The following is a 56,266-nucleotide window of genomic DNA, read 5'->3' as shown; positions in this document are numbered from 1 at the left end:
ATCGATGCGACCGGGACGATTCTGCTTGATCGCGCCAAAACACCAGAAGCTGGACCGCTTTATACACCTTCAACAGCAAACGACGGGTCGTTCCGCTATGGATACGTCCTCTGTCGCGAAATCTTCTTAGGAAAAGACGGACTACGCGAGGAATCCGGACTTGATCTCATCTTCAACCCGATCGGCGTCGGTATGTTCAGTGAAGAACAGTATGTCGAGTGGTCCGGTGAAGCGCGTATCATCAGTCAGGCGCAACAAGCGCTCATGATCGGAACGAGTCATGCCGATGGTTCGTACCGCAACTGTGGTTTTTCGATTCCGATTGCCTTCATCTATGACGAGACCGGTGAACCGTTGCTGTTGTCTCATAACGATACGCGGACACGTCTGTTTGATACGGTCACGCGCCACGTCGAAGTCGTCGGTACACCATCCTTATCGTAAACGAACACACGCTTCTTCCGGTCAGAAGAAGCGTGCCATTCCTTCAGGAGGTGCTCATATGTCTCAAACAGGTCGTGCGTCATTCTTTTGGAAACGATACTTCTATGTCTTCTTTCCTTTGTTCCTCTTCGGCGTCAGTCACGAATCGTACCTGGTCGATAATCCGTTAGCTAACCTTGAGGACATCGGTGAGTTCGTCTTCTTTTGTCTTTATCTGTTTAATTTTGCCGTCCTTGCCGCTCTTTTGACGAATCTGTGGTGGTTCTTCCTTCCGACAAAACCCGCTCATTCCGAAACCGATTTTTGATAAGAAACGAGTGTCGCCCGTTCGTTGAGCGGTTGACTGACACCCGTCAATCGGTAACCCATCTTCTCATAAAAGTAACAGTTACGTGTTTCTTCGCGAATCGTCCGCAGTTCCCATGTCGTTGCAGCCGGATACGCTGCTTCAACGAGCTGTAATGCGCGTTGGGCGATTCCTTCACCTTGACGGGCTGGATCTAAGAACATCGGACTGATCGCGTAGCGACTCGGTGCTTTCGCAACGACACAAATCCCGCCGACGACGACATCGTCGACGATGATTTGATGAAACGTACTGCTCGGATGCGTGATCCGGTGAATGACACGATCGATCGATTCGTTCGCCGGATTCGTTGCAAAATCCTGATACCGCTCGAGCGTCTCTGAAAACGCCTCGAGTTGAAGCGTGTGAAGCTTCGGAGCGTCTGTAAGAGACGCTACCTTTAATTGAATGTACACTGAACCTCTTCCTCTCTTACCGGAACCATTCCCAAAATTGCGTGCCTTGCGCGACGATCAAGTAGTCGAGCCATCGCTCGAAGCCAAACGGCATTGCGTCTTCTTCCCATTCCTCGAAATTAAGAAATTCCCCACTCCAGATCCGATTTCCTGCCGGGCGATTCATCTCGTAGACGATCCACTCCCCGTCTGGTCCTGCGCCGATCGCTAAGAAGTTTTCGGGACATTCCCAAATCTCGCTATACGTCAGGCAATCCTCGATCGAAAAGAGTTCGAATCCATCGTTGTAGGATAACGTTTCGTGCTGAAACAGCTTCGCCCCGTTATGTTGACGCAAGAACGCCTGATAGTCGTCTGCCGTCCACGCAGGTAACAGCGCGAGCTGTTCGTCCGTCGCCCCTCGGTTAAAGATGAAACGTTCTCGGGCAACATATCCTTCTTCTTTTTGGACCTCTAACAAACCGTCGACGAGTCGACCTTTTAATGTTTCTAATGCAATCATGATCTTCTCCTTAACAATATTCTTTCGTTGGTGTGAACGAGACACCGACATCGTGTCCCCCTAGCTGAACATCCCCTGCTCCTTGTAGCGGTTCAGTTCGCACGGAGGATAAGGAAAGATGTTTGAATAATAAAGGCTCAAACGTCTCGACGATCGGCTGGAACGTCGCATCGACCGACAAGACGAGATCGATTCGGGCGTCCCGCGATAACGCTTGTGCCTTTCGTTCCGACTGGATATAGCGGACGAGCTCCCGCATCCAGCGTTCCTGCTCCAGTGCTTCCGTGATCCGCGTATCGAGCGTCACGGTGAGTCCACCATTCGTCGCAGCAGCAAAACCCGTCTGGACGATTGGTTCGACGATGACGTCCGCTTGACGCACCTCGACTTCATCGCCTGATGTGGTCCGGTAGATTAATCTTCCTGTCTCGAGCAAGTCGGAAGTCTGCTGTGCAGACAATTGTTGTAGCCATTGATGGATCGCGTTCGCTTGCTGTGCGAATTTCGCTCCGGCTGCGCGGAAGTTCAGTTTAAGACGGAACCGTGTCGTCGCTTGCGTCGTCGGGACGATTTGGACGTCTTTTACATTCAGTTCCTCTTGAATGATTGCCGTATAGTCCGCCCACGAAAAGGTTTCGCTCGATTGGACGCTTAGGCTAGCAAGCGGTTGTTTGACTTTTAAGGCGTGCGTATTACGTACTTGTCGTCCTAACTCGACGACAGACACGACTTGTGTCATCTCATATTCCAGATCAGATCGGAGCATCAATCGATCGGCAACCGGATAATCCGCTACATGTACGCTCATTCCTGTTAATCGCTGATAGACATCATCGGCAAGGTATGGGGTGAACGGAGCGAGTAGTCGTGCCGTCGTCGAAAGTGCGAAGTGGAGCGTCGTGTACGCGGCTTGTTTTTCTTCCGACCAGTCAGCTTGCCAGAAACGTTCCCGCGAACGGCGGATGTACCAGTTACTGATCTCATCGACGAGTTGCGCAAGACTCCGCGCTGCTTGAGTCAATTGATAATCGTCCATCGCATCCGTCACGTCTTGCGTCGTCTGATGAACACGCGAGAGCAACCATTCGTCGAGTCGCGTCCGTTTTTGCGGACGTGAGCCATCAAATCCGTCCAGTTCGGCATATGTCAGATAGAACTGGACGGCATGATCCAGTGTATCGACTAGCTTTGATTTTGCTTCTTGGACGATCCGCTCGGCAAACCGTTTCGCACTCCATGGACTGCTGTCGACGAGTAGCGCCCAGCGCAGGCTATCAGCACCATATGCTTCGATCAACGCCACCGGATCGAGGGCATTCCCGCGACTCTTCGACATCTTCTGTCCGTTCTCATCGAGGACGTGACCGAGTGCGAGGACACGCTTATAAGCAGGCTGTCCCGTGAAGAGTGTCGAGATTGCTTGCAAGCTGTAGAACCAGCCCCGCGTCTGATCGATGCCTTCGATGACGACATCGGCTGGATAGCGGTTAAGCGTCTGCGTCCGTGACGGATAATGCTGTTGCGCGAACGGCATCGCTCCACTATCAAACCAGACATCGATGACTTCTGGTGTCCGGTGCATCACTCCCTGACACGTCGGACACGAGACCGATAACGCATCGACGTATGGTTTATGCAACTCGACGGATTCCGTCGCTGTCGTCCGGTGCAAGAAGTCAGCCTTATTTTTTGGAACGAACGTCGTGTCACACGCTTCACACTCCCAGACGTTCAGTGGGGTGCCCCAGTAGCGATTACGACTGATGTTCCAGTCGACGAGTTGCTCAAGGAACTTTCCGAACCGCCCTTTCTTGACGTGGTTGGGATACCACGTCACAGACGCATTGTTCGCAAGGAGTTGTTCCTTGACGGCCGTCGTCTCGATGAACCAGTTGTCTTGTGCGTAATAGAGCAGTGGCGAGTCACATCGCCAACAATGCGGATAGCTGTGCGTATAGCGTTTTTTCGCAAACAAGCGTCCCCGTTCAGCGAGCAGCTGGATGATTGCAACGTCTGACTCCTTGACGAATCGACCAACGAGTGGTGGAACGGCGTCCGTGTAACACCCAGCAGCATCGACGACATTAACGAATGACAGTCCGTTTTCCCGGACGACCCGGTAATCTTCTTCCCCGTACGCTGGAGCAAGGTGGACAAGTCCGGTTCCGCTCGTTGCTTGGACGAAGGACGCCCCGACGACCGTATGACCGTTCTCTGGCGTCACGAAATCAAACGGTGGTTCATAACGCAAACCGACGAGTTCCGCACCGAGCTGTTCGGATACGACCTCGACGGATTCCGAGAACAGTTCAGCGACTAACGCTTTAGCGACAATGAATCGCTCTCCTTCAAACGCTACCGTGACGTACGTCAATTCCGGATGAACCGCCACCGCGACGTTTGCCGGTAACGTCCAAGGTGTCGTCGTCCACGCAAGTAGAAACGTCTGCTCCATGTCGACGATCGGAAGTTTGACCGTCGCCGATAAGTCCGTCACGTCCTGATAGCCTTGCGCGACTTCATGGGAACTGAGTGACGTCTGACAGCTCGGACAATACGGTGATACACGATGTCCCTTCGTCAACCAGCCTTTGTCATGGATCGTCCCGAGGATGTGCCAGACGCTTTCGATATACTCGTCCTCCATCGTCACGTAAGGGTCATCCATATCGACCCAGTAGCCGAGTTTTTCCGTGAAGGAACGCCACTGTGTTTCATAGGAAAAGACACTTTCCTTACAGCGGGCGATGAATGCTTCAACACCATAGTCTTCGATCGCTTGTTTGCCGGAGATGCCGAGTTGTTTCTCGACACCGAGTTCGACCGGTAGTCCATGCGTATCCCAACCGGCTTTTCGTTCGACCCGGAACCCTTGCATCGTCTTATAGCGGGCGACGGTATCCTTGACGGTTCGTCCGAGTGCATGACCGACGTGGGGTAAGCCGTTCGCAGTCGGCGGTCCTTCGTAGAATACGAATTCCGCTTCCGTGCGTTGCTCAATCGATCGTGCGAAGACTTGGTCTTGTTTCCATCTGTTTCGAACACATTCCTCGCGTTGTTGTACGGTTTCTGCTTGGTTTAGTGACGTCATCTCTTGTTCGCTCCTTTGTCGGTAACTAAGAGAATACAAAAAAGTCCGCCCCCTTTGACAGGGACGGACTTCACCGCGATACCACCCATATTCCGTCGAGAATGCTTATTCTCGACAGCACTTAGTTGCACACTATCATGTGCATTCCATGTAACGGTGGACACCCGGTCACGCTTACTGAATGGTTCAGCGTGACTTCTCAGAGAGGATCTTCATGATTGATCTGGCTACCGGTTCTCAGCAATCCCGGTTTTCTGTAAGGCAGAGGGACAATCATTACTCTTTCTCGTCAACGAAATGATATGCTCTTGTTGTGGAGAATCTTACCACATGACTTAAAGACTGCACAACAGCTTTTTACATTTTCTTGCAAAGGAGTTTTTTGAATGTTACATACTTTCCCAACGCTTAAAACGAACCGCCTCGTCTTACGCGAAGTGTTACCCAAAGATGCTACGAGTGTCCTCGCCTATTTATCAGACGAACACGTCGTCAAACAGATGGGACTCGACGCCTTTCAATCAGAAGCAGACGCGCTTGAAGAGATTGATTGGTACGCTTCGATTCGTCGCGATGGCACGGGCATCCGGTTCGGGATCGCATTACAAGAAGACGATGTCATCATCGGCAGTTGCGGATTCTTGAATCAGTCGGCACGCCATCAGCGGGCAGAACTCGGGTTTGAGTTGAGTCCAGCTCATCAGGGACAGGGTATCGCAAAAGAAGCCGCACTTGCAGTCATCACATATGGGTTTGAGGAGCTCTCTTTAAATCGTATCGAAGCACTTGTCTTACCAGCAAATACTGCTTCACACCAATTGCTTGAACGGCTCGGATTCCAGCGGGAAGGGTTGCTTCGTCAATATGAGAAAACACGTGGTCAGTTCGATGATTTGTATATGTACTCAATCTTGCGGAGTGATTGGCCGTCTTAAAAAGATAATCTGTGAAATATCAAAAGTCGTTTAGATGGGTAAATCCGTCTAAACGACTTTTATACCGTTTTATCGATAAGATCTTGCTTTTAAAAATTCTATGATCGGCAACAGTGTCAGTCCGATTGCGAACAAGACTATCAATAACAGATTCGTTGATTCATGTAAAAAGTAATCGAGACAGATGAATCCAAAGATCAGGACAATCAGGATTTTGTAGCTAACGAGACCGCTTTCCGTCGTAATCTTTTTGCCGAGTTCATCTTCTGGCACAGGACGCTCGTCTTCTCCTGATCGTGCCCACGTAAAATACGAGAAGAACATGATCAACAAAATCGCCAATTGAACGATGGAGAAGAACGTTACGTTGTTTTCGATGATCATACTAATGATGGTAAGACTCGCCACTATCACGAGCGTTACTAAAAATAAACCCGTTTTTTTCTTAGACATCCCATTCCTCCTGTTCTGAAATGAACAGATGATCGACTTGTGTCTGCAAGACTTTGGCGATATTAAACGCTAATTGTAAAGTCGGATCATACTTGTTGTTTTCAATCGCATTGATCGTCTGCCGACTGACCTGACAACGGTCAGCCAGTTCTTGTTGTGATAATCTTGCCGCTAGACGTCGCTCCTTAATGTGGTTTCTCACGTTCATACCTCCACGACGTGTCAAATTCTTTTTACATCTTTACTGTAATGAAATTCCAACAACATGTCAAAAACTATTGACATTTCAGATTCGAATTGAACATGAAAAAACACCTTCTGATGAACAGAAAGTGTTTTGATCTTTATCTCAAGTAGCTTGAAATTTCTTTCTATCGTTTGGGATTAATCATCTGACCTGATGAGTATTTATAATTTTTTACATATGAACTCGAAAAGTATTTGTTTCTTCTACTACGACCACCGGAAGACTAGGAGCAAGCGGAACAAATTTTTGGAGTTCATGCGAGAGCGAGTTTTGATAAGCAGCTGCGGAACTCCAGATTTCGTATGTGAAAATAGCGTCCAGTTGTTTATCTGACACGTTAATCGTATATAACTTACATTCGGATTGCTCCAAGACAAGTCGTTTTAGCTCATTCAACACTTGAAATAAAGATTCATGATCATTTACTGTGCATTTATAATGTGTCAGAACACCAAACTGATCCATGCCACTTCCTCCCCATTCAATCAAGCTAATTCAATCCCACCAGTGACTCCATAAATTTGTGCTGTGATGTAACTTGCTTCATCTGACGCAAGTAGCACGTAAGTACTTGCGAGTTCAGCAGGCTGACCACAACGCCCTAGCGGCGTGTCTTTTCCAAAGTCCTGCATCTGATCTGGCAGTAACCCTCCTGTGAATTGAAGTGGCGTCCAAATGGGACCAGGTGCAATTCCATTGACACGTATGCCGCTTGGTGCTAATTGTTTCGCAAGACCTCGCGTAAAGCCATTTAAAGCAAATTTAGTCGATGCGTAGTCAAGCAATATTTCACTTGGGTGATAGGCTTGAACCGATGTAGTCGTTATGATTGTCGATCCAGGCTTCAAAAATGGAACTGCTGCCTTCACCATCCAAAATGCAGAAAATACATTGACTTCGAATGTTCTTTTAAGTTGTTCTGTCTCGAGATTTGAAATATGCTCTACAGGGTTCTGTGTCCCTGCAATTAATGTCAGCGAATCTAATCCGCCTAGGCATTGATATGCTTCTTGGACGAGCTGAACGCAGTACGCTTCATCGGATAGGTCACCTGGAATTAAATGCGCTGTACGCCCTGCTTGTTCTACCAGCGCTTGTACTTCTTCGGCATCTGCTTGCTCTTCAGGTAAGTATGAAAGAACAAGGTCTGCCCCTTCCCGCGCATAAGCAATGGCAACGGCTCGACCGATACCTGAATCTCCACCTGTAATTAAGATTTTTTTGTTGAGTAATTTATTGTTTCCTTTATAGGATTGTTCTCCGTGATCCAGTTGTCTCGTATGTTCAATCGAGAAGTTCGCCTCAGCCATAAAACATATCTCCTTTATACTTGTTTGAATCATTTTTCCCTGTCACACAGAATTCAAACCGATTTTTAATAGACTAAAAAAAGCACTTCCTAAACATTCAGGAAGTGCTTTTATCCTTTTGGTGGGAAAGGATCATGCCCATACGAATCCTTTTCACGAACCTGTCCTTCTTTATTGTGAATCAGTAATTCTGTTTTTTGTTTTTTCGCAATCCGTCGTCCTTCTGCAATGGCTTCTTTCTGTGTCTCGAATCGTTTAGTTGCTCGGGTCGCTCCGGCTGCTTTCACTTGATAACCGCCTTTAGGATGCGGGGAGACATGTTGATTTCGTCGCATAATGTAGCTCCTTTCTGCGGTATGCTTCATCTCTATACACTTGTTTGAAAATCCACATGTTCTATACATTTAAAATTTTTTATAACATTTCATTTTATGAAGTATACTGAAAGAAAGTGTACGACTTGAAAGGAAGCGTGAATCATGAAACGGCTCACTTGGCATGTTCGGTATTTAAAATTCATTATGATTTGTATCATGGTCGGTTTATTGTGCATAGCTGGTATTGGAATTCCTCTTGTATGGCATGGACTCTCAGAACAATTATTCTTCGAACGTCCTGGCTATTTCGTATTGATCATGGCCTATATTGTGTTGATTCCAGTTCTGTTCATTTTGATTCACATGTGGCGACTATTGCAATACCTCGTAACGGCCCCACTTCCATTACCTTTAATCACATCATCTATACAATCGTTGAAGCTGAATTGTTATGTGATTTCAGTAATGACCTTATGCATCTTCCCTATCTTTTTTTACATCGGTCAAATCGATGATGCACCTGGATTGATCCTCGTTGGTACTGTTTTAATCCTTATCCCTTTGACAGTTGGTTCCTTACTTGCTTGCATACAACAACTTCTATTACGAAAGCTTCAGTCAGTCAAGTAATTTGAGTCCTATCACATTGGTGGCTATCCTGATGTCCCTGTTTCAACAGAATCTTCGATTGGCAACGCAGACATGTCATCAATCGGAAGGTTGCTTTTTTCGTGCTGACCGCGTGTCTTCGTAATTCATTTTCATATACATGTCTTGCCTTGATTTTATGATCAACTTCACTTTCCATCTCAATCCCTCTTCCCTCAACATATATTTTTTTCTAACTATTATGTGCCCTGAATCATTCTTGATAAATCCTTTTTTAAGAAAAAACGGTTTTTCTTGCGACTTTTTATAAAAAAATCGTTAAAAGGTCCTGTTTAATATGTATTTTAACGACCGATAAATGAATTACAGATAGAAAATATGAGTTGAAAGGACGGTTGCATGTGAAAAACACAACCAAGAACTATTCCATCCGAACACGTCTTTTAGTAATGATTAGTTTGATTTTGATTGCCTTTTTTGTATTTAGTAGTCTGGCCTTATACTTCAATACGAAACAAACTGCAGTCTCAACACTGAAAGCGACTGCTGAAAAGGACGCACTGCGCATCAGCAAGACATTCGATACGGCAGCTTACAGCGAATTTCTACAATCACCTGTCGCGTCCGAACAGTACGAAACGTTACGAACAGAACTCGATACCTTACGTAAACAAAATGGACTCTTATATACATACACAGCACGGATCGATCAAAATAAGGTTCGATTATTAATCGATGGTTTACCAAAAGATAAGGCTGCGAAAATCAATGCCTCGGCAAGCGGCGCAACTGTTGCCGATATGCAAGACGTCCTAAAGGGCAAAACACATACGACGGACGTGATTGATGATCCAATCTACGGACAGTACATCAGTGTCTACGTTCCGCTGAAGGATTCGACCGGGAAAATCATCGGCATCCTTGGAACCGATATCGCAGCGAAGGAAGTCGATGCTCTGACGACGGATCTATTACAACAAAACGCTCCGATTTTCATCGGGTTGATGCTCTTACTGTTGACGATAACCCTTATCTTGCTTTACATCGTACTCGGTAGAAAGTTACGTCCACTCGAAACGTTACAGAAAGTCGCTGCCTTGATTGCTGAGGGACGACTGAATCAGGCAAAACAGACGTTGACCAATTTGACGATTGCTTCGAAAGATGAAATCTATGCGCTTGCAATCTCGATTCGTGATATGAACGAGATGTTACGGACGATGATCGTCGACATCAAACAGACGGCTACCCTCGTCTCGACGACGAGTCAATCGATCGACCAAAGTACATCAGAAGTACTCGACGGTTCCGAACAAATCGCTCATACGATGTCGGAAATCGCGACCGGGACGGAAAGTCAGACCCAAGTCACGCTCTCATTGAATGATGAGATGAATCGGTTCGCAACATTAATCGAGACGACGAATCAGTCTGGTGTCGAAATTCAAGGAACGACGGAGCAGATGGCAACACTGACACGAGTCGGACGCGAGCAAATGTCCGCTTCCGTCGAACAGATGCGTCACATTCATCAGCACGTCACGCAATCTGCTGAACAGATTGATCTACTGAAACAGCAATCATCAGATATCCAAACGCTCGTCGGCATCATCCGCGGTATTTCCGAGCAGACGAATCTACTCGCCCTCAATGCCGCGATTGAAGCAGCACGGGCGGGTGAACAAGGGAAAGGATTCGCCGTCGTCGCGACCGAGGTCAAGAATCTTTCTAGCCATGTCGCTAGCAGTGTTAGCGAAATCGCAACGATCGTCACGTCGATCGAAGCCAGTGCGCAGCAGATGCAACACAGCTTTAAGACGACGGTCGAAGCAACAGCAGCCGGTGAACAGATCGTCCTCGATACGGATACGACGTTCGAACGGTTGACGGATCAAGTCACGCACGTCTCAACGGCAACACAGCAGATGACGCAACAGATGGAAGACGTCTTGCAGGCAGAACGGTTCATTCGCAATGCCTTGACGGAAATTGCCACTGTCGCGGAAGAACATACGGCGAGTAACGAGGAAGTTGCCGCTGCCTCTGAACAAATGATTGCGACAATCACGACGTTACATACGCTCGTCGGTGATTTAAACGCACGAACAGAACATTTAGAACAGGAAGCCCGTCGCTTCGAGATTTAATCTTTCATTTGTTCTTTTCTAGTTCTCACTCTATACTGGTGTGAACTTACATATGAAGGAGTCGAATGTGATGTCCCATTATAATGTCATCATCGTAGGTGCCGGATCCATGGGGATGGCAGCCGGCTACTATCTCTCACGAACCGATCAAAAAATCCTATTGTTAGATGCCCACAATCCACCGCATGATCAAGCGAGCCATCACGGGGAGACCCGGATCATCCGTCATGCGTATGGGGAAGGTGAAGCATACGTGCCGCTCGCATTAGCCGCGCAACGTTTATGGTATGAGTTGGAACAAATCAGCGGTCGAAGTCTTTTTCTGAACACAGGAGTCTTGAACGCCGGTCAACGCTCGTCCCGTTCGATGCAGACGATCATCAGGAGTGCAGCGCAGTATGATTTACCGCTTGAGGTCCTGACGGCTGACGAAATCAGAACCCGCTGGTCCGGTTTAACAATGCCCGACGAGTATATCGGTTGTTTTGAACCGACGTCCGGTGTGTTGAAGTGCGAGGATTGTATTGAAGCATACCGTGATCTTGCTGTCGCGAACGGCGTCGACATTCGGACGAATGCGAAAGTGACGACGCTCACTGCCCACGCCACTGGCGTTGACGTGGCCGTCGGATCAGACACCTATTCGGCTGACGCGTTGATCGTCGCAGCTGGTGCCTGGTCTGGTCCGTTACTGGAACAGACTGGACTCTCCTTACCGCTGCGACCGGTCCGCAAGACGTTCGCCTGGTTCGAAGCAGCGGAAGAGGTATTCAATGACGCGGTGTTCCCTGCCTTCGCCTTTGATACACCCGCCGGTTATTATTACGGTTTTCCAAGCATTGCTCAAACCGGTCTGAAAATCGGACGTCACGACGGTGGCATTCCCGTTGATCCAAATCAACCACGCCGTCCATTCGGTCAAGAGACGGGTGATCTGGCTGATTTACGACAGTTCACGAATACGTTCATGCCCTCGATCAATACTTTAACTCACGGCAAACCGTGTCTCTATACGATGACGCCAGACGAGGACTTCATCATCGATTTGCATCCGGACTATGCGCATATCGCGATCGCCGCCGGCTTCTCCGGTCACGGGTTCAAGTTCAGTAGCTTAGTCGGAAAAGTACTCAGTGAATTGATCATGGAACGATCGACGACTGAACCGATTGGACCGTTCGCGATTAAACGTTTTGCGAAATAAGGCTTATGAAACGATAAAGACCGGCAACGAAAAATCGTTGTCGGTCTTCTGTATCAACGGTATGATGTCACACCGATTCATTCGATTCTTGCTGATTTTTTGCAACTAGCTTTTCACGCTGTTTTTTCTCATCTTCAGTCCACCAGCCGTGGATAAGTAATACGAGTCCAAGAATCAACGCACTCATCGGGAAATATGTTAAGTAATACTCACCAAGGTTTTCTCCTAGAAATTCTGGAGATAATTCAATATACGCTCGGAACATCTGAACGATGAAGAATAAGAAAAAACTTGTAATCAGGGCATATGTACCGTAGCGATAACTTGTATTTTTCATATGAAGGCTCCTTTCTAAAACATACTCTAATGTAAATCATTCAAGGAATACATCAAATCCCCTCTTTTTACATTATCATTTATAAGAATGATTCCAAAAGCATGATAAGATAGTTTTAGAAACGATTGAACGAAGGAGTGGGACACGACGTGAACTTTAACTTATTCAAAAATCATGTCCGGTTTAAGATTGCGCTCGAATTGATTGATCTCGAAGACGGCTTATCAATCATGCAACTGAATCAACGTTTAACGGATGTACCGCAGTCTACTTTGTACCGGCAAGTCAATGCGATGATGGACGATCAGTTGTTGAAGGTCGTCGCCGTCCAGCGTGTTGGAAAAGTCGAAGAGAAGATCTATGCTTTGAACACAAGCGGCTATCAAATCAGCGAAGCAGACTGGAACAGTGCGACGTACGATGAAAAAGTGAACTTCGTCTCGTTCTACTTCATGTACGTCTTGCAGCAGTACCAGACGTACTTCGAACAGACCGTTCAAACGCAAGGTCAGGACCACTCGACGTTCTCGATCGCGAAATTGCACCTGACGGATGAAACCTTCAATGATTTTCAACAGGACATGCGGGCACTGCTCGAAAAATATCATCACCTAGTGACAGAAGACCAGGCAACTGAACGGACCGTCTCACTCGTCATCTTGCCGTAAACACGCTCCGTTTCTAGAAGCGTATTTTCACCAAAATGAAACGAGACAACATTGCGAGGGAGAGAAAATAGACCCCATGAAACGGATCAAAGAAAATCTTGATGCAATTGTGCTGGATACGTTGAACGTAAAAGCAGAACAGATTCTAAAGATTGGTGAAGGAGCTTGGCACACTGTATATAAGTTAAAGAGAGTAGATGATCAAGACCTTGTGATTCGCATAAAAAAGAATGAAGCTTATGGGGAGTTGCAACAGATTAATGAACAAGAGCTGACTACAGAGTATGAGTCTACGAAAGCTTACTATTTACACGCCAATACAAGTGATCAAAATGTCTGTCCTGACTTTTATCAGTATTTCATTGAAGATGACACAGTATTTACAGTAGAAACGTTCATGGGTCGTGGAACGGATTTATTGTTACTCGATCAGAATAAAGCCCATTCTTACGGTACGAAATTAGGGAGAATTTATCACAATATACACAACCAGAAAACCTCTATTGTTGGTTTCGGGGAACTGCACTGGCAAGGGGAAACTTTACGAGGTAGCGATTCAAAAAACAGGGATGAATTATGGCAGGAAGAAAATGAACACGTCTTAACCGCCTTAAATACTCTCATTCACTCTAGTCTTTGCTTTGATAAAGAAAAAGTCGGTCAGCATATTCATGCTTTAATTGAAAATAGACGAACTCAGGTTCAAAACATCTCTCTCGTGAATCAAGATGTAACACCAGAAAATTTAATTTTAAGTGATGAACATATTGCAATCATTGATCCGTTTCCAAGATTGGATTTTGATTTGAAATATGCGGCTTACTTCGTTTTTTGTTACAAATTTCTGCTACCAGTTTTTTCAAATGCACCACGATACATAAAGCAAGCGTATCAAGAAAAAAATAATGTTCTTAACAAAATCGCTGACGGATTCATAAGTGGATATTGCTTTAACGTGGTTGGAGACGAACGCACCACTCAAATTCAACGATTACTGGATGAATATACATTATGGATATTGCAAGAAGCGTATGAGCACTACGATATTCTACATCAGCCTCAACTCACTCATAAAACAACGCAACAGATGGGGAATCGAGAAATGATCACTGCTCGGTTACATCTATGCCTCGAAGAATTAGAAAAATGGTGTACGGAATCAGAGTAGGGGCTGACGTAAACTCTAGCCTCGACAAAGATAAAAAGAATGATGCTTTACACACCACTTCTACAGGAAAAGCGCATTTTTGCGCTGTCAGAGACAAACAAGACCCGCTTTCCTGCTTGAATGAAGCAGGAAAACGGGCTTGTGTCTCGCCTGAGGAAAGAGCGTGAGAAAGCGAATCATTCTTTTTTTGAGTCAGCCTCTTTATGTATCCCACTTAGTTTCGTCATACGGAAACGAGAGATGATGTATCGAGTTCTTCACTTTCGAGTACAATCGCCGTTAAATTCGTATCCGTCTTCGTTTCGTGCCATTCTCCTTGATCCCAAAATACGGCTTCCCCACGCTGAACATTTATGTAGTCATCCGTTTCTCCTCTTACCCATCCTTCACCCTCTACAATTAACAAGAGTTGCGGCACGACCGCCTGGTGATAACCGACTACGCCATCCTTCTCTAAATGGATGCATCCGATGTGCGTCACTTTTTCCGTCTGCATGATTCGTGACATCACGAAGTTCGAATCGAATTTCGTGATCTTCTTACCAACCTCTTTTTTGAATTGATAAATCTGCATATAATCCTCCTCGACATCATGATTCGTTTGATAGTTCGCCTTTCATCTAAACTATTTGATTCAAATCGCATTTGGAAAATTTTGATAAGAGAAGTTTATCATAGCTCTAACTGATTGAGAACTAACGATAATTCGTCTATGGCATTGACTTTTCTATTTTCATTATTGATAATGGTAATAGAAAAGGAGGGTTTTTCATGAACACAGATTTCTCTGCCTTATCACAAATCGACTGGGAACAATTCCTGCCCCTATTATTGATTTACATCTCCATCAACCTGATTCTACTCGGCTGCGCCTGTATCGATTGGTTTAGACGGAAGGACCGGATCGCGACACCGACTACTTGGTTATTGATCATTCTCCTCGTCCAGCCGATCGGCTCGATTCTCTACTTCGTCCTCGGAAGGAGGATGACAGCATGATTCAGATTTCTCATCTCCAGCTTTCACTTCAACGACGTCTTATCTTAGACGATATTTCCTTTACGATTCACGAACATGAATGTCTTGGACTGATTGGTCCTAATGGTGCTGGAAAGACGACACTCCTGAAATGTCTGAGCGGCATGATCGAGAGTGACCGTGGTTCGATCACGATGTCTTCGCGCTCCATCCGTCAACATCAGCAATCGATCGGCTACTTATCACAACAGACCGACTTTAAGCCTTGGATGACGTGCGAACAATCATTACGTTTTTTCGGACGCTTGTCGGGGCTTGATCGCGCAACGTTAAATAAGCGGATTCCGGACGTTCTACATGAAGTTGGACTCTACGATCAACAAACAGAAATCATCGAACGCCTGTCCGGCGGCATGCGCCAACGTCTCGGAATCGCTCAAGCCATCTTACATGAACCGACATTTTTGATTCTAGATGAACCAGCTTCTGCCCTTGATCCGAGTGGTCGACATGATATCAATCAATTGATCCTCCGCTTAAAGAAACGGATGACGATCATCGTCTCAACGCACCTGTTAGAAGACGCAAAGACGTGTTGCGATCGCTTCCTCGTCATTAAACACGGAAAATTGCTGGGTCCGCTCGATAATCAACGCAACGTGGATCAATATCGGATTCAAGTCGAGACACTTACAGCTGCCCCTTCGTTTTCTGCGACACGATTTCCACGAGTCGAGATTGATCGAATCAACCCATGCTGCTATCAGTTCTCCGCACAGCAGCCGCTTGACCTCTCACAGTTAGCGACCACTCTGATTCAGCTAGGATGGTCGATTGCTTCGATTGCCTATCAACCGATCGGACTCGAGGAACGGTTCCTCGACATGGTGGCAGACGTATGAGGACCTTTTATACGCTGACATGGACCGAGTGGTTGGAAGCATGGAAAGAATGGAAGATCGTCTGGCTACCGTTATTCTTCATTGCGCTCGGCGTGACGCAACCATTGCTGTTGATGTACATGGATGTCTTGCTTGCACATGTCGGAAGTGCGGACGGAATCATCGTCGATCCGAATCGTCCTGTTCCACAATCGCTTGACGTCTTCAGCGCAACGATCTATGGGCAATTCAATCAGCTTGGCTTGATCGTCCTGATCATGAGCTTCATGGGACTGCTCGCTTCAGACCGACAAACCGGCATGCAGGATTTCATTTTGACGCGTCCTGTCTCTCGGAATGTCTATCTCCTGTCGAAATGGTTCAGTCACGGGATGATCAGTCTCTTCGGGATGCTGATCGGCGCCCTCACGTCCTACTGTCTGACCGTCTATTGGTTCGGATCCCTTTCGCCGCTGCTTGCTCTACGCATCATTCTCGATTTTAGTCTCTGGACGTTATTCGTCGTCAGTCTGACGCTTCTGATCAGCACTTTCTTGCGACGTGCTGTTCCGATTGGTATCCTGTCGCTCGTCGTTTCCTTACTACTTGTTGCACTTCCTTCATTAATACCAGACATTCTATTCTTTATGCCTGGCGCGCTACTGTCGCTCCCATCGCACACGTCGTTTTTTTCTTCGTCCCATCTAATCGGAATCATTTCTTGTCTCATTTGGATTCTTCTCATACTCGGCTGGTCAGCACTTCGGTTCCGAAAAACGGCTTACTGATCCACCGCTACAACAAAAAAGGATAACGGAGCCGTTCAGCCGTCCGTTATCCTTTGTTTGGTTGTGTCTTGCGAATCGTTCGTTGCCTTGGATGCACGGCAAGCTTTGCTTGGCGCATCCGTTCGACGGCAGGATCTGTCGCAGCATCGAACGCTGCTAAACTCGGGTAGTGCCCGACGAGGCGTCCCTGCTCCAAAATCGCGAAGCTGTCACACAGTTGTTCGGCAGCTTTAATGTCATGGGTGATGAAGACATATGTTAGACCGTGTAGCCGTTTCAAGTCAGCAAGCAATGCGAGAATCAATCGTTTGTTGACCATGTCGAGGCTACTGACTGCTTCGTCTAACACGATCAGACGTGGTTCAGCAGCAATCGCTCGCGCAATCGCGATTCGCTGCAATTGCCCGCCACTGAACTGCGCCGGATATTTCGTCAGATCCGTCGCCTTGAGCCCGACTTGTTCAATTAGCGTGACGAGACGCTGTTGCCGTGCTTCTCCCTTTAAACGAATGAAATTATCAAGCGGTTCGGCGATGATATCGGCAGCCGTAAGCTTCGGATTGACCGCAGCAAACGAGTCCTGGAAGACGACTTGGACGTCACCTTGAAATGGTCGTTGTGTCGCGTGGCGATCGACACCATTGAACCAAATCGTTCCGGTCGTTGGGCGTTCGAGTCCGAGCAACAATCGTCCGAGCGTACTTTTCCCAGCACCACTCGACCCGAGCAATCCGAGACAGCGTCCCGCTTCAAGCGTCAATGAGACATCGTGTAAGACGGTCTTTGCTGGTTGAAACCGGCGTTTATAGACGTGTGAGACTTGATCGATCTGCAAGAGACTCATCCGAACGCCTCCCTTCCTAGATGCTGTGCAAGAAGTGACTGTGTATACGGATGTTGCGGTCGATCAAACAATTCAAAAACATCTGCTCGCTCAACGATCCGTCCTTGCTGCATGACGAGGACATCGTCTGCAAGTTCAGCGATCACACCGAGATCATGCGAGATGAGTAACATCGCCGTTCCGTAAGTCGCCCGCATCCGTTCGAGTAATTCAAGAACCGTCTTCTGATTGAAGACATCGAGTGCCGTCGTCGGTTCGTCGGCAATCAAGACGCTTGGGCGCAGGGCAACGGCTAAGGCGATCATGATCCGTTGCAACATCCCGCCACTCAGTTCGAATGGATAAGCTTTGAGCAATCGGGCGGCGTCCGTCAGATTGACTTCTTCGAGTGCCGTCATCGCTTGCTGTTTCGCTTCACGTTTTGAACAACGTGAATGGGTCTGAATCGTCTCGATCATCTGGTGCCCGATCGAATAGACCGGTGTGAAGGCACTCATCGGATTTTGCATGATGAACGCGATCTCACCGCCTCGAATCGTTCGGACGGTTCGTTCGGATAGAGACATGATTGATCTGCCATTCAGTTGGATGTCACCGGTGACGTCTGTCGTCTGTGGATTGAGCAGACGCATCAAGGCGAGACTCGTCACCGTTTTCCCACAGCCACTCTCTCCGACAAGACCAAGAATCTGTCCAGCTTGAATTGAGAACGTCACCGCTTCGATCAATGTTACTTGTTGTTTCGTACGGACGGTCAGACCGTCGACAGCTAAGATCGGTTCGATACGGGCACCTCCTCTCATTTCATCGTTTTTGATACACCGAATCGTTCTGCTAACTGTTCTCCTACTAGGTTAAAGCTGATGATGACGAGCATGATCGCAAGTCCCGGATAAATCATCAATTCCGGATTCGTCCGGATGTACGATTTTCCTTCGTGAATCATCGCCCCCCACTCGGCTGTCGGTGACTGGACACCAAGCCCGAGGAACGACATCGCCGAGATATCCATGATCGCCCAGCCCATCTCAAGCGTTCCGATGACGAGCAGCGGCGGTAAGATGTTCGGCAGTATGTGCGTCCGAATGATTTTCCACGAAGACGAACCGTTGACGCGAGCGGCTGCGATGAACGCTTCCGTCTTCAGCGTCATGACCATTCCGCGGAACATCCGCGCGTAGTAGACCCACTGGACGAGCATCAAGGCAATGATGACTTGCTTAAGTCCCGGACCGAAGATGCCGACGAGCCCGAGGACGAGAATCAGACTCGGAAATGCCATCACACCGTCACACAGGCGCATCAAGAGTTGATCGACCCAGCCGTCACGATAACCGGCAAGTGTTCCGACGAACAATCCGATTGCGAGCGAAGCGATGAAGATCAACACGGCGCAACCAAGTGAGATCCGCGCGCCGTAAATCAAGCGCGACAAGAGACAGCGCCCGAGCTGGTCGGTTCCGAGCGGATAGGCTGACGACGGACCATGGAGTTTTTGCGTCAAGTCGACGAGGTTCGGATCATGTGGCGCGATCCATGGAGCAAATAAAGCGACACCTGCCATGCCAATCAAGACGAAGGCACAGAGATAAAGAAGCGGCGTATACCGCGACCGGATCATCGTTGCTGGAAGTGGAGTGTTCATACCGTTCCTCCTTTTTTCGCCAGTCGTGGATCGATTACGGCTTGAATGATATCGACGAGCAAACTGCTACCGATGAAGACGAGAGCGGCGAGGAAGACATAGCCTTGGATGACCGGCATATCTCGGTCAAAAATCGCTTCGATGAAGTAACGTCCGAATCCTGGCCACGAGAAGACCGTCTCGACGATGATCGTTCCCGTCAGTAACTTCCCGAGGTTCATGCCTAGACCCGTGATCATCGGCGGAATCGCCATCCGAAGGACGTGTTTCCCAAGGATCCGACCTTCCTTTAATCCACGTGTCCGCGCAAATAAGACATATGGTTCATTCAACGCTTCGATCACACTACCACGCAGCAATCGCGTATACAGGGCAATCAATGGAAAGGCGAGTGTCAATGCCGGTAAAATCAAGTGCATCACACTTCCCGTTCCGCCGACCGGGAACCAATCCAGCTTTACGGCAAAGAAGAAGATGAACAGATACCCGAGCCAAAACGACGGAATCGAGGCACCGATGAAGGCGATCGCCCGACTGAGATGGTCAAAGAAACCATTCTTCTTGATCCCGGCAAGGAATCCGAGCGGGATACTGATGACGAGTGCGAGCAGTAGACTCGTCACTGCCAGCTCGACCGTCGGTGGTAAGCGGAGCAAGACATCTTCAAGGACCGGTTTTCCGGAAAGATACGATGTTCCGAAATCGAGCTGCGCCAAGCGGATGACGGCATCGAAGTATTGTTGGTAGAACGGTTGGTCGAGTCCGAATTCTGCTCGTTTGGCAGCGAGCAGTTCATCCGTCGGTTGGATATGGGCAGCGGACAGATAGGCCTGTGCCGGATCAACCGGTGACAAATGAATCAACCCTGTCAGAATCAAGACAGCCAGTAACAAGATCGGGATGACGGATAATATGCGTTTGACGAGGAAGACCCCCATGTCATCCCTCCTTTACTTAATGCCGATCCGAGCAAATGGACTCTCATCCCGGTTCGCCGGGAACTGGAAGTTCGTCACGTCCGACTGATAGACCGCCATCTTCTTCAAGTACGAAATCGGAATCAATGCCCCTTGATCTTGGAGTGATGGCAGAATGTCGGCGTACATCTTCTGACGCTTCGTCTCGTCTGTCGTCTTCAAGACATCTTTGATCTCTTGCAACAGTTGTTCTTTATTCGGATAAGCCGAAATCGCTTCTTTGAAGCCGAAGCCATCCGTATCAATCAGGTTCACGAACGTATGCGGATCATACGGTGCACCGAAGTTGCTGTAAAAGTTGATGTCAAATCGGTTGTCTTTGAAGCGCTGGACTTGATCCGGTAATTCGACAGCTTCCGTCTTCAGCTCGACGCCGATTTTCGACCATTCCGACTGCAACGTTTCGGCCATCGCCTTTTGGACCTGCTCGGCCGCATCATACATCATTCCGATTTGCAGCGGTTGACCATCCTTGACGCGGACCTTTTCACCTTTCGGCAGTTTCCAACCTGCTTCATCTAGGAGACGATTCGCTTCCGTGACGTCATAATCTCGTTGCTTCACTTTTAGGTTCAACGTGTACGGCATGTTCGGTGGCAACAGGTAGTCAGCTGGTGCTTCTATTCCCGACGTGATCCCTTCGACAAGAGCGGCTTTATCAAACCCGTGCTGGAGCGCCTGGCGGACGCGTTCGTCAGACAGACGCTTATTTTTCGTATTCAAGACGAGAAGACGCGTCGCGACTGGTTCGGACATTTCTGTCTTGTAGGATTTATCCGTCTTCAACTGGTTGAAGGCATCGATGCTGATCGCCCCTTCACCGTAAATCAGATCAACTTGTCCTTTTTCGAGTGCTAAGACACGTGTTTCCGCATCCGGGATGATGTCGACCTTGATGTGATCGATGTTCGGTTTCGGACCCCAGTAGTTCTTATTGACCTTAAACGTCGCATACTGATCCGGTTTGTATTCGTCGAGCATCCACGGACCTGTCCCGACTTCCTTTTTGACACCCTTCGACGTATCGCCATTTTCCGGGAATCCCGCTTCTCCGAGGAACCGGACCGGGCGGACGACCGCGAGTTCCTGAATCGTCGGGTAGTACGCTTCGGATAATGTCAGGCGGAACGTCTTCGCATCGACAGCTTCCGTCTTCTCGATTTTCGTGATGAAGCCAAGCCAGCTATGTAAGGCTTTTTGTTTGAGGATCGCGTCAAAATTCTTTTTGACGATCGCTGCGTCAAACGTCGAACCGTCCGAGAACTTGACGCCGTCACGGAGCGTGAACGTATACGTTTTTCCGTCCGGAGAGATCTTCCAAGACGAGGCTAAGTATGGCTCGAGCTTTCCACCTTCCCCGTAGTGGACGAGTGGCTCATAGATCATCGACTGCGCGAACAGTTGTGATGGGTTGTAGACGTGCGGGTTCATCGTTCCGACGTCGCGTGGCCACGCGAGCGTCAATGTATCTTTATCTTTTCGCTCTCCTGTCGACTCGCCCGGGTTCGAGCAGCCGATCAATAATGATGTCAAAGACAGAATCGAGACGGTAGAAATCAGTAATTTTTTACGGTTAACGTTCATGGTAGGCAGATCTCCCAACTTGTATTGATAATCATTTTCAATTGTAAGAGAGAAAGGGAAGGATTGTCAATGGATAATCCAGATGTTAACTGAACGTAAAGGCGCTTTTTGACAGGATTTCCACACTTAACTGAGTAACATTCTATGTACACCTCTTTTTTGTCAATAATTGTAATCAACTGTGTTAAGCGGTATCCTAGTTTGTATGTTGCGTTTCTTGTCTAACGAAATCATTTGCACGGAAAGGATGATATGATGTCACGACTGGTTTCCTCCATCTCGCTTGTGTTGCTCAGTCTGCTCTTAGTGCTCCCTTTACTGATGATCGATGGACTGATTTTCTACGTCGGAGATGTGTCCTACGATTCGTTCGTTGGTTGTCTAGTGTTTCTTTTATGCTTCTATCTCGCTAGCCTGTTCGTCAGCGTCGTCTTCGACGGGATGATGCGTGCGCTTGGTGGACTGTTCAAGCGTCGTTTCTCGAACATACTGTTTGCTGTCGTGAACGGTTCCGTCAGTTTGAGCGTCTTACTCTGGATGGACCTCTACGTTGCGTCGATTACAATCACGCTTGCGACAAAAGTCGTGCTGGTATCTGTACATACGGTATTGTTTTACCTGATTCATCAATCGAGCGATTCGACTGCTTCGTCTTCTGAAGTCAGCGCACAACATGAGCCAATCGTCCAAGAAGCCACCCGCTTGTTAGAAGAGGAAGATCCTGTGACATGTGTCGAACAGTTATGTCTCAAGTACCCCGAGCTTCCGAAAAAGGACATCATTCGGATCGTCTATCGTCTTCATGGCAACTAAAAAGACCTGATCGTTTCTGAAGAGATTCAGAAGCGTCAGGTCTTTTGATATTCGTTCATTTCTTCGCCATCTCATAGAACTGATACGTATTTTTCCCTGACGACTTAGCGGTATATAGCGCAATATCCGCCTGTTGTAACAAGGATTGCAACTCTGGACGAAACGCAGTGTCATACATCACGATCCCAATGCTCGTTGATACGCGGTAGTCCGTTTTCCACTCACTTAACGAAGTGACGATCCGCTCCGCAAGTCGTTCCCACTCTTCCCTCGAATCGGCGTGTCCGAAATGCAAAATGAACTCATCGCCGCCTAGTCGCACGGCTATCGCATCGTCTTGTTCGCGGACGAACTGTCGCAAACGTTGTGCGACTTCTTGCAGGACGATGTCCCCCGTCTCGTGTCCATAGACGTCGTTGACCTGCTTAAAGCCATCGAGATCAAGGAAGAAGACGGCCCCTGTCTGCCCGGGATGCTCCTCGAACTGCTTCGTTAAGTACCGTCGATTGTGCAGTCCTGTCAACGCATCCTTCCAAGCATGGCGTTCAAGCTCCAAATAGTACAAGAAGAGTCGGACGATCCGTTGCAATAACTGGATGTTCTTTTGGTCATACAAGCTAACCCGATTATTGATCGCACATAACGTACCGAACGTCTCCCCGCTCGTTAAGACGATTGGAATACCCAAGTAGGAACGGACGTGAGCCTCCTCCAGTCCTTTTCGCCAATCGCCGAGTTGTTCCGCGTTCGGAATATCTTCGAGCACGACCGGCTGTCTCGTCTCGAAATCAATCAGTTTACATAACGATTGGTTCAATTCAATCTGCATGCCTTCGACCATTGGGATATCCACCTTAGCGTTCGCAATCTTCAGCATCCGTTGTTGTCCTGCTTCGATTGCTGATAAATACAGCATCTGCTCGGGTAGAATCTCTTTCGCGAAATCGAGGACATCATCAGCCAATTCATCAAAATTTTGATACATCTTCAATTCTTCAAATGGTTGATTCATAGAGCACCTCAATTCGAAGTCATTCTCTGCAATTTCTCTGATTTGAAAAACAAAAACGTTACATTTATTACCACTTTCTCTTTTGACTGTCGCTTAAACCTGTTTTCGTCAAAAGCGTCAAATATTCCTACTTCCATGTCTAAATGAGAAAGATTATCATTTTTTTATTTTCGTATAGTTTATAGAAGGTAAAAATTCAGACAGCCATTTGGCTGGAAATGAGCGTTGCGTCTTCCAAAATCGTCTGCTATCATTCTCGGTGAACATGACAATGATAATCATTATCACTTATTGAGAACAGATTAATCACGTAGGTATACATAATCCATCTGCTACTCAATTCGTGATCCATGTTTATCAAATCAAACAAGAGGAGCTGAATCATCATGGGGAAATGGAAAACACCACTCGTCGTGAGTTCGCTTGCTGTCTTATTGGCGGCATGCGGGAACGCAGGAGAAGCAGACACGAAGAAGGACGCAGAAGCACCGAAGACAGTCAAAATCAAGGACGCACACGGAACAGTCAACGTCCCGGTCGATCCGAAAAAAGTCGTCGCACTCGACAACCGAACGTTCGAGACGCTTGCCGCATGGAACGTCGAACTCGCAGCAGCACCAGTCGGACTGCTCCCGGCTGAATCACCATACGCAAAAGACAAGGATATCGTCGATGTCGGCATGCACTTCGAACCGAACCTCGAAGCGATTGCTGGTGTCAATCCAGACGTCGTCATCGTCGGCCAGCGTTTCGCTGATCATTACGAAGACATCAAAAAACTCGTCCCGAACGCCGCTGTCATCGATCTTGACATCGCTTTACCGGAAGACTCCGGTACGCCAGGTGAGTTACTCGTCAAAGGACTTGAAGATACGACTGAAACACTCGGACAAATCTTCGATAAAAAACAAGAAGCGGACCAGCTCGTGACAACGCTTGAGCAATCGATCAAAGGCGTTAAAAAATCGTATAACGGACAGGACAGCGTCATGTCGGTCATCGTCTCAGGCGGCGATATCGGATTCTCGGCTCCGATGAGTGGACGTGTCTTCGGACCGATGTATGATCTGTTCGACTGGAAACCAGCCCTCGAAGTCAAACAAAAATCGGGCAACGACCAAGGTGATGAAGTCTCGGTCGAAGCGATTGCTCAAAGTAACCCGGACTGGTTACTCGTCCTTGACCGCGACGCACCACTTGGAAACGCTGAAGGTGCCGTACCGGCGCAAGATGTCATTGACCGTGCGCCTGCCCTGCAGAAAACAAAAGCAATCAAAGACGACAACATCGTTTACGCACCAAAAGACACGTACTTGAATGAATCGATTCAGACGTACTCTGAATTCTTCACTAACATCGCGAAAGCGCTCGAGAAGTAATGGCACACGCACAGCAACAAATGAATGGAAGAGTTGAGCCACCCGCTCGACCTTCCTTTTCTGTCGTTTGGACGAAGCCGTTCGTCTTGACCTTATGTCTCGTCTTAGCGCTCGCAGCGGCTTCCCTCTTCACGGGCGTCTACGAACTACGGAGTGCAGCGAACGATTTCGATATGTTCTGGATCACACGTGTTCCGCGGACACTCGCCTTGATGCTGACGGGTGCTGCGATGGCAATGGCTGGACTCGTCATGCAACTGATCACGCAAAATCGGCTCGTTGAACCGACGACGACGGGAACGATCGAATGGGCGGGACTCGGACTGTTAGCCGTTTACTTACTCATTCCGGCACCGTCCTTGTTGATGCGGATGACCGGAGCCATCGTGTTTGCGTTCATCGGGACGATGGTCTTCTTCTGGTTTCTCCGTTCGGTCCGACTGCGTTCATCGTTGATCGTCCCAATCATCGGTCTGATGCTCGGAGCCGTCATCTCCGCGATATCGACGTTTCTCGGACTATTTTTCCGTGCCAGCCAAGCAATCGAAGGCTGGTTCGTCGGTTCGTTCGCGTCCGTTCAAATCGGTCGCTACGAATACCTCTGGATCATCATCGGTGTCACGGTCTGTATCTTCTTTCTCGCGAGTCGCTTGACGCTCGTTGGACTCGGCGAAGACATCGCGACGAGCCTTGGCGTCAACTACAATCGACTGATGCTGATTGCGACTGGGCTGATCGCCCTATCAGTCGGTGTCGTCGCGACCGTCATCGGCAATCTGCCCTTCCTCGGTCTGATCGTTCCGAACATCGTTTCGATGTTTCGCGGTGACGATCTCCGTAGTAATTTACCGTGGGTCTGTCTGATCGGGATGGCAACGATTCTAATCAGTGATCTGATTTCACGCACAATCATCCGTCCGTTTGAACTGCCGGTCTCCTTGATTCTCGGAACGGTCGGGGCAGCCGTCTTCATCATCATTCTGTTACGTCGACGGAAGACTGGAGGTGTCAGATGAGTACTGCGATTAAACAACAGGAACATACACGAATTCAACCGAGCGTTACACGTGAAACCAATCGCCGGGCGTCTGCGTTTCAGTCGAAACGACTCGAGCGCCGCTACTGGATTCTCCTCATTCTGTTCCTCAGCGGCGGAGTGCTCAGTACGATCGGTCTCTTGCTCTACAATAATCCGGTCCCGTTTGATTCTCCATCCTTTTGGCCGGTCGTCGAACGCCGAATTACCGCCGTCATCACGATGGCGATCGCAGCAATTTGTCAAAGTCTCGCGACCGTCTCCTTTCATTCGGTCACGAGCAACCGGATCATCACACCATCCCTGCTTGGTTTTGATGCTCTCTACTCGACGATCCAGACATCGATGATCTTCTTCTTCGGTGCGGGAGCACTCGTCGGCTTTACCGGCACGAGCGCCTTTTTGACACAGGTCGCGATCATGCTCGCGATGAGTCTCTTATTATACGGATGGTTGTTATCCGGAAAATACGCGAACCTGCAGCTGATGTTACTCGTCGGAATCATTCTCGGCACGGGTCTGAACTCGCTGTCGTCATTCATGCGAAAAATGCTTGCACCATCCGAATTCGATATCTTACAAGCACGATTATTTGGTTCGGTCACGAATGCCGACGCGTCTTACTTCCCGATTGTCATTCCGGTCGTCCTCATCGTCGGTCTATTGCTCTTCTTCTCGTCAAGACGACTCAACGTCGTCGCACTCGGTAAAGAGGTCGCGACATCGTTCGGCGTCAATCATCGTGGTAGTGTCATCTACTTCTTGATTCTGATTTCACTCCTTATGTCGATGTCAACGGCATTGATTGGACCGTTGACGTTCTTCGGCTTTTTAGTGGCGACACTCAGTTATCAGGTCGCTGCTACGTACGATCATAAATACGTCTTCCCGATGGCATTCGCAATCGGTTTCTTCGTTTTAACGACTGCCTATTTCTTCATGTATCACATTTTCAACACGCCAAGCGTCGTCTCCGTCATCATTGAACTGTTCGGCGGACTGATATTCCTTATCGTGTTGCTTAGAAAGAGGTCACTATGATATCACTTGAACAAGTTAAAAAATCGTATACGGATGATGTCCGAATCGGTCCAATTGATTTATCGATTCCTAAAGGCGGATTCACGGCATTGATTGGTCCAAACGGTGCCGGTAAGTCGACGACGTTGATGATGATCGGTCGTTTGCTTGATCTCGATGCCGGACAGATCGAAGTCGCTGGTATGGATGTGACAAGTAGCAAATCGAAAGACTTAGCGAAGATCATCACCATCCTGCGACAGGAAAATCATTTCGTAACCCGGCTGACAGTCCGCCAGCTCGTCGGCTTCGGACGTTTCCCCTACTCAAAAGGTCGCTTGACGGCTGACGATGAGACGATCATCTCGAAATACATCGATTTTCTCGAGTTGACGTCGCTTGAGAACCGTTACCTCGATGAATTATCGGGCGGACAGCGGCAACGGGCATATGTCGCGATGGTACTCTGTCAGGAAACAGAATACATTCTACTCGACGAACCCCTCAATAACCTCGATATCGCCCGCTCGGTCCAGATGATGGAGTACCTGCGACACGTCGCTGATACGTTCGGACGGACGATCATCACCGTCTTACACGATATCAATTTTGCAGCGAAATATGCCGATCACATTTGTGCGATGAAGGACGGACAAATTGCCGCTTTCGGAACGGTCGCCGAAGTCATGGATGAAGCGCTATTATCCGAGATTTTCGAGACACGACTTGAGATCATCGAAGGTCCATACGGTCCGATTGCCGTCTATTGATGCTGATAGCGAGTACCTAATATCTTTTTAAATCAATGAGCAAACATCACACAGTGGTGTCGTTTGCTCATTTTCGTATATACTCTCCTCTTGAAACCATCATCCATATTTTGTAACATGAGTTTTAGAAAGGGTGTCTGAATATGGATGTTTTACTCTATAACTTCATCATGTTTCTTTTCTATTTCCCTTGTTTGATTATTCATGAGTATGGTCATGCGTTCGCTGCACGATGTTATGGTATTCCGATTAAATCCATTGCATTAGGAAAAGGAAAACCATTTTTTCAACTGGGACATTTCTTTATTTCTAGAAAGTACATTTGGGAAGGGTTATATACTCCGGGCGGTCCTATCAGTACGTTAAATCGCACGCAAAAATCTTTTTATTATCTAGGTGGTGTATTGTTTAACTTCATTTGTGTTGTGATCGGGAGTCTGATCCTTTTTCTATTGCATAATGAGACAATACAATACATCCTACAAGCTTTCGTACGTATGTCCGCTATATTCGTCATTTTCAATCTATTACCACTTCGTTTAATTAGTGGATTTCCAAGCGATGGATTACAACTGATCTATCTATTTAAACGAAGAGATCATGCATAATGAATTAGGAGGATGATCTCTTCACATTTAATATAAAAAGACTGGGACTGTGTAGATGTCCTAGTCTTTTTTAATGAGTACATCTAAAACATACCTTGGATTGCGATATGCATTTTGATAAAAGATAGTATATACACATATAGTTACGTTAAGGTATGAGAAACTATAGAAAATCCAAGCGTCTCAAGAAATATTAGATTTATTGAAAAAAGATGGAACATTCGGCATAAACTGATGACTCCCACATACCTTAGTTTATACCACTCCTCAGAATAATTTTGTAAACGCATTCAAATTACTGGTGATTTAGTGGTAACGTACGTCATACTGACTGTAGGTAATAGAAAAGGAGTGTTGAAGATGGAATACAAAAAAGGACTCGAAGGCGTCATTGCCGCTGAAACACAAATCGGTTTAGTCGATGGAACGTTAGGTCACCTTATTTATCGCGGACACTGGGCAAAGGAACTCGCATTATCTTATTCGTTTGAAGAAGTCGCGTATTTCATCTGGAATGGTGAATTCCCGACTGAAGCGGAATTGGTCACGTTCAAAGAGCAGATGACGAGCTACCGTGAACTTCCTTCTTATATTAAGACGATTCTCGATACATTACCGAACGAGATGGATGTCATGAGTACGATGCGAACAGCGATCTCAGCACTCGGTACACCCGCTTTCGCTTGGCCACCGACAATTGATCAAGCGATGCACGTAACAGCACTCTTACCATCGATCATCGCCTATAAATATCAAAAAAATCAAGGCACTGACTTCATCGAACCGAATCCGGAACTCGATCACGTCGCGAATTACATCTATATGATTAAAGGACAATTGCCGAGTGAAGTTGAGATCAAAGCGCTGACGGCGTATCTGATCCTAACGATTGAACACGGTATGAATGCTTCGACATTCGCTTCCCGTGTCGTCGTCTCGACGGAATCGGAAATGATTTCTGGCGTCTGTGCCGCGATTGGTTCCATGAAAGGACCGCTTCATGGTGGCGCTCCGTCAGAAGTCATTGAGATGATTGATGAGATCGGAACGATCGACAACATCGAACCGTGGATCCGAAACAAGTTAGAAAAAGGCGAAAAACTGATGGGCTTTGGTCACCGCGTCTACAAAACACGCGATCCGCGTTCAGAAGCCTTAAAAGTCGTCTCAAAAGATCTCGCGCAAGAGAGCGATTGGTTCAACCTGATTACACAAATGGAGCAAACAGCGATCGATTTACTCGAGGAATACAAACCGGGTAGAAAACTGTATACGAATGTTGAATTCTTCGCGGCAGCCGTCCTAAAAGGACTCGACATTCCGAAAGAACTGTTCACACCGACGTTCACCTCTAGCCGTATCATTGGCTGGACGGCACACATCCTCGAACAATCGCAAGACAACCGGATTTTCAGACCACAATCGTCGTATACGGGACCAATGCCAGAAAAAGCAGCTAAGTTTTAATGACTCATTGATTGGAGGACCTCTTTTGGCGAAAAGTGATCACCTATTAGCAATTCTTTGGATGCTTCAATCTGGTAAAAAAGTAACAGCCCAGTATATCTCAAAACAACTTGAGATGAATATCCGGACTGTATATCGCTATATTGATACTCTCTCGGCAAGTGGTGTCCCTATCGTTGCCGAAGCAGGTCATCATGGCGGATACAGCTTATTAACTCAATTCATAGAAGCACCTTTATTCTTCGATGCGGAAGAGCAGCAGTCTTTATATCATGCTGCTCTTTTTGCAGAAGAAGCCGGTTACTATGGTAATACAGCTTTAAAACGTGCGATTTCAAAAATAAAACAGCATGCTTTAAAACCATCGACAAATGCTCCGCTCTTGGATGTAATTCCCTATCAACCCGAAATGTCGTCGAGAGCCGAAATCTTGTTACGAGAAATCGATCAAGCCATTCGCAGTCGAACAACCATACATATTCAATACTGTCGCGCGAACAATGAAGATATTCAATCCCGTGACATCAATCCTTTTAAATTAACTTATTGGAAACACGCTTGGTACGTCACTGCCTTCTGTCAGTTAAGAGGAGCAATTCGTCATTTTAAAATCGACCGCATTCACATATTCAAAGTGACGACGGATCAATTCGATATTCCAGATGATTTCGATGTTCAGTCTTCTTTTATGACCGATTTACTACCAAATTCAAGAGAAACTCAAGGTGAACTAATCCTCTCCGGTGACACCTCTACTATCGATTCAATTTGCCAACACTGGTACTTTAAGCACTGTTTAATCGAACAAAATCAAAACCGTGCTGTTTTTATGATTGAGACGAGCGTTTTAGACGAACAAGTCCCGAGTCTCCTTATTGCTTATGGAACATCGATACAAGTCGTTTCTCCTGTTGAAATCAAAAGTAAAATCATTGATCGATTACACGAATTGATCGCTTCGCATCAATGATTTACTTTCACTGACAGTAGTTGTCAGGATAACTTTTCTATACTAAATGTATCTCATATAGTAAAGGAAGCGGTTATCTTGACTCACACTGTCTATTTATATGTATTCGATTCAATTTCAGATTGGGAATACGGTTATGTGATGCCAGAGTTACATTCACGAAGATATTTCAAAACAGATGCTCCTCCATTCAATGTCGTTACAGTAGGACCCACGCTACACCCCATCACGACTATGGGCGGATTACGTATTTTACCGGATATCGCCGTTTCACAATTAGAGATGACTTCAAAGGATGCATTAATTCTTCCCGGTGGACAGACATGGCAAGCGTCTCTTCATGACCCTCTATTGAATAAAGTAGGCAACGCGCTGAGTAATGGAACACTCATCGCTGCGATTTGCGGTGCGACTGAAGGGTTAGCAAAGAGTGGATTCTTAAATCTGCGAGTCCATACAAGTAACGATTTGTCTTACTTACAATCCGTTTGCTCGAATTATTCCGGAGAATCTTTTTATCAACATACTCCAGTTGTCCGTGATGATTCGTTAATCACAGCGTCAGGAATGGCAGCATTAGAGTTTGCTTATGAGACGATTCGTGCACTCGATGTATTCACACCTGAAACGTTAGAAGCATGGTATGGTCTTCATAAGACGAATGAAGCGAAATATTTCTTTAATCTCATGGCTGCAACATTAATTAATTTGTAAAGCTTCTCTTATAAAAAAGTGGACTGACGCTAATCGTCAATCCACTTTTTTTGTATCTGTTTATCCTTCAACACTCTCTAATGCAAAGTTCAGCATTTCTACTTCACATTTTGCTAATTTTAAATCTGGACAAACATAAGTTTCGAATTCAAGCCCGTCACGTCATGAGAAAAATCTACAGACTACACTTTCATTTATTTGTAATTTCCCACATGATTTACTTTAATATATTTTTATTTTCAACAAGTACTATTGAGTCTCTTTTTTAAACTTTATATAGTCATCATGAATTAACTTGAAAATTCGATCAGTCGATAGTAAAAACAAGAGTATTGTTGTGATTAAAACTAAATCTCCTCTATAATTTTTTATATCAAAATTTTTTTCTAAATCTAATAATTCCTGATACCAAGTAAATGATGAAAGTAAAAATACTCCGGTGTAGATAATTATTTTTTTATGGGTAATGTAAATATCGTAGTGTTGATAAGACTTAAAGGGATTTTCATCTTCATTATTAAAGTAGCGACTCTCTATTATGAAGGTGTTAGAGTATAAACTTAACAAGATAAACGCAGCGATAAATAGGCTAAGGAGTAAATTCGAATTGGTTTTATTTAGCACATTAGTAAGAATTACTGTACTTATTAATAGTACACAAACAACCATATAAAACGAAGACATCGAGTTGTTTATAAAAAAATGAATTCTATTAGCTATGTAACTTATTTTCCTCTTTGATTTCGCATTTGTTTTACCCATTTCCACTACAATTTTTTGCTGAGGAATTAACATATTATCGACAAATAGAACAATTGAGAAATCAATAAATAGTGTAATAAATCCTATAATTTGAAAGGAGAATTTCTCTGTTTCTATAAATTTTATAAACATTATTACAGTAAAAATTAATAAAGACATAAAAACTATAAAAATAAAAAAGCTAGTAACTCCACCTCTTCTGTACGTATAAAACTTTCTTGCTTTACCTTTTTCTAATCCTTTTTTTAACTTATTATAATATTTGGATTTCAGACACGCTAGTATACTCCACATTAGTTTAAAGATGGTTATAATTACTAACGATGTTAAATGTAAGAGTATAACAAAAATTACAACGAATAAAAAAATAGACAAATCACTCTACCTCAAAAATTATTTTATTTTAAATCTTGTAACAATTACTTCACACCCTGCCGCTTCTACATCCGGGCTACACGCATACGGTCCAATCTTCAAATCCGTCACGGCATGTAAGTGTGCGATCCGGAGTTGCTCTTTGTGCTCTCCTGTCACGTGATACAATGTGACGTCTTGATTGAGGTAATGGAGTTCAAAGACCAGCGGTGCATCAAACAGCGTATTATCGACGTCCCGACACGACCAATCCGAGTACCCGAAGCTCGTCACGACGGCACCGAGATGTGACGGACCATCCGGAATGAATTCAGCTGACACTTTCACCCAGTGATCGTCGTTCACATAAAGCAAAATCCCCGCTTGATCATATGTCGCATTCGGGTTTAATTTTACTTCGATTCGGCACTTGAATTCCCCGTCCGGAGCATCCTGTAACAACGCATGACCTGTCAGACGGTTAAACTGATAATGGGTATTGCGCCAAAAATCCGTACCCGGATCCGTCATGAAACGTAATGGTGTTTCCTCCTTGATCCGTGTCGGTCGATTGAGCCATTTCATTCATAAACACCCTCCTTTTTATCGCCCTCTTAACTTCCGTAACTTTCGATAGCCACGAATGAGCATATCGAGCATACAATCCCTCCTATTTTCGATGAACCCTTAGACGACTGGACGAAGTCGTTGCATATCCTTATATAAAGCCGATCGCTTCAAACGTCTATTCTGTATTAAGTATTGCACATCCGACCGGTTATCGTACATCAGTTGGATATGGAAATAATTAATGTATTCAAGAATCGCAAAGACATACAAAAACAACGTGATTCGTAACCCGTACACTGGAAAATCGGATTGAAAGCGAATCCAATCAAGTCCGAATGCACATGCTGTCAGGACGATCAAAGCCAGATTGAAGACACGACAGCGACGTAATCGTCGGACGACGGATTCCGGGGTGATCGACGTTCCTTCCTTCTTCAGACGCCTTGACTTGCTGTACCAATACCAAGCTCCTTGAATCAACAACAGCTCAAACAAAAAAAGTGACATCCAAAAGGCACTGAGTTCAAATAACTGCAGTCGAGGAAAGACACGATTACCAAACCAACTCAGCGGTAAAATCGTAATCACCGTGAACAATTCTCCACGGTACAGATAGGCGAGTCGTTCCGCAACAAGCCGCTTCATGGCGTCACCCATTCGATGCAGAACTTACTTCCTGGACCAATCTGTGCGATCAATGGTTGATCTGCCTCGATCACGCGTCCGAGGACGTTGACTCGCTCATCAGCAGGTAGATTATGTTTCGTAATTTGAACCTCGCCCGCGTATCGCCCGTATTTTTCATTATCGATCGTGATCGTTCCAAGCGGGCGGACAGACGGGTCTTGCGGTGTCAGATCGATCGTCGACGGATTCATCCGCGACTCGACGGACCGAATGACATCCCGCGCTGGATCAAACCGATTCGTTTCTGTCTCCCGTTGTGTCTGCTGTCCGTTCGCTACTGCCCGCAGTACGATGACTCCGGTTTGCTCTGCTTCAAATTGCCGGATCGTTGCCTCCGACAATCGTGGATCTCCGACAAGGATTCGGTCAACGGTCGATTGTAAATCGATGTAACTGGCGAATGGTGCCGCATGCCGGTGTTCTTCAAGTGTCGGTAACGTCTCAAACAACGGTCCTCGGAGTGTCTCATCACCCGGTATGAACGCTTGGACGCGCAATCCTTGCGCCTGCAACCAGGCATTCTTTTCGTCAAACCATGTCCGGTCGAGTCCCGTTTCCGGTCGCGGATAAAAATTATGCCACGCCTCCGTTTGATCGATTCGCAGCCCGTGTGCCTTCATCTCCGTCAATTCGTCTGCTGTTAACGTACTGGCGTTCAGCGCAACCATCATTTGGTTCGATAACGTCGCGATTTGCTGCGGACTGATGCCGTAATCAAGACGTAGTCCGGTGACACCCCAGTCCGTTAACGTCGCTGCCGTCTCCCATGTCTTGCCGAGCGTCGCGAGCGACTCTGGTGCGATGTCCGCCACGAGTTCGAAACCGAGCTCACGTGCTAAACGACCGAGCGCTTGCAAGCGTTCGACGTACAGTGAAGAATCGTCTTCGGGAATATGTAGCGATGTAAAGAGCGACGTAAAGCCAACAACACGCATCCGCTGTAGCCACTCGCTCGTCTCGTCTGTGATCGGTTCACTTAAATAGATTGATAATCCTTTCATCGACTCACTCCTTCACTTCTTTACTTAGAGAAAAAGCAGCTGATTCCTTCTTTTGGGAAGGATTCAACTGCTGGTCCACACCTTAAATACCGTCTGCCATCTCTTCTTTGAAACCGAACCAATACGTGAACAGGAATCCTGCCGCGTACGAGATGACGAGACCACCGATGTACGTCAAGTACATTCCGTTGTCGATCAACGGTGTCAATGACAAACCGGATACGCCGACTCCAAGCGCCGTCGTCTTCATCGTTGCTTGGAAGGCACCACCGACTGCTGCGCCGAGACATGCCGTTACGAACGGACGACCGAGCGGCAACGTAACACCGTATAACAATGGTTCACCGATTCCAAGGAAACCGACCGGAATCGCACCTTTAATGATGTTACGCAGGCGCGGATTGCGCGTCTTGACGAAAATCGCCATTGCCGCCCCGACTTGACCCGCTCCTGCCATTGCAAGAATCGGTAAGAGTGGCGTGTTGCCAATCGTGTTCAAGAACTCGAGATGGATTGGTGTCAGTCCATGATGAAGACCAACCATGACGAGTGGTAGGAAGAAGCCGGCCAGTACGGCCCCGGCGAGTGGTCCACCGACCTCAAGTACGGCATTGATTGCTTTCATGATACCGTCTGACAGCAGTCCAGCAACCGGCATGATCGCATAGAGCGAGGCAAATCCGACAATCAGCACCGTAAACAGTGGCGTAAAGATGATATCGATCGATGCGAACATGAAGCGACGGATGTGTTTCTCAAGATAGGTCATCAACCACGCAGCGAAGATGACACCAAACAATCCGCCCCTGCCTGGAACGAGCGGTTCCCCGTAAATCGTGATGTCCGCTAGCACGGGGTTGAATAGAATCCCACCGGCAATCGCCCCGAGCACCGGCGTGCCGCCGAACTCCTTCGCCGTATTCCAACCGACAAGGATTGCGAGATATGCAAAGACCGTCCCACCGATCAAGAGTAAAATCTGCATCCATGTCTGTGTTGCATCGACACCCGCATTTTTCGCGAAGTTCGCACCACCGTTGATGATCCCCGAAGCAACAAGACCCGGAATGAGCGGGATGAAGATGTTCCCGATTCGGCGCAAGAAGCGTTTGAACGGTGACTGTTGTTTTGCTTTTACTTTTTGCCGTTCGACGGCAGCTCGTTCTTCTGGCGTCAGATTTGGATCAACGGACTCTTCCCCGATCGCGAGTCCCGTCTCGCGACTTAAGTGGTCGGCTACCCGATTGACCGTTCCCGGACCGACGACGATTTGTAACGTCTCGTCATCGATGACCCCCATGACCCCGTCAATCCGCTTTAACGCATCGATATTGGCTTGCGTCGGATCCTTTAACGATAAACGAACCCGCGTCATACAGTGCGCAAGCTGCCGGAGATTATCTTTTCCACCGACGTGCTCGAGAATCGCGTGTGCCAGCACTTCTTCCTTCTTCATCGTGTTTCCCCCTTAGAGTGCGTCTCGGACGAATCCGTTTGCTTGTTGTAATCGTTCGACGGCTTCCGCATGCTGAACATTCGCGAGAATCATGACGATCGCCGTCTTGACGTGACCGTGCGCTTCACTAAAGACACGCTCCGCCGTTACAGCGTCGACTCCTGTTGCCTCACAAATCATCCGCTTCGCCCGAATCTCGAGCTTCTCGTTCGTCGACTGGACGTCGACCATCAGATTTTGATAGACCTTGCCGACACCGATCATCGCCGACGTCGAAACCATGTTCAAGACGAGCTTTTGTGCCGTTCCAGCCTTTAGTCTTGTTGACCCCGTCAAGACTTCCGGACCTGTTTCGACTTCGATCGCATAACGCGCGTGCCCACTGATGACGGCATCCGTGTTGCAAGAAATCGCTGCCGTCACCGCTCCGACTTCCTTCGCGTAATCAAGCCCGCCGATGACATACGGCGTCCGACCGCTTGCTGCAATCCCGATGACCGTATCACGTGCTTCTAGCTGGAGCCCTTTTAAATCGTCGACGGCAAGCGTCCGACTATCCTCTGCTCCCTCGACCGCTTTGATTAACGCGCGTTCGCCGCCTGCAATCAATCCGACGACCATGTCTGGTGAGACCCCGAACGTCGGCACACATTCTGCCGCGTCAAGAATCCCGAGTCGTCCGCTCGTACCAGCACCGATGTAAATCAAGCGTCCTCCGTTTTTGAATGATGCAATGACGTGTTTGACGACTTCCGCGATAACGGGAATTTGTTCCCGAATGACCGTCGCGACCGTTTGATCCTCAGCATTCATCACCCGTAAAACATCCTCGACTGTCATCTCATCGAGTTGCATCGTCCGTTCATTCCGACTTTCCGTTGCTAATTGATCTAACATCTGCTTCACCCTTTCTCTTCCCTCCCTTTATTATACAATTAAGAAATTTTAATTCAATATAATTTATTTATTTTTGAAATTAAATTTCGATATATAAAAATAAGGTTTTGTCCTTCTCTTTCAGGATAAGTCCCTTGATTTCCTGCTTGCTTTAATTTCCTCATTCGAAAAGTCCTGTAACGCAGACATTCGCTTACGTCCAATCGTTGCATAGTATCATTAGTAAATAAAAAGCTGATTTTCACCCGTTAGATGCCTAACGGACAAAAACCAGCTTCACATGGACCACTTTTGTACGCCTCATGTTACTCATAACATCATTCGTACTGAAACCTGTATGAGGCTTTAAGATATTTATTAAAGAAGTCGTTCACCAGAGGCGTAAATCATTTTAATTTCTCTTCCATACTCTCTACTGAACTAGAACTGTCGCTGTACTGTTCTTTCTCCTCAACGAGATATTCGATATCTTATGTACCCGGCTCGATTGTCTCGCCTTGTACCGTTTGTTTGAGAACGACGGTTTCTGATGCTTTGACACGTTTCTTTTGTTGTCTTGTTTTAATCTGTTGTTTTCTTGAATCGAAGACGACAGTCCTCGACTTGCTCTCACGAACGACGACATTCAACAAATGTCCAGAACGCGCAACGACATCAAATGCATGGTCTCCTGTGTTCGTCAATTTGTATTCAAAGACGAATCCTTCTTTCGTAGTCCCTGTGAAGGACGTCTCATTCGTCTCACTTCCACTTTGCGGTTGGATCATACAACCGCTCAAACAAAGAATCATGAGGATCAACAACCATTTTTCATTTGTAAAACTCCGTGCTGTGTGAAGAATTTCTAAATCATTCCCACCCTGGGAGTGGGCGTGGTGGCTCCTCGACGAAGGCACGATATCCATTGAAGCTCAGTCCTTGACGTTGCGGATTATGATTACGAATCAACGGATCACCTGTCTCGTCCTCGTTCTGCCAAAACCGATGCTCCGTTTGAAAGACCATGATTGACGAATACTGGAATCGCTCTGCCATTAGATATTCTCGAACCGATTGCATCACTTGTTCAAAGCGCGAATCCGAGTCGTAGCTACTGCCAAGACGTTCTTTTTCTTGTTTCCCTTCGAAAATCTTAACCGAGAAATACGCATCCCTTTTCGCAATCGGAAACTCGATTTCAACGCGAACCGAGTCGACGAAGCGAATCGGTCGTGGTTTGCTCACTTCTTCTTCAGAATTGTGATTCTCTACATAATAAGCATCTGTTGCAATCGAGAAGTCCTTGAACTCCCAGAACATATCCCCTTGCGAAATGATCGCATATTCGAGGAACGTGCCGAAGTTCTGTCCAATCGGATCAGTCTCCTCTGTCGACAACTCATGAAACATCCAGTGCATATACGGTGTCTCATCTGTCTTCGCATCTTCCGTTTGAATCAAGACATATCCTTCGTTCATTTCGCCAATCATCAAGAAGTGATCATAGTCTTCATGGATCAGGTCGTACTCTTTAGCCTGGATTGTCATTTCAATGACTTTTTCAAGCGGATAGAGTTCGATGCCGAGACCTTGAATCATGAACAACTCCGCTCCGTCATGTAAACGAAGGAATGTCTTATATTCACTTGGTAACGTTAGTTTGAACTGCTTTTCAAATGACCGAATCGCCTGTTCCGTCACCGGATCATTTAAATTGAATTGAGCGACTCCTGTATCGTATCGCCGCTGAATGAAGGTCGACCCGTGATTGATTTTTTGTGATAAGACGTCAAGTACCGCTTCGATTTGGTTCATTTCTTTCATGGGTCCCATCCTTTTCATTTTCGTGTTCGTGAATGATACGACTTCACCCTATACACCATACCATTTTTTCAATTATTTGGTGTGTTCCATCCTACGCGTTCTGTGGTATTCTCGTTCTAATATCATTTTAAAAAATTGCATTCGAAGAGGTGACCCATGTCTAAATCATCATCGATGTTGCTCATATTACTTGCTGCGATCTTTTGGGGCACGACGGGAACCTCACAAGCCTTTGCGCCAGAGGATGCACATCCGATTGCAATTGGTGCCGTTCGTCTGGCTGTCGGTGGACTGTTCTTACTCTGTCTCGTTCTCTTCAAAGGAACGCTGACGTTACGCGACTGGCCGGTGCGGACGATTTTACTCGCTGCCGTCAGCATGGCGGCTTACCAACCGCTGTTCTTCTCCGCTGTTTTGATGACCGGTGTCGCCGTCGGTACCGTCGTCGCGATCGGTAGCGCACCGATCTTTTCCGGGTGTATCGAGTGGCTGTTCCTAAAGAAACGTCCAGCGTTGCTGTGGTGGGCATCGACCGCACTATCGATCACCGGTTGTCTGTTGCTTTTGAACAATCAAGGAACGGTTGCGATTGATCCAATCGGAATCGTCCTTGCACTCGGTGCCGGACTATCGTTTGCCGGGTATACGTTCGTCAGTCGAAACCTCGTCAAGACACACGCACCGCTGTCAGTCGTTGCCGTCATTTTCACGACGAGCGCCTTGCTGTTATCGCCTCTGCTGTTTTTATTCGACCTCTCCTGGTTGTTCACGTCACGTGGTGCCGGAATCAGCCTCCATCTCGGCGTCGTTGCGACCGGAATCGCTTACTGGTTATTCGCGAAAGGACTATCGAACGTACCATCGTCGACTGCCGTCACGCTCTCGCTCGGTGAGCCTCTGACTGCCGCCTTGCTTGGTGTGTTCGTCCTTGGTGAAGAATTAAGTGGTACGGCTTGGTTCGGAATCTCGTTATTGTTACTCGGAATCGCCTTATTGATCGGTTCGTCTCGCCTAGCAGCGCGCCAAACCGTTTTGACAGAAGAACGACAAACTCGGACTGGAGGCTAAATCATGCAAGAAATCACGCTTGAGAAACTACAATTTCGCGAAGATTATCACATCGGACTCAATCAGTTCTTGATGGATGTCGCAAATGGTAACCGATTGATCTTTCATTTTCGCGGGCATACGGAGGAGACGATGGTCATCGTCGGCGACTACAGCTGTAATTACTTCCGATTGACCTTCGAAGCGGATGCGATTCTGCTTCGTTCACCGGACCTCTATGAACTAAAAGAAGATGTCGAAATCAACCCGATTCCACTTCTGACGCTGACAGATTCAAAGCTACTGACGTTCGCACGTGAAATGATGAATCTCGATCCTACAAAAGACTGGGTTCATTACTGGCTCCGGGCGTTCGAGCAGGATTTTCATGTCTTGTCCCCTCGTCCACCGGTTCTGACCGATCTCGGACATAAGCGCAGCGATGCGATCGTCAAGCATTCCTTTGATTCGTTTAGCGTTAAATGACCTGAACCATTTTCATACGCAAAAGATCCACGAAACGGATATTCGTTTCGTGGATCTTTTCTATGAACATTCATAGGAGCAGATTATGGATGGTCAATCGTATACTCCATCATCCAGCACGTATCTTCATTGATTTTTTTAACTTTCTGAAACCCACATTTTTCATAAGCTTTAATTGCTCTAAGATTTGATACGTCAGGATCTAGAATAATTCGATTTACTTCCTTGCCTCGAGCGATATCTTCAACGAATAATTTTATCATTTTCGTTCCAATACCTTTATTAAAAAGTTCAGGATAACCAATAAACTGGTCAATTCCAATTATGATAAAATTCGCAGGATATCCAAATGCCTCTTTTTGTTCGTCCGTTATCAAATAACGTTGCATGAATCCAATAGGTTCATCCTCTAACTCTACGATGTAGGGAGCGACAGGTATCTCTCCATTTACTCTCGGTTCGTATTTATCTATCACTTGTCGTAACGTAAATGGTGCGTTCATATCTCCATAGAACTCTAACACTTCTTTTGTACTTAACCATTGAGACATGATTTCATAATCAGTATGTTGCATCTTTCTGACTGAGACAGAATTGATTTTCATATTTACCTCTCACATTCATTCGTAACCGTCCGACGATTCACACCGGACGGTTATTTGGTTTATAAATACAAAGATAGCGTTCTTTCAACTGACTGGACGGAATCGACCGGACTGAACCGCTTTACGACACGTCCTTGGCGATCGATTAAAAACTTCGTATAGTTCCATTTAATCTTTGACGACAGTAGACCGGAGCGTTCGCGTTTTAAAAATGTATAAAGCGGATGTTCATTTGGTCCATTGACGTCGATTTTCTGAAACATCGGAAACGTCACGCCATAGTTCAGCTGACAGAACTGCATCGTCTCTTCCTGACTCGCGAACTCCTGCTGATTGAATTGATCGCACGGAAAGCCAAGCACCGTGACTCCTTGCTCGTCATATTTATCGTACAATGCCTGTAGTTCGCCAAGTTGTTTGACGAGCCCACATTTGCTTGCCGTATTGACAATCACGAGGACACGCCCCGCATAGTCACCTAATGAAACAGTCTCGCCCGCTGCGTTTTGTACGGTTGCATCGTATACGGTTTGCATGTTTCCCAGCTCCTTTGCCCCGAGTATAAGACAAAACGCGCACTCTGTCGTTTTCAGGCATGCGCGTAATGCTTTACCAGATCGCCTCTTCTTTGTCGCTCAGTTTGATGACGAACGGTAGGATCAAAACGAACAAGAGACTGACGTATCCGAGCGATAAGTAATGTTGCGAGTCTTTTGAAATGTATTGCTTCACGCCGCAGTTCGGACACGCTTTCCCATGTTTCGCAAATCCGACAGCAAGCACTTCTTTCGTTTTGAACGTATACTGGCAATTCGTACAACGTACCATTTGATCATCTCCTTCTTCCTTATCTACTGGTGGATTCAGGAAAAAGTTTCATGGAATTGAAGGTAAAGGTAACCGACATCTTACCTCATCGATTCTTCCCGGTCGCTCAACCGAATCAGAAACGGCCAGAACAGGACGAACAAGAGACTGATATTCCCGAGTGATAGATAGAATTGTGACTTCCGGGACATGTATTGTTTCACGCCACAGTTCGGACACGTCTTGCCTTTCCCATGTATCGCAACACTGACAGCGAGTACTTCTTTTGTGTTGAACTTATACTGACAATTCGTACAGCGTGCCATAACATCATCTCCTTTTCTATTATCTACTTATAGAGTTTGGAAAAGGTTCCGTCGAGTAGACGGGTTGTAAACGCATCTTCAAAAATTCATAACTTCCACCATTCGTCGCCTGTTGGAAGCGTTCGACGGGAAGGAAGCCACTTTTCGTATACAAGCGAATCGCCCGCTCGTTGAATGTCGCGACAGCTAATTCAATTTGTTTAGGTGCATACCGGTCCATGATGAACGCAAGACCTGCTTCTAAAAATGCCACTCCATTTCCTCGTCCCGTCAAGTCTGGTCGCATGCCAAGCCCGACGTCAATGACGTCTGCGTTTGGTTCAAATACATAATAGCCAATCAATTCTTCCCGATCTAACACAGCAAAATAATGTTCCGTCCGCTTTGCTGGATCGAGAAATTCTGCTAAATCTTCTTCGTCATTCGGCATATCATAAAATGCAAACGTCCCGTCATATTGCCACTCGTAGGCAATTTGTTCCGCCTGTCGTTGTGTCAGCGGTGAAAATGTATAGCTCACCATGATTCAGCTCCTCTTAGGTTCGTTAACGCGATCGATTCTTTCGGTAGTCTAACAGTAGCGGCAATACATTTAATCCGATCGAGATGAACGTCAATACCCACAGTGCCCGCTCCATGCCCGGTACGACATCTTGTAACGCTGCCCAGTCCTCCCGCGCCACGAATTCTGCGACGAGTCGGTATTCCGCGCACAGCGTCAGTGCCGTAAAACTCAGTCCGAGCACCATCAGGAAACGATAGTCCTTACCGATCAAATAAAAGATGATATTCAGTGCCGTAAATCCAATCGCCAGTAAACCCAGTATGATCCACATCTTTCATTTCCTCCAAAGATAATTCGTTGTGTAATACCGTTCGTTTTGAACGCTTTTCAAGACTATGTATGCATCATGCTACTTTACTCATAAAATTTTGGCATCATTCATTTACTTTAATTAAGACGTGTTTATTCAAGTGCGTGGTGAGCGGTATTTATAAATACTCCAGATGCTGAAAACACTTAAAATCGTTCCAATGAACGAAAATAATGTAGTTGTCATCCCATTTGGAATTATGAAGCCAATTGGCATCAATCCGATAAATGTTAGAACAATAAAGGATTGATAGACTACATTGATGATATTGATTAGTGGATGGTTAAAGAACGATAAAATGAGCGGTGGTAAGAACAATACGATAGTCATGATCACCGAAATACGAAAGGCTACCGGCTCCTCTAACGAAATGACATGATCTCCCACTGCATTTTTTGATGCGATGAATAATAATGCCACGGCGGAGCACATTGTTAAGAACACGAGCAATACTTTTCTAAGCATAATTTGACCTCCTTTTTTCCATCATACCATTCCCCTAAATAAAATGTTTATATTATACTTTAAATAACATTATTTAACAATTATTAAAAAATTTATATTTTTATTTTTCATCTTTTTACAAACTAAATAGCATTACTTTCTATACCTTACTCACAAAAAATCCCTTCTTAGACTAAAGTCCATTTAAGAAGGGATTTAATATGCAAAACGATACATTTCTCTTTTTTAGAGTGTTATGGATTTAACTGATCAACAAGAGTATAGTTACCTGCTTCGACATAAGTCGTAAAACGATCCAGAATACTTTGCCATGAAGCACGTTGTGCATCCGGATCATTCACTTGATCGTCTTCAAAAATTTCAATCACTTTCGTTCGATGGCGCAACGGAATGAACATGACTTCGACAAGTCGTCCATCTTCTAATTGATAGCGCAAATGCTCTAAGGGCGAGACCTCCTGATACGTACCCAAATATTCGACATATGTCGGACTTCCTTCGCGTTGCATTCGACTTTTAAAATGTCCCTGTTCCGTTAATTCGTTCTCGACATGTGTCGTGTACCAGCCATTCGACGATCGATACCATTGCATCATGTGCTGCGGTTCTGTCCACAAACGCCATACAGTCTCGATTGGAGCTGAGATCGTTGACGATATCATTAAAAAATTATCCAACATGTTCCCTCCACTATAAAGTCTTTTTTGAAGAATTTAATCCTCTTAGATTTTTTCTAAAGATAACTTTCGATAGACTAGTCTAATTTCCCTACTTATTTATCGAAATAGTTTTAAAGAACTAATTAGAGAGGTCATATAAATTGTTTTTTCAGGAACTTTATACCTTATTCAGAGTAAAACTAGCAATTTTAAAAAATAAAAAAACCGCTCAATTGAGCGGTTCATAACATTTTGGTGAAAAATTACAAAAGTGGGAACTGAGTGTGAACTGGCGGTCCGCCACCCTCAAAAAATGGCTTAAGACTGCGGTCTTTTCCGACGCAAACCATAATACTGATAAAACTGAACTTCAATATTCCCGTTATACAGCTTTCGGCGCTTCGTCGCTGGACGACCGTACGCTTTTTCGAACTCAACATACGACGTGATCATGTAGACACTGTAGTATGGAAATTCTTTGTACGCTGTTCCAATCTTGCGGTAGAGCTGATGGACTTCACGTGCGTCCTCCAAACGTTCCCCGTAAGGCGGGTTCCCGATGATGACACCGAAGTCTTCCTTCGGTTTGAAGTCTGCTGCGTCGCGTTGCATGACGTTGATCGCATCACGGACGTCTGCGAGTTCTGCGTTCGTTTTCGCGAGCTTGACCATCTCTGGATCGACATCGCTCGCGTAGATTTTCAACGGTTTGTCCCACTCTGCTTTTTCGTTCGCTTCGTTGATCGCATCGAACCATGCCTTCTTCGGAATGCATTTCCATTCCTGTGAGACGAACTCGCGGTTGATCCCTGGTGCGATATTACGCCCGATCATCGCTGCTTCGATCGCCAGTGTACCTGAACCGGTGAAGACGTCGTAGAGCGGCATATCCGGCTTCCAGTTCGTCAGCATCAGCATCGCTGCTGCCATCGTCTCTTTCAGTGGGGCTGCTGAGTGGAACTCACGGTAACCGCGTTTGTGCAGCGCGTCACCTGACGTATCGATCGTTAATGTTGCGATGTCTTTTAACAAAGCGACTTCAATCGGATAGCTTGCGCCTGTCTTCGGCAACCATTCCGTTCCTTTGTTGTACTGTTCTTGCATGTGCGAGACGATTGCTTTCTCGGTGATCTTCTGACAGTCACGGATCGAGAAGAGCTTCGATTTGACCGAACGACCATTGACGATGAAGTTCGCATCCCACGGCATCAATTCGTGCCACGGCAGTGCCTTGACTTGATCGAACAATTTTTCGAATGTCGTCGCACGGAACTCAGCGACGACGAGTTTGATGCGGTCCGCTGTCCGGAGCCACATGTTCAAACGGGGAATGTCCTCCATCTCACAATCGATGTAGACCTTTCCGTCCTCGACCGTACATTCATATCCTAACGCACGGACTTCTTTTGCGACGAGCGCTTCGATTCCCATCGCCGCTGTCGCGATGACTAAGCGTTTTGCCATATCGCGTTCACTCCTTTATCGTTTCTTCCACTGGATCGTTTCATTGCAATAAAAAAAGAGCCCAGGGTGGACCTGGACTCTCGTTCAACTTAAAAATAACAGCCTATGTGGTCCTGTAAGCCATGTTCTGTTCCTTAGTGTTCCAAACGGTTTGACCCTCACACGCAGGCGACAATCATCTATCTCCGTATTTGCATACGCTCTCCTTCGCGTTCAGTTCCGCTCCGGAAATTCCCCTACCAAATTTGGGTTTCTCGCTCGTGGGGTTTACCTCGTTCCACCTTCATGGTTTCCCATGAAGCTCCGTCACTGTGGCACCTTCAAGAAGTTTCGGCCATATCCGAAGACTTAGGCGTTCCTTCTGCCGTCAGCTTGACGCTGCCTACACTTATCTTTTTGTGTAGCACGATCACTACAGCCATCGCAGGCTGTGCGAGCATGGACTTTCCTCAAAGCACCGAAATGCCCCGCGATTGTCCGAACCAACATAGTCACTGCTTATGAGTGTAGCGTAGATGCCGCTTTCCTGCAAGAGGCAATTCTCGTTTTATAATCGAAAAAGTTGCGTATCTGCCTCATTTCACGGTATAGTACAAGAGTTCAGAAGGGGGCATGCAGTATGAAAAAACGACGCTCTGGTACGAACCGGCGAACGGTTCGCAAGTTGACATTCCTGATCGAGATCGATGAGATCAAGGCACTTCATCTGCGAAACGGCATCTTCGCCTTCTATCGCCAAGGAGAGCTCATCCACGCGTTCGAGCCGTTCAACGTCAAGGCGCCCGATGCACTCTCAAAACGTAGCTATCATTTCGATCAACACGATATCTTGCTTATGAATGAACGTTTCCCTGAGCAAATCCCGTTGTATGATGAAGCAATGACGTTACGCTCTTGGGCCGACCAGGTCGCTTATGGTTTATACCAACTGATCGATTCCAGTCGCCTGTCGTTCGTCCATGAGGATGACACAGGATACAAGATGGAAGCGATGATCACGTGGACTGGAGAGGCATTAACACCTCCGACGCCCGTCTATAAAAAAGGAAAAGACCCGAAATAATCTTCAGGTCTCGTACAGTGCTTCCCACTCGGTGGGAGGCGCTTTTTTTATTTGACGGTCAGGAGTCGTTCGACCGTTCGCGTATGGCGTCCACCGCTCGTCTTGAATACGAGTTTATAGGACCCTTTTTGTTTCAATTGATACGTGAACTTGTGCGTCCCATTTTTTAATTTCGACTGGGTGAACTTTTTAATGACTTTCCCATCTTTATAAAGACGGGTCGTCGTTTTCGCATTCGAATATTCATCAAAGTAAAACGCGAATAGTTGATTCGGTTTGACTGTTGAAGGGAGCGACACTTTAGAAATTGGCGCCGGAAGCGCCGCTAACATTCCGGCATTCAAGCGACCGACTCCGTAATGTGAACTTGTATCTCCTGTTTTTTTGGTCGCAGCAGCGTATAGCTTACTGCGCATCGCTTCATTCGTGACGAATGGATTCTTCGATTTCGCAAGCGCCAATACCCCGCTGACGACCGGTGTCGCCATCGATGTTCCGTCTAAGTAACCATACTTATTCCCAACGATCGTTGAATAAATCCCTTCACCCGGTGCCATGATGTTAAGTCCTTTGCCATAATTCGAGAACGTCGACGCTCGACCGAGCGTGCCAACAGCCCCAACGGCGACGACTTGACTCATCGAACCTGGGAAGAGCACTTTATTGCGTCCATCATTCCCCGCTGCTCCAACGACAAGGATGTTCTTCGCTTCTGCTTTTTTGATTGCTTCTTCCATGTAGGGATCGAATTCATATTGTCCGAGCGACAGGTTGATGACGTCTGCTCCCTGCTCGATCGCATACAAAATACCGTCACCGATATCAATCGACGCAGCAAAGTCACCATCGAATACGTCGGCTCCGATCAATTTAACACCGGATGCGACACCAACGATCCCTTTCCCGTCTTCCCGTGCCCCGACGATCCCAGCGACGTGCGTTCCGTGATCGTCTGGTTTCCGAATGCCAGAGATCGTCGTCGTTTTATAAATGACGTCCTTGAACTCGCGGTGTTTCGTATCGATTGCGTCATCAATGATTGCAACGCGGATATCCGACTTACCACGGCTGTACTTCCAGTAAGTAGGGATCCGTGACTGATCGAGATACGTTTGCTGGAACTGGGCAGAATCCGTCGCTTTCTTGACGTCCGTGATCGGAATCAAGTCGGCATCGATATCCTCTTCTTCGAGATGTGCAAGTGGCTCGACGAGAGAGAATCCTTTTTGTTTCAATGCACGAATCTCGCTCAGCCCCTGATTCGCCAACCAGTTTTGTTTTTGTTGTTCTGTAAAAGTTGGGTCGTATTGTACGTATTGAGACTGCGCAAAGGCAGACGTTGGCATGGCGACGATTGTCGCTAGCGTGAGTAGTGCAAGTTGCTTTTTCATGGGAACCCTGCCCTTCTCTGTTTACGCGCCGACCGAAGAATCGTCTGGACTAAAGCGGAACCGTACCGTCCGGTTCTTCGCTGACTTCAAAAGGAATGATTTTTCCGATCGTCACGTAAGCATAATAGCGTGCAAGGACCGCACGCCAACGCGTTGCATCGATGCCTGTCAGATCTTCACCTAACGGGGACCCGTCGAACGTCTCGAACTGTTGGCAAAAGAACGCTTCCTCTTCTTCATGCCACGTTACTTCTTCGCCGATGAACCCGGTCGAAAAGCGGACGAAGTCCGCAATCGAGGGTCCAATCACTTCTGCCGGCAAGCGTTCGCTCATCCGTCCGACCAGTTCATACCGGTCGCGTTGTGCTTGTTCCGCTTCTTCAATCGAATGACACAGCAGCACTTCACGATTTATTTCTACTAACACGACATAGTCACCACTCGGTAAATTGACGTGAATCATCCCTACACCCCTTGGATTGGATTCGTGCGGCTTCTAGGTGTCATTTTTTCTTCGATAATTTATAATGTCCATTTTCGATCAAATGTTAATTCAATCGGCTCGTTATCTTTCGACTTTAACATAACGACCCGTGTCGTTTCAATTTGATCGAGGAGATCCGCTTGACGAAGAGACTGAATTTCCTTCGACGAACCGGCTTCAATCCGGTCTCTGTACGGGGCAAGCAACGCTTGTTGATTGCTCGCGAGCGCGTACCAGGCAAGTCGAGCGAACGGCTCATCCTTTGCTGTCTCGAGCGCGTAGCTCTCGAAGATATCTGGAAGATAACTGCTAAATTGATCAAGCGCGTCGATGCGTTCTGCAACGTCGAGAATCGTTAACCAACTCGGGAGCGACAGCAACGATTCACTTGACCACCAGTCGAGTAAATCGACATGTTCTTTAAGTAATTGCTGTGCTTCTGGTCGATCGATCATATGTTGTAGGGTCTGGATGAGTTCGTTCCAAGCAAGTGACCAGTATTCTTCTGATGGATTGGCTGAAAGGAAGAATTGGCGGTAGACCGTCAGCAATTCCGAAACGTCCGTTAATGGTTCGACTTCCAATCGCTGATTAAAACGGCTAACTGCTTTTGTAAAATAATTTGGTTCAAGCGTCAATGCCATATAGAGTAATTTTGGTGCGTTTTTAATTTCGCCTTGATCGACCGTCTCGAATAATTCTTGAATCCATTCTGGTTGCGGTTGTGTCATAATCCTTTTCCTCCGTTTAGTAAATTTGTTTACTATACCCGAAAAAAGATTAGTTAAATCCTTTCTTCCCTAAATCGCTCCAATTCGATTCGCCGTCTCTTCTGAGCAAAGGACGATCAACGTCCCGTTTTTCGGAATCGTTTCATCAAGTCGCCGATTCAAATCAAGCCGTTTCCCGTCGGACAGAATCGTCACCCCTTCTTCTAGTAAGGCATGAAACGCATCGCGGTATGTCGCCCATTCCGGTCGCGTCGGAATCGAGAACATCCCTTCACCATCCTTCGTCAACAAATTCGTCACGACTTTCGTCACGCCAGGATGATGGGACGCGAGGATCGCCATCCTGGCAATCGTCTCGTCACCAAGCAACACCTCATCGACCTTGACCTGTTCGAAGCTGTCGAGGTGTTCTTCAAGCATCATCTCGACGATCGTGTAGATGTTCGGGTTCGCCCGTTCGATGCTTGAAGCGATCAACAGTGTCCGTCCGTCAGCATGGACCGGCGGAATCGAATGATCCGCGAGGACGATCGCGCGGACTGCCTTTTCGATGTGAGCTCGCTCGAGCGTCGACGTCAGCGCCGGATCACCACAGACGTAATGGAACCGGGGGTGGCTGAATGGCTCCCGCTCTAGGTCGTCGACGAGGACGACATCCGTATGTTCGAGCAATGACTCGATGACGTGCTTCGAACGTCGACTATAACCGAAGACGACCGTATGTCCTGTTTCCTTCACTTGTAACAACCCTCTTTCCTTTTGATTACGAATCAACTGGACACCGTCGACCAGTTTTGAGATCAATCCACCGACGATCCCGATCCCGAAGATGAACACAAAAATCGTCAAAATCCGACCGGTATCCGAGTTCGGGAAGAAGTCCCCGTATCCGACCGTGACGACGGTCGTCATCGTCCAGTAGACAGCGCGGAAGTAGGAGCCGAATGTCTCCGGCTCAAGCGCATACATGATACCCGCGACACCGAAGACGAAGATCAACGATGCATATCCGAGCGTCCGCATCCGTAGAAACGAGACTTTTCGTAAAAAACGTAACCAGACCATGTTTTTTTCATTCCTTTCGAACAATCCGGTCTCTTCCCCTGTCAATAAGGGCGAAGGAGGTGATACACATGACACAAGCAGAAGAGATCAAGACGAGTCTCGTCATCGTCTTCGAGCGGAAAGACAAGGTGACAGCGAACGGTGATGCCGTCGTCGCTCGCCGCCGCTACAACGGCTTACGTTCGAATCTTCCAGCAGACGTCGTCGCTTCGATCGGGCAATCGATCGGCAGATTACTCGACGGACGCTATGCGCTGACGGAAATCAGTCGTGACTACGCTTTACTGAAGGCATAACCCATCCTCTACATTTCATGAAAGGAGTGACCATTGATGGAACATACGATCGTCCTGACGTTCGATACGGTGACGAAAAAACCGTATCGCTTACGCATCGCTGGTGCGAAGGAGAATGCTACCGTGGCTGAGATCAAAGCAATCGGTGACTTGTTCGTCGCCCATGACCCGTTCATGAACGGTGTCACACGTCTCGCGTCCGCCGAATTGCAAAACAGTTCGGAATCGGCATTCGTCTTGTAAGCTTTTTCAGTCCATCGTCACGGGATTACGTGACGATGGCTTTTTTTTGGTATACTAGAAACATCAACCAGCTGAAAGGAAGTCAATTTATGGCCAAACGCCCACTCACTCCTCGCGAATGCGAACTCGTCGTCTGTAGTCTCTACGTAATGGAACTCATCCCGTTCGAAGGCATCATGGAACGTCTCGAATCCATTACGCTTCGAGACATCATCGGCCCCGTCGCACGTGGTGAATCGACGCGGGAGCAAGCTGCTGACGCGCTTGACCAGTACATCAAGGTCCGACGTCGCCGGTTCCGCAACGTCCCACCGGAACATCTGTGGTCGCTTGACGACCGGATTGAACAAGAGGCACTGCGGATGATCCGCAAACGTTCGCCGCTCTCGGCAGGAGAAAAGCTCCAGCCGAAAGCCATTCCTCATGAAATGGGGGATACGGTCGAGATGAAAGTGACCGAAATCCAGGACCGCAACAACAAAGTGACCTTAATCGGAAAAGTCGGTAACGTCACGGCGAAGCTCCCGGTCGCGAACCGTCAAGCCTATAAGGGCAATAAGACGATCTCCGCCTGGATCACGGGTGTCGAGAAGAAACCTGCCTTACTTCATTTATCGACATCCGACTACGGCAAACATCAGTCGTCAGAAGACGTCAAGGCAGCGTATGCGACTGCCGTTGCCGCGTTACGTCGCTATTTCGAGACGAACGAGCTCCCGACGACCGAAGAAGTCGATCTTGCAAAATCACTGTTCCAACGGATGATCCGTCGCGATCAGAACGATTGGTTCACGGTTTACGTCGCGATGGGTCGCCCGCAACTCGATCACGTCCGGCGCTGGGTCAAGGTCATCCAGATGCTCGCCCGCTCCCTGCGTGGTGACGAAGAAGCGACACAACAACTTGCTTCGCAGGAAGATCGTTTCTTCAAGGATGCCTTATTGCGTGCCTGTAAAGCGGCAGAGAAAAATTTCACGTCTTGATGCTTTCGCTCTAGAACGTATCGATTCCTAGTCAAAACGAAAAAAAGAACGCTTCGGACCGGATAAGTTTTTCCGGGACGAAGCGTTTTTTCGTGGATCATTGAACCGCAAAATCATAGATACGCGTTCCTTTTTTACGATTCGCATCTTTGATTTCTCCTTGATACATCAGTTGCTCATTCTTCAGATCAATCACGGACACTTGGAATCCATCGCTTGTCTCGGAAGAGAGATAAAGCTGCATCTCGTCCTTCGAATCCAACCAATCAATCTTTTTCAAAACGAGCGGACTGCTTACGCTATGCTCAGATAATCGTTTCGTTTCCAAGTCGAACATCGACCATTCGATTCGTTTCGTCTCCCCTTCCGGCAGGCGGAAGCCGATGAGATAACGACCGTTCGCATAGGGCGTATAACCGATTTGCTGCTGATTCAACTCCTTGATGGAACGAACGCTTTTGCCGTCATCGAGGAAATAAGATAGTTTAGTGTTCTCCTCATCGCTGTCAGACGGTTGTTCCGTGTAGACAACCTCATTTTGATGAATCGCTAAAAATTGACGAGCGTGTTTAGGCGCCACTGGCTTTTGAAGAACGATCTCTTCAACCCGGTCGCCTGTTAAATCGAGCACAAGCAGTTTTGTTTCCCTTGGCTGATCGACTCGATCGAGTTGGATGTAGATCTTCATCGCCTGTTTATCGACGACACTGGCTTGTATGTCCATCCCCGTCTCAAGTTTTGTATCATACTGAAATGTTTTCTCGAACATCTCCTCCGTCTTAAACGTAAACATCTTAAATTGCAGTTTATTGTGTTTGATCTGAATCGCATACTCTGATTGTCCATCACTGCTAGCGTTCGTTTCCATTTGCGTCGTAAATTCGTAATATTTATCTGGCAAATCCGTCATGCTATCTTCACGGAATAGTTGTCCGACGTAAGAATTTGACTGTTTTTCGATGTCTCCCTTAGCGTTGACATCATAAATCGTCGAACGCATGCCTTTCGTCTGAAGACGTAAATTAAAATTTTCGATTTGCGAAGGTTTTCCACTGACGGTCTCGAGCGAAAAGTCTGCTCCTTTGATCGACAGCGTGTAGCCGATGTAGCTTCCGATTGTTATGAGAATGATCACTCCATAGATCAGAAGTTGACGATATCGTTTCATGAGATTTCTCCTTTAGACGGATAGACGCGTCTGGACTAACCGCAGATTTTTGTACGACACATATAACGTTAAGAGCACGATGTACCCGAGATAAAATTGCATGTGCAGTTGACTCAAATCGTTCGAAATAGCTGACAATGCTAAGCCCAAAATGATATAACCGCCAATCAACGCAATCCCATGTAATCCGACGAGCAAGAACGCTTTTCCCTTTCGGAACGATCGTTCAAGTAATACTGTCATGAAGACGAACGAGATGACGATGAATGACATCAGTAAGATGAATAAAATATCACTCGGATACATCGTATAGAACAAATTCATGTAGAAGGAGTATTCATTTATGCTGGCTGTGACCTGTTGAGCATCTGGTAACAACCATAAGTAGAGATTACGACTAAGTAACAACAGCCCCCACTGAATTCCGATCAAACTAGTCACGACAAGTAAAAGTGCCGTCATTTTCGATCCAAAAATCGCCCGGCGTGATCCCGGTAACAATAGCAATCTGTAAATGTACTTCGTCTCACCCATCCAGTCGCGGTACCAAATCCAGAACGCAAACAGGATGATCATCCCCATCGCTAATACAATGACTGAATCGTAAAAATCCGTTGCTTGTGCGAATGTCAACGCACCACCTGCTCGCGCAATTGCGTCCATTTCTGATATCTGCTCGATCCGCATCGTTTTCTCGATCGTGCTTTGATAATCGTAAATTTGATAGAGCAGTGACGCGATTTCCGCGACGATCAAGCCTGAAATCAACAACACCAGTAATTTCGTACTTCGTTTTAGTTCTTCATTCGTTAATAACAACCAGCGTTTCATCCTTGATATACCTCCCGCATCCGGTCTTGGACCGATTGATGATGATGACCTCGCAGTTCATCCGTCTCTTTGACTTCGACGATCTGACCGTCTCGTAAGAACAACACTCGGTCGATCACTTGCTCGACTTCAGCGATTTCGTGAGTCGTCATCAGGATACTCCGTCCTTCCATGAACTCACTTGAGAAAATCCAGGCAATCTGTTCCTTCATGAACAAATCGATTCCCGCGAGCGGTTCGTCGAGTAATATGTATGGACGATCGAGGGCGAATCCTAAGACGAGATTGAACTTCGCTTTGTTCCCTTTTGATAAGTTCGCCATTTTATCCGTCGTAAACAGCTGAAACGTCTGCAGCAATCGTTCCGCTGTCTCTTGATTCCAATCTGGATAATGATCCGCCATATACGCGAGCGCTTGTCCGATCGTCATGTAGCTCGGCATCGTCTGGAGATCAGGCACGAACGCGATCTGGTCGTGCGACGCTTTACCGTCGACTGTCACTGTCCCGGCATCCACCGGAATCAGACCGAGAATTGCTTTTAAAATCGTTGACTTTCCTTCCCCGTTCAAGCCGATCAGACATGTCACTTCGTTTAGACCGACAGAGAACGTCACGTCACGCAAGACGTGCTTCTTTCGTCCGTATCGCTTTTGTAGCCCCTTCACTTCAAGCACTAGACTTTCCCTCCTTCATTGTTACCATTGTATTAAGACAATAGTACATCTGTTAACTGTATGGTACATGCCATACAGTCTAGCGTCAACCTGTTTTTTCCTGCTATCATCCAGAAAATGAAAAGGAGCCGGACAATTATGTCCGACTCAGCGAGTATTTTGATTTTGTTTCTACTTTTTATGACCGGAAGAAAGGAGATCGATTTGTTCATTCGAAATCACTTCCCAGGAAAACGGTTTGAGATGAACAAAAAAAGAGAGGACGCCCTAATGGACGCCCCCTCTGAACACGTGACTGGTGTTTCAATAAATATCAATCGTTGACTCCAGTGCCCGGCATGTCCGACGCACGGTCGGTAAGAAGTCGGTCCGTTTTGCGACACCGCCTTCAATCTGGACATGCTGAATGCCTTTCGTCCGCTGCATCGCTGTTAAGACGGTGACCAGCTCGATGAACCAATTCGAGATCAGTTCGACGACCTGTTCGTCAAAAGCGGCAGCACCATACACATCATACCCGTTCTCGCAGAGATGGTTCGGGAAGCGGGCTTTAAACCGATGAATCAAAGTGTCCGTCGTCGGAATCAAAAATTCGTCGTAGATGACACGTTGTTCGGCATCAAGCGTTTGTTCTGTCACACCATCCATCATCAAATGTGGCTGATTGCCGATATTCAATGTCCAACTCGTCTTCTTTCGCTCGCCAGTGGAAGTGATCGTTCGCATGGTTTCATCCATCTCCTTTTGATGTGTAAGCGTTTACTTTCTCATTCTACCTGTCATTTGACCTGTTCTGCAACCGTCAACTTGACCAATTTAAACGATGACTTCGCTTGACATTCAGTCTACCAAATTCAACGCTTTTTGACGATGTCAGGAATTAACATCGTCCTTATAGATATAGACGGCAACGAGGTCGATCAAGACATGGATGACGATCAGCGGCCAGAGTGTCTCGAGCGCTAGATACAAGTAGCCGAATCCCGCTCCGATCAGTCCTGTCACGAGAATCGCGAACCACCCTTGATAGCGATGGGCAATCCCGAACAGGATGGCACCGATCCAGACGAAGCTGACTTCAGAGAACGGTAAAAATAATCCAAGCGTATGGAAGAGAAACCCGCGATAGATCAACTCTTCCGTCACCCCTGCCATCAGCGCGACCATCTGGAACCCGGTTCGCTCCTCTTTCGTTCGCGGTAAAATCAGTCGTTCCGCTTCACTTTGATAGAGCGGTAACAAACGTTTGCGAAACGCTGGAACGGTCGCTGTCAAAAGCAAGACGATACAGAGAAAGACGATCAGTCCGATCGTCGCGTACCAGACTGGACCACTTGGGACAAAAAACGTCAAACCGATTTCCGGCAACAGCGTACCGCTGACTAGCGTT

General features: G+C 46.9%; 67 protein-coding genes, 1 other RNA gene and 1 other annotated feature (2 of these 69 only partly in view). Of the genes, 26 read left to right on the top strand and 42 right to left on the bottom strand.

Annotation, left to right across the window (positions count from 1 at the left end; translation table 11 throughout):
• Both N179_RS03280 and N179_RS03275 read left to right on the top strand, forming a co-directional pair.
• Window positions 1–444, top strand: the 3' portion of a protein-coding gene (locus N179_RS03280; RefSeq protein WP_075642195.1) for a carbon-nitrogen hydrolase family protein. 213 nt of this gene lie to the left of the window's left edge; only the last 444 of its 657 coding nucleotides appear in the window; its start codon lies off the left edge, out of view; it ends in the stop codon at window positions 442–444.
• 58 nt (window positions 445–502) lie between these two features.
• Window positions 503–751, top strand: a complete 249-nt coding sequence (locus N179_RS03275) for a hypothetical protein (protein ID WP_075642194.1) — start codon at window positions 503–505, stop codon at window positions 749–751.
• Here the strand turns inward: N179_RS03275 and N179_RS03270 are convergent.
• The 3 genes from N179_RS03270 to ileS are packed head-to-tail and all read right to left on the bottom strand — an operon-like array spanning window position 730 to window position 4,799.
• Window positions 730–1,206, bottom strand: coding sequence for a GNAT family N-acetyltransferase (locus N179_RS03270; RefSeq protein WP_075642193.1), 477 nt, complete (start codon window positions 1,204–1,206; stop codon window positions 730–732). The genes N179_RS03275 and N179_RS03270 overlap by 22 nt on opposite strands.
• A 16-nt stretch (window positions 1,207–1,222) precedes the next feature.
• Window positions 1,223–1,708: an SMI1/KNR4 family protein gene (locus N179_RS03265; RefSeq protein ID WP_075642192.1), complete on the bottom strand. Its 486-nt coding sequence runs from the start codon at window positions 1,706–1,708 to the stop codon at window positions 1,223–1,225.
• Between the two features lie 10 nt (window positions 1,709–1,718).
• A complete protein-coding gene (gene ileS / locus N179_RS03260; protein WP_075642191.1) occupies window positions 1,719–4,799 on the bottom strand; it encodes an isoleucine--tRNA ligase in 3,081 nt (1,026 codons plus the stop codon).
• 56 nt (window positions 4,800–4,855) lie between these two features.
• Window positions 4,856–5,101 (bottom strand) — a binding site (T-box leader).
• Between the two features lie 84 nt (window positions 5,102–5,185).
• Between ileS and N179_RS03255 the strand changes: the two genes are divergently transcribed.
• Complete coding sequence (locus tag N179_RS03255) at window positions 5,186–5,734, top strand: GNAT family N-acetyltransferase (RefSeq protein WP_075642190.1); 549 nt, start codon at window positions 5,186–5,188, stop codon at window positions 5,732–5,734.
• A 69-nt stretch (window positions 5,735–5,803) separates the two neighbouring features.
• On the opposite strand, the gene N179_RS03250 is transcribed toward N179_RS03255, so the two are convergent.
• From N179_RS03250 to N179_RS03230, 5 genes are all read right to left on the bottom strand, one after another.
• Window positions 5,804–6,187, bottom strand: a complete 384-nt coding sequence (locus N179_RS03250; protein WP_075642189.1) for a hypothetical protein — start codon at window positions 6,185–6,187, stop codon at window positions 5,804–5,806.
• Complete coding sequence (locus tag N179_RS03245) at window positions 6,180–6,395, bottom strand: helix-turn-helix transcriptional regulator (protein WP_208610324.1); 216 nt, start codon at window positions 6,393–6,395, stop codon at window positions 6,180–6,182. Before N179_RS03245 ends, N179_RS03250 begins: the two co-directional genes overlap by 8 nt.
• Window positions 6,396–6,605: 210 nt before the next feature.
• A complete protein-coding gene (locus N179_RS03240; protein ID WP_075642187.1) occupies window positions 6,606–6,899 on the bottom strand; it encodes a putative quinol monooxygenase in 294 nt (97 codons plus the stop codon).
• A gap of 20 nt (window positions 6,900–6,919) precedes the next feature.
• Window positions 6,920–7,744, bottom strand: coding sequence for an SDR family oxidoreductase (locus N179_RS03235; RefSeq protein ID WP_075642186.1), 825 nt, complete (start codon window positions 7,742–7,744; stop codon window positions 6,920–6,922).
• A gap of 110 nt (window positions 7,745–7,854) precedes the next feature.
• Window positions 7,855–8,079, bottom strand: a complete 225-nt coding sequence (locus N179_RS03230) for a DUF2188 domain-containing protein (RefSeq protein ID WP_075642185.1) — start codon at window positions 8,077–8,079, stop codon at window positions 7,855–7,857.
• A 144-nt stretch (window positions 8,080–8,223) separates the two neighbouring features.
• Here N179_RS03230 and N179_RS17270 point away from each other — a divergent pair, with 144 nt between their 5' ends.
• From N179_RS17270 to solA, 3 genes are all read left to right on the top strand, one after another.
• Window positions 8,224–8,691 carry a DUF2975 domain-containing protein gene (locus N179_RS17270; RefSeq protein WP_075642184.1) on the top strand — a complete coding sequence of 156 codons (468 nt, stop codon included), beginning with the start codon at window positions 8,224–8,226 and terminating at the stop codon, window positions 8,689–8,691.
• Window positions 8,692–9,071: 380 nt separating this feature from the next.
• A complete protein-coding gene (locus N179_RS03215) occupies window positions 9,072–10,817 on the top strand; it encodes a methyl-accepting chemotaxis protein (protein ID WP_244150198.1) in 1,746 nt (581 codons plus the stop codon).
• A gap of 70 nt (window positions 10,818–10,887) precedes the next feature.
• Entirely contained in the window at window positions 10,888–12,021 is a 1,134-nt protein-coding gene (gene solA, locus N179_RS03210) for an N-methyl-L-tryptophan oxidase (protein WP_075642182.1), read from the top strand.
• 67 nt (window positions 12,022–12,088) lie between these two features.
• Here the strand turns inward: solA and N179_RS03205 are convergent, their stop codons facing one another.
• Complete coding sequence (locus tag N179_RS03205) at window positions 12,089–12,358, bottom strand: hypothetical protein (protein ID WP_058705074.1); 270 nt, start codon at window positions 12,356–12,358, stop codon at window positions 12,089–12,091.
• Window positions 12,359–12,507: 149 nt separating this feature from the next.
• Here N179_RS03205 and N179_RS03200 point away from each other — a divergent pair, with 149 nt between their 5' ends.
• A complete protein-coding gene (locus N179_RS03200) occupies window positions 12,508–13,026 on the top strand; it encodes a helix-turn-helix domain-containing protein (protein ID WP_075642181.1) in 519 nt (172 codons plus the stop codon).
• Window positions 13,027–13,102: 76 nt separating this feature from the next.
• Entirely contained in the window at window positions 13,103–14,194 is a 1,092-nt protein-coding gene (locus tag N179_RS03195) for a hypothetical protein (protein ID WP_075642180.1), read from the top strand.
• Window positions 14,195–14,417: 223 nt separating this feature from the next.
• Here the strand turns inward: N179_RS03195 and N179_RS03190 are convergent, their stop codons facing one another.
• Window positions 14,418–14,768, bottom strand: a complete 351-nt coding sequence (locus tag N179_RS03190) for a cupin domain-containing protein (RefSeq protein WP_075642179.1) — start codon at window positions 14,766–14,768, stop codon at window positions 14,418–14,420.
• A gap of 197 nt (window positions 14,769–14,965) precedes the next feature.
• Between N179_RS03190 and N179_RS03185 the strand changes: the two genes are divergently transcribed.
• Genes N179_RS03185 through N179_RS03175 form a run of 3 tightly spaced genes read left to right on the top strand, consistent with a single transcriptional unit; the run spans window position 14,966 to window position 16,841 of the window.
• Entirely contained in the window at window positions 14,966–15,193 is a 228-nt protein-coding gene (locus N179_RS03185) for a PLDc N-terminal domain-containing protein (protein WP_075642178.1), read from the top strand.
• Window positions 15,190–16,074 (top strand): ABC transporter ATP-binding protein, encoded by an 885-nt coding sequence (locus N179_RS03180; protein ID WP_075642177.1) that lies wholly within the window; start codon window positions 15,190–15,192, stop codon window positions 16,072–16,074. The genes N179_RS03185 and N179_RS03180 overlap by 4 nt, the downstream gene beginning before the upstream one ends.
• Window positions 16,071–16,841, top strand: a complete 771-nt coding sequence (locus N179_RS03175; protein WP_075642176.1) for an ABC transporter permease — start codon at window positions 16,071–16,073, stop codon at window positions 16,839–16,841. Before N179_RS03180 ends, N179_RS03175 begins: the two co-directional genes overlap by 4 nt.
• A 46-nt stretch (window positions 16,842–16,887) precedes the next feature.
• Here N179_RS03175 and N179_RS03170 read toward each other — a convergent pair whose 3' ends face one another.
• From N179_RS03170 to nikA, 5 genes are read right to left on the bottom strand one after another with little or no spacing between them, the layout of a single operon-like run.
• The gene (locus N179_RS03170; RefSeq protein WP_075642175.1) at window positions 16,888–17,685 is read right to left on the bottom strand and encodes an ATP-binding cassette domain-containing protein; all 798 of its coding nucleotides are present in this window, start codon (window positions 17,683–17,685) and stop codon (window positions 16,888–16,890) included.
• Window positions 17,682–18,488, bottom strand: coding sequence for an ABC transporter ATP-binding protein (locus N179_RS03165; protein WP_075642174.1), 807 nt, complete (start codon window positions 18,486–18,488; stop codon window positions 17,682–17,684). The genes N179_RS03170 and N179_RS03165 overlap by 4 nt, the downstream gene beginning before the upstream one ends.
• On the bottom strand, window positions 18,485–19,330 hold the full coding sequence (nikC, locus tag N179_RS03160; protein ID WP_083639890.1) for a nickel ABC transporter permease subunit NikC: 846 nt from the start codon (window positions 19,328–19,330) through the stop codon (window positions 18,485–18,487). The genes N179_RS03165 and nikC overlap by 4 nt, the downstream gene beginning before the upstream one ends.
• Window positions 19,327–20,268: a nickel ABC transporter permease gene (gene nikB / locus N179_RS03155; RefSeq protein WP_075642173.1), complete on the bottom strand. Its 942-nt coding sequence runs from the start codon at window positions 20,266–20,268 to the stop codon at window positions 19,327–19,329. The genes nikC and nikB overlap by 4 nt, the downstream gene beginning before the upstream one ends.
• 12 nt (window positions 20,269–20,280) lie before the next feature.
• Window positions 20,281–21,891, bottom strand: a complete 1,611-nt coding sequence (nikA, locus tag N179_RS03150) for a nickel ABC transporter substrate-binding protein (RefSeq protein ID WP_075642172.1) — start codon at window positions 21,889–21,891, stop codon at window positions 20,281–20,283.
• Between the two features lie 255 nt (window positions 21,892–22,146).
• On the opposite strand from nikA, the gene N179_RS03145 reads away from it, so the two are divergent.
• Window positions 22,147–22,704 carry a hypothetical protein gene (locus N179_RS03145; protein WP_075642171.1) on the top strand — a complete coding sequence of 186 codons (558 nt, stop codon included), beginning with the start codon at window positions 22,147–22,149 and terminating at the stop codon, window positions 22,702–22,704.
• Window positions 22,705–22,759: 55 nt separating this feature from the next.
• Here the strand turns inward: N179_RS03145 and N179_RS03140 are convergent, their stop codons facing one another.
• Window positions 22,760–23,716: a GGDEF domain-containing protein gene (locus N179_RS03140; RefSeq protein WP_075642170.1), complete on the bottom strand. Its 957-nt coding sequence runs from the start codon at window positions 23,714–23,716 to the stop codon at window positions 22,760–22,762.
• A 386-nt stretch (window positions 23,717–24,102) separates the two neighbouring features.
• Here N179_RS03140 and N179_RS03135 point away from each other — a divergent pair, with 386 nt between their 5' ends.
• From N179_RS03135 to N179_RS03100, 8 genes are all read left to right on the top strand, one after another.
• Window positions 24,103–25,095 carry a siderophore ABC transporter substrate-binding protein gene (locus tag N179_RS03135; RefSeq protein ID WP_075642169.1) on the top strand — a complete coding sequence of 331 codons (993 nt, stop codon included), beginning with the start codon at window positions 24,103–24,105 and terminating at the stop codon, window positions 25,093–25,095.
• Window positions 25,096–25,115: 20 nt separating this feature from the next.
• Entirely contained in the window at window positions 25,116–26,111 is a 996-nt protein-coding gene (locus N179_RS03130) for an ABC transporter permease (protein ID WP_055969444.1), read from the top strand.
• Window positions 26,108–27,172: an iron chelate uptake ABC transporter family permease subunit gene (locus N179_RS03125; RefSeq protein WP_055967471.1), complete on the top strand. Its 1,065-nt coding sequence runs from the start codon at window positions 26,108–26,110 to the stop codon at window positions 27,170–27,172. Before N179_RS03130 ends, N179_RS03125 begins: the two co-directional genes overlap by 4 nt.
• Window positions 27,169–27,921 (top strand): iron ABC transporter ATP-binding protein, encoded by a 753-nt coding sequence (locus N179_RS03120; RefSeq protein ID WP_075642168.1) that lies wholly within the window; start codon window positions 27,169–27,171, stop codon window positions 27,919–27,921. The genes N179_RS03125 and N179_RS03120 overlap by 4 nt, the downstream gene beginning before the upstream one ends.
• Before the next feature lie 143 nt (window positions 27,922–28,064).
• Window positions 28,065–28,529 carry a site-2 protease family protein gene (locus N179_RS17265; protein ID WP_075642167.1) on the top strand — a complete coding sequence of 155 codons (465 nt, stop codon included), beginning with the start codon at window positions 28,065–28,067 and terminating at the stop codon, window positions 28,527–28,529.
• Between the two features lie 360 nt (window positions 28,530–28,889).
• Complete coding sequence (locus tag N179_RS03110; RefSeq protein WP_075642166.1) at window positions 28,890–29,996, top strand: citrate synthase/methylcitrate synthase; 1,107 nt, start codon at window positions 28,890–28,892, stop codon at window positions 29,994–29,996.
• Between the two features lie 25 nt (window positions 29,997–30,021).
• Window positions 30,022–30,966: a helix-turn-helix transcriptional regulator gene (locus N179_RS03105; RefSeq protein WP_075642165.1), complete on the top strand. Its 945-nt coding sequence runs from the start codon at window positions 30,022–30,024 to the stop codon at window positions 30,964–30,966.
• A 75-nt stretch (window positions 30,967–31,041) separates the two neighbouring features.
• Window positions 31,042–31,680: a type 1 glutamine amidotransferase family protein gene (locus N179_RS03100; protein WP_075642164.1), complete on the top strand. Its 639-nt coding sequence runs from the start codon at window positions 31,042–31,044 to the stop codon at window positions 31,678–31,680.
• A gap of 1,155 nt (window positions 31,681–32,835) precedes the next feature.
• On the opposite strand, the gene N179_RS03090 is transcribed toward N179_RS03100, so the two are convergent.
• From N179_RS03090 to N179_RS03060, 7 genes are all read right to left on the bottom strand, one after another.
• Window positions 32,836–33,381 (bottom strand): DUF1349 domain-containing protein, encoded by a 546-nt coding sequence (locus N179_RS03090; protein WP_075642162.1) that lies wholly within the window; start codon window positions 33,379–33,381, stop codon window positions 32,836–32,838.
• A 102-nt stretch (window positions 33,382–33,483) separates the two neighbouring features.
• Window positions 33,484–34,011, bottom strand: a complete 528-nt coding sequence (locus tag N179_RS03085; protein ID WP_075642633.1) for a hypothetical protein — start codon at window positions 34,009–34,011, stop codon at window positions 33,484–33,486.
• Window positions 34,008–35,054, bottom strand: coding sequence for a DUF871 domain-containing protein (locus N179_RS03080; RefSeq protein ID WP_075642161.1), 1,047 nt, complete (start codon window positions 35,052–35,054; stop codon window positions 34,008–34,010). The genes N179_RS03085 and N179_RS03080 overlap by 4 nt, the downstream gene beginning before the upstream one ends.
• Window positions 35,055–35,136: 82 nt before the next feature.
• Window positions 35,137–36,510, bottom strand: a complete 1,374-nt coding sequence (locus N179_RS03075) for a PTS transporter subunit EIIC (RefSeq protein ID WP_035397903.1) — start codon at window positions 36,508–36,510, stop codon at window positions 35,137–35,139.
• Window positions 36,511–36,522: 12 nt separating this feature from the next.
• On the bottom strand, window positions 36,523–37,407 hold the full coding sequence (murQ, locus tag N179_RS03070; RefSeq protein ID WP_075642160.1) for an N-acetylmuramic acid 6-phosphate etherase: 885 nt from the start codon (window positions 37,405–37,407) through the stop codon (window positions 36,523–36,525).
• A 470-nt stretch (window positions 37,408–37,877) separates the two neighbouring features.
• Complete coding sequence (locus N179_RS03065) at window positions 37,878–38,174, bottom strand: BsuPI-related putative proteinase inhibitor (RefSeq protein WP_083639888.1); 297 nt, start codon at window positions 38,172–38,174, stop codon at window positions 37,878–37,880.
• 82 nt (window positions 38,175–38,256) lie between these two features.
• The gene (locus N179_RS03060; protein ID WP_244150197.1) at window positions 38,257–39,210 is read right to left on the bottom strand and encodes an SMI1/KNR4 family protein; all 954 of its coding nucleotides are present in this window, start codon (window positions 39,208–39,210) and stop codon (window positions 38,257–38,259) included.
• 156 nt (window positions 39,211–39,366) lie between these two features.
• Here N179_RS03060 and N179_RS03055 point away from each other — a divergent pair, with 156 nt between their 5' ends.
• Both N179_RS03055 and N179_RS03050 read left to right on the top strand, forming a co-directional pair.
• Entirely contained in the window at window positions 39,367–40,278 is a 912-nt protein-coding gene (locus N179_RS03055; protein WP_075642159.1) for an EamA family transporter, read from the top strand.
• 3 nt (window positions 40,279–40,281) lie between these two features.
• Entirely contained in the window at window positions 40,282–40,743 is a 462-nt protein-coding gene (locus N179_RS03050) for a hypothetical protein (RefSeq protein WP_075642158.1), read from the top strand.
• Between the two features lie 83 nt (window positions 40,744–40,826).
• On the opposite strand, the gene N179_RS03045 is transcribed toward N179_RS03050, so the two are convergent.
• From N179_RS03045 to rnpB, 10 genes are all read right to left on the bottom strand, one after another.
• Window positions 40,827–41,348 (bottom strand): GNAT family N-acetyltransferase, encoded by a 522-nt coding sequence (locus N179_RS03045; protein WP_075642157.1) that lies wholly within the window; start codon window positions 41,346–41,348, stop codon window positions 40,827–40,829.
• Window positions 41,349–41,407: 59 nt separating this feature from the next.
• Complete coding sequence (locus tag N179_RS03040; RefSeq protein WP_075642156.1) at window positions 41,408–41,884, bottom strand: glutathione peroxidase; 477 nt, start codon at window positions 41,882–41,884, stop codon at window positions 41,408–41,410.
• A gap of 73 nt (window positions 41,885–41,957) precedes the next feature.
• Window positions 41,958–42,176, bottom strand: a complete 219-nt coding sequence (locus N179_RS03035; RefSeq protein WP_058265297.1) for a hypothetical protein — start codon at window positions 42,174–42,176, stop codon at window positions 41,958–41,960.
• Between the two features lie 80 nt (window positions 42,177–42,256).
• Window positions 42,257–42,481: a hypothetical protein gene (locus N179_RS03030; RefSeq protein WP_075642155.1), complete on the bottom strand. Its 225-nt coding sequence runs from the start codon at window positions 42,479–42,481 to the stop codon at window positions 42,257–42,259.
• 19 nt (window positions 42,482–42,500) lie between these two features.
• Window positions 42,501–43,004: a GNAT family N-acetyltransferase gene (locus N179_RS03025; protein WP_338083374.1), complete on the bottom strand. Its 504-nt coding sequence runs from the start codon at window positions 43,002–43,004 to the stop codon at window positions 42,501–42,503.
• Between the two features lie 22 nt (window positions 43,005–43,026).
• Window positions 43,027–43,317 carry a hypothetical protein gene (locus N179_RS03020; RefSeq protein WP_035397924.1) on the bottom strand — a complete coding sequence of 97 codons (291 nt, stop codon included), beginning with the start codon at window positions 43,315–43,317 and terminating at the stop codon, window positions 43,027–43,029.
• Window positions 43,318–43,452: 135 nt separating this feature from the next.
• Complete coding sequence (locus N179_RS03015; RefSeq protein ID WP_075642154.1) at window positions 43,453–43,821, bottom strand: hypothetical protein; 369 nt, start codon at window positions 43,819–43,821, stop codon at window positions 43,453–43,455.
• Window positions 43,822–44,054: 233 nt separating this feature from the next.
• Window positions 44,055–44,498, bottom strand: a complete 444-nt coding sequence (locus N179_RS03010) for an SRPBCC domain-containing protein (RefSeq protein WP_158024748.1) — start codon at window positions 44,496–44,498, stop codon at window positions 44,055–44,057.
• A gap of 300 nt (window positions 44,499–44,798) precedes the next feature.
• Window positions 44,799–45,944: a THUMP domain-containing class I SAM-dependent RNA methyltransferase gene (locus N179_RS03005; protein ID WP_023467925.1), complete on the bottom strand. Its 1,146-nt coding sequence runs from the start codon at window positions 45,942–45,944 to the stop codon at window positions 44,799–44,801.
• A gap of 111 nt (window positions 45,945–46,055) precedes the next feature.
• An RNA gene (gene rnpB, locus N179_RS03000) (RNase P RNA component class B) lies at window positions 46,056–46,429 on the bottom strand.
• 134 nt (window positions 46,430–46,563) lie between these two features.
• Here rnpB and N179_RS02995 point away from each other — a divergent pair.
• Complete coding sequence (locus N179_RS02995; protein ID WP_029341396.1) at window positions 46,564–47,007, top strand: hypothetical protein; 444 nt, start codon at window positions 46,564–46,566, stop codon at window positions 47,005–47,007.
• A 47-nt stretch (window positions 47,008–47,054) separates the two neighbouring features.
• On the opposite strand, the gene N179_RS02990 is transcribed toward N179_RS02995, so the two are convergent.
• The 4 genes from N179_RS02990 to N179_RS02975 all read right to left on the bottom strand — a co-directional run bounded on the left by N179_RS02990 (window position 47,055) and on the right by N179_RS02975 (window position 50,678).
• Entirely contained in the window at window positions 47,055–48,398 is a 1,344-nt protein-coding gene (locus tag N179_RS02990) for a S8 family peptidase (protein WP_075642152.1), read from the bottom strand.
• A gap of 49 nt (window positions 48,399–48,447) precedes the next feature.
• Window positions 48,448–48,861 (bottom strand): hypothetical protein, encoded by a 414-nt coding sequence (locus tag N179_RS02985; RefSeq protein ID WP_023467922.1) that lies wholly within the window; start codon window positions 48,859–48,861, stop codon window positions 48,448–48,450.
• Between the two features lie 59 nt (window positions 48,862–48,920).
• Entirely contained in the window at window positions 48,921–49,613 is a 693-nt protein-coding gene (locus N179_RS02980) for a hypothetical protein (RefSeq protein WP_023467921.1), read from the bottom strand.
• Between the two features lie 69 nt (window positions 49,614–49,682).
• Window positions 49,683–50,678: a potassium channel family protein gene (locus N179_RS02975; RefSeq protein WP_235147642.1), complete on the bottom strand. Its 996-nt coding sequence runs from the start codon at window positions 50,676–50,678 to the stop codon at window positions 49,683–49,685.
• 68 nt (window positions 50,679–50,746) lie between these two features.
• On the opposite strand from N179_RS02975, the gene N179_RS02970 reads away from it, so the two are divergent.
• The 3 genes from N179_RS02970 to N179_RS02960 all read left to right on the top strand — a co-directional run bounded on the left by N179_RS02970 (window position 50,747) and on the right by N179_RS02960 (window position 52,200).
• The gene (locus N179_RS02970) at window positions 50,747–50,974 is read left to right on the top strand and encodes a DUF1659 domain-containing protein (RefSeq protein WP_075642151.1); all 228 of its coding nucleotides are present in this window, start codon (window positions 50,747–50,749) and stop codon (window positions 50,972–50,974) included.
• A gap of 36 nt (window positions 50,975–51,010) precedes the next feature.
• Window positions 51,011–51,217: a DUF2922 family protein gene (locus N179_RS02965; protein ID WP_029341392.1), complete on the top strand. Its 207-nt coding sequence runs from the start codon at window positions 51,011–51,013 to the stop codon at window positions 51,215–51,217.
• An 89-nt stretch (window positions 51,218–51,306) separates the two neighbouring features.
• On the top strand, window positions 51,307–52,200 hold the full coding sequence (locus tag N179_RS02960) for a hypothetical protein (protein WP_075642150.1): 894 nt from the start codon (window positions 51,307–51,309) through the stop codon (window positions 52,198–52,200).
• Window positions 52,201–52,297: 97 nt separating this feature from the next.
• Here the strand turns inward: N179_RS02960 and N179_RS02955 are convergent, their stop codons facing one another.
• From N179_RS02955 to N179_RS02930, 5 genes are all read right to left on the bottom strand, one after another.
• Window positions 52,298–53,368, bottom strand: a complete 1,071-nt coding sequence (locus N179_RS02955) for a hypothetical protein (protein ID WP_075642149.1) — start codon at window positions 53,366–53,368, stop codon at window positions 52,298–52,300.
• 12 nt (window positions 53,369–53,380) lie between these two features.
• The gene (locus tag N179_RS02950; protein WP_075642148.1) at window positions 53,381–54,199 is read right to left on the bottom strand and encodes a hypothetical protein; all 819 of its coding nucleotides are present in this window, start codon (window positions 54,197–54,199) and stop codon (window positions 53,381–53,383) included.
• Entirely contained in the window at window positions 54,196–54,876 is a 681-nt protein-coding gene (locus N179_RS02945) for an ABC transporter ATP-binding protein (RefSeq protein ID WP_075642147.1), read from the bottom strand. The genes N179_RS02950 and N179_RS02945 overlap by 4 nt, the downstream gene beginning before the upstream one ends.
• Window positions 54,877–55,179: 303 nt before the next feature.
• Window positions 55,180–55,602: a hypothetical protein gene (locus tag N179_RS02935; RefSeq protein WP_055967405.1), complete on the bottom strand. Its 423-nt coding sequence runs from the start codon at window positions 55,600–55,602 to the stop codon at window positions 55,180–55,182.
• Window positions 55,603–55,749: 147 nt separating this feature from the next.
• Window positions 55,750–56,266, bottom strand: partial view of a CPBP family intramembrane glutamic endopeptidase gene (locus N179_RS02930; protein WP_075642145.1) — the 3' portion only. 158 nt of this gene lie beyond the right edge of the window; only the last 517 of its 675 coding nucleotides appear in the window; the start codon falls outside the window, past its right edge; it ends in the stop codon at window positions 55,750–55,752.

This window comes from Exiguobacterium indicum HHS 31, from assembly GCF_001939065.1.
In the GTDB taxonomy this organism is placed as follows: Bacteria; Bacillota; Bacilli; order Exiguobacteriales; family Exiguobacteriaceae; genus Exiguobacterium_A; species Exiguobacterium_A indicum.
The sequence above is the reverse complement of the archived record's forward strand: the minus strand, read 5'-3'. Positions and strand labels throughout refer to the sequence as shown.

Bases quoted from the DNA above. Each gene is read 5' to 3' on its own strand.
- N179_RS03030 (WP_075642155.1), bottom strand. From the start codon at position 42,481: ATGGCACGCTGTACGAATTGTCAGTATAAGTTCAACACAAAAGAAGTA.
- N179_RS03130 (WP_055969444.1), top strand. From the start codon at position 25,116: ATGAATGGAAGAGTTGAGCCACCCGCTCGACCTTCCTTTTCTGTCGTT.
- N179_RS03125 (WP_055967471.1), top strand. From the start codon at position 26,108: ATGAGTACTGCGATTAAACAACAGGAACATACACGAATTCAACCGAGC.
- N179_RS03165 (WP_075642174.1), bottom strand. From the start codon at position 18,488: ATGAGAGGAGGTGCCCGTATCGAACCGATCTTAGCTGTCGACGGTCTG.
- N179_RS03040 (WP_075642156.1), bottom strand. From the start codon at position 41,884: ATGCAAACCGTATACGATGCAACCGTACAAAACGCAGCGGGCGAGACT.
- N179_RS03170 (WP_075642175.1), bottom strand. From the start codon at position 17,685: ATGAGTCTCTTGCAGATCGATCAAGTCTCACACGTCTATAAACGCCGG.
- N179_RS02995 (WP_029341396.1), top strand. From the start codon at position 46,564: ATGAAAAAACGACGCTCTGGTACGAACCGGCGAACGGTTCGCAAGTTG.
- murQ (WP_075642160.1), bottom strand. From the start codon at position 37,407: ATGTTAGATCAATTAGCAACGGAAAGTCGGAATGAACGGACGATGCAA.
- nikB (WP_075642173.1), bottom strand. From the start codon at position 20,268: ATGGGGGTCTTCCTCGTCAAACGCATATTATCCGTCATCCCGATCTTG.
- N179_RS02960 (WP_075642150.1), top strand. From the start codon at position 51,307: ATGGCCAAACGCCCACTCACTCCTCGCGAATGCGAACTCGTCGTCTGT.
- N179_RS03230 (WP_075642185.1), bottom strand. From the start codon at position 8,079: ATGCGACGAAATCAACATGTCTCCCCGCATCCTAAAGGCGGTTATCAA.
- N179_RS03120 (WP_075642168.1), top strand. From the start codon at position 27,169: ATGATATCACTTGAACAAGTTAAAAAATCGTATACGGATGATGTCCGA.
- N179_RS03065 (WP_083639888.1), bottom strand. From the start codon at position 38,174: ATGATCCAACCGCAAAGTGGAAGTGAGACGAATGAGACGTCCTTCACA.
- N179_RS03090 (WP_075642162.1), bottom strand. From the start codon at position 33,381: ATGAAATGGCTCAATCGACCGACACGGATCAAGGAGGAAACACCATTA.
- N179_RS03045 (WP_075642157.1), bottom strand. From the start codon at position 41,348: ATGAAAATCAATTCTGTCTCAGTCAGAAAGATGCAACATACTGATTAT.
- N179_RS02955 (WP_075642149.1), bottom strand. From the start codon at position 53,368: ATGAAACGATATCGTCAACTTCTGATCTATGGAGTGATCATTCTCATA.
- N179_RS17270 (WP_075642184.1), top strand. From the start codon at position 8,224: ATGAAACGGCTCACTTGGCATGTTCGGTATTTAAAATTCATTATGATT.
- N179_RS03240 (WP_075642187.1), bottom strand. From the start codon at position 6,899: ATGGATCAGTTTGGTGTTCTGACACATTATAAATGCACAGTAAATGAT.
- N179_RS03245 (WP_208610324.1), bottom strand. From the start codon at position 6,395: ATGAACGTGAGAAACCACATTAAGGAGCGACGTCTAGCGGCAAGATTA.
- N179_RS03235 (WP_075642186.1), bottom strand. From the start codon at position 7,744: ATGGCTGAGGCGAACTTCTCGATTGAACATACGAGACAACTGGATCAC.
- N179_RS03025 (WP_338083374.1), bottom strand. From the start codon at position 43,004: ATGGTGAGCTATACATTTTCACCGCTGACACAACGACAGGCGGAACAA.
- N179_RS03250 (WP_075642189.1), bottom strand. From the start codon at position 6,187: ATGTCTAAGAAAAAAACGGGTTTATTTTTAGTAACGCTCGTGATAGTG.
- N179_RS03255 (WP_075642190.1), top strand. From the start codon at position 5,186: ATGTTACATACTTTCCCAACGCTTAAAACGAACCGCCTCGTCTTACGC.
- N179_RS03140 (WP_075642170.1), bottom strand. From the start codon at position 23,716: ATGAATCAACCATTTGAAGAATTGAAGATGTATCAAAATTTTGATGAA.
- ileS (WP_075642191.1), bottom strand. From the start codon at position 4,799: ATGACGTCACTAAACCAAGCAGAAACCGTACAACAACGCGAGGAATGT.
- N179_RS03075 (WP_035397903.1), bottom strand. From the start codon at position 36,510: ATGAAGAAGGAAGAAGTGCTGGCACACGCGATTCTCGAGCACGTCGGT.
- N179_RS03080 (WP_075642161.1), bottom strand. From the start codon at position 35,054: ATGAAAGGATTATCAATCTATTTAAGTGAACCGATCACAGACGAGACG.
- N179_RS03185 (WP_075642178.1), top strand. From the start codon at position 14,966: ATGAACACAGATTTCTCTGCCTTATCACAAATCGACTGGGAACAATTC.
- N179_RS03055 (WP_075642159.1), top strand. From the start codon at position 39,367: ATGTCTAAATCATCATCGATGTTGCTCATATTACTTGCTGCGATCTTT.
- N179_RS17265 (WP_075642167.1), top strand. From the start codon at position 28,065: ATGGATGTTTTACTCTATAACTTCATCATGTTTCTTTTCTATTTCCCT.
- N179_RS02990 (WP_075642152.1), bottom strand. From the start codon at position 48,398: ATGAAAAAGCAACTTGCACTACTCACGCTAGCGACAATCGTCGCCATG.
- N179_RS03035 (WP_058265297.1), bottom strand. From the start codon at position 42,176: ATGGTACGTTGTACGAATTGCCAGTATACGTTCAAAACGAAAGAAGTG.
- N179_RS02985 (WP_023467922.1), bottom strand. From the start codon at position 48,861: ATGATTCACGTCAATTTACCGAGTGGTGACTATGTCGTGTTAGTAGAA.
- N179_RS03275 (WP_075642194.1), top strand. From the start codon at position 503: ATGTCTCAAACAGGTCGTGCGTCATTCTTTTGGAAACGATACTTCTAT.
- N179_RS03145 (WP_075642171.1), top strand. From the start codon at position 22,147: ATGTCACGACTGGTTTCCTCCATCTCGCTTGTGTTGCTCAGTCTGCTC.
- N179_RS02980 (WP_023467921.1), bottom strand. From the start codon at position 49,613: ATGACACAACCGCAACCAGAATGGATTCAAGAATTATTCGAGACGGTC.
- N179_RS03110 (WP_075642166.1), top strand. From the start codon at position 28,890: ATGGAATACAAAAAAGGACTCGAAGGCGTCATTGCCGCTGAAACACAA.
- N179_RS03190 (WP_075642179.1), bottom strand. From the start codon at position 14,768: ATGCAGATTTATCAATTCAAAAAAGAGGTTGGTAAGAAGATCACGAAA.
- N179_RS03205 (WP_058705074.1), bottom strand. From the start codon at position 12,358: ATGAAAAATACAAGTTATCGCTACGGTACATATGCCCTGATTACAAGT.
- N179_RS02975 (WP_235147642.1), bottom strand. From the start codon at position 50,678: ATGGTCTGGTTACGTTTTTTACGAAAAGTCTCGTTTCTACGGATGCGG.
- N179_RS02970 (WP_075642151.1), top strand. From the start codon at position 50,747: ATGACACAAGCAGAAGAGATCAAGACGAGTCTCGTCATCGTCTTCGAG.
- N179_RS03020 (WP_035397924.1), bottom strand. From the start codon at position 43,317: ATGTGGATCATACTGGGTTTACTGGCGATTGGATTTACGGCACTGAAT.
- N179_RS02965 (WP_029341392.1), top strand. From the start codon at position 51,011: ATGGAACATACGATCGTCCTGACGTTCGATACGGTGACGAAAAAACCG.
- N179_RS03175 (WP_075642176.1), top strand. From the start codon at position 16,071: ATGAGGACCTTTTATACGCTGACATGGACCGAGTGGTTGGAAGCATGG.
- nikC (WP_083639890.1), bottom strand. From the start codon at position 19,330: ATGAACACTCCACTTCCAGCAACGATGATCCGGTCGCGGTATACGCCG.
- solA (WP_075642182.1), top strand. From the start codon at position 10,888: ATGTCCCATTATAATGTCATCATCGTAGGTGCCGGATCCATGGGGATG.
- N179_RS03180 (WP_075642177.1), top strand. From the start codon at position 15,190: ATGATTCAGATTTCTCATCTCCAGCTTTCACTTCAACGACGTCTTATC.
- N179_RS03015 (WP_075642154.1), bottom strand. From the start codon at position 43,821: ATGCTTAGAAAAGTATTGCTCGTGTTCTTAACAATGTGCTCCGCCGTG.
- N179_RS03050 (WP_075642158.1), top strand. From the start codon at position 40,282: ATGCAAGAAATCACGCTTGAGAAACTACAATTTCGCGAAGATTATCAC.
- N179_RS03005 (WP_023467925.1), bottom strand. From the start codon at position 45,944: ATGGCAAAACGCTTAGTCATCGCGACAGCGGCGATGGGAATCGAAGCG.
- nikA (WP_075642172.1), bottom strand. From the start codon at position 21,891: ATGAACGTTAACCGTAAAAAATTACTGATTTCTACCGTCTCGATTCTG.
- N179_RS03195 (WP_075642180.1), top strand. From the start codon at position 13,103: ATGAAACGGATCAAAGAAAATCTTGATGCAATTGTGCTGGATACGTTG.
- N179_RS02950 (WP_075642148.1), bottom strand. From the start codon at position 54,199: ATGAAACGCTGGTTGTTATTAACGAATGAAGAACTAAAACGAAGTACG.
- N179_RS03085 (WP_075642633.1), bottom strand. From the start codon at position 34,011: ATGAAGCGGCTTGTTGCGGAACGACTCGCCTATCTGTACCGTGGAGAA.
- N179_RS03265 (WP_075642192.1), bottom strand. From the start codon at position 1,708: ATGATTGCATTAGAAACATTAAAAGGTCGACTCGTCGACGGTTTGTTA.
- N179_RS03060 (WP_244150197.1), bottom strand. From the start codon at position 39,210: ATGAAAGAAATGAACCAAATCGAAGCGGTACTTGACGTCTTATCACAA.
- N179_RS03135 (WP_075642169.1), top strand. From the start codon at position 24,103: ATGGGGAAATGGAAAACACCACTCGTCGTGAGTTCGCTTGCTGTCTTA.
- N179_RS02935 (WP_055967405.1), bottom strand. From the start codon at position 55,602: ATGCGAACGATCACTTCCACTGGCGAGCGAAAGAAGACGAGTTGGACA.